Here is a 57262-nt window from a genome sequence, read left to right on the forward strand (position 1 = left end):
GCGGTGGGCCTGAAGATTCCCCTGGGCAGTGGCTGTCGCATTGAGCTCAGCGCCCCCGGCGAGCCCCCCTCCTACGCGGAAGCGGAAGTGGTCGGTTTCACCGGCGAGCGTTTGTACCTGATGCCGCTGGAGCCGGTCAGCGGGCTCATCCCGGGCGCGCGGGTATTCCCCCTGGGCGGCAACGGCGCGCGCCGTTTTCCTCTGGGTGAACAGCTGCTCGGGCGCGTGGTGGACGGCAGCGGGCGCCCGCTCGACGGCGGCCCGGCACTGGACCTGTCGGTTGGTGGATGTCTGGCCGCCGCCCCGTTCAACCCGTTAAACCGCACGCCGATCAAACAGCAGATTGATGTCGGCATCCGCGCGATCAACAGCCTGCTGAGTGTCGGGCGCGGTCAGCGGCTAGGCCTGTTTGCGGGCTCCGGTGTGGGCAAATCCGTACTGCTCGGAATGATGGCGCGCTACACCGCGGCAGATGTGATCGTGGTGGGCCTGATCGGCGAGCGCGGGCGCGAAGTAAAAGACTTTATCGACAATATTCTCGGCGACGAGGGGCGCCGTCGCGCCGCGGTGGTAGCGGCACCCGCAGATACCTCCGCGTTGCAGCGCCTGCAGGGCGCCGCTTATGCCACGCGCATTGCGGAGTACTTTCGCGATGCGGGCAAAAACGTGTTGCTGATCATGGATTCCCTCACCCGCTATGCCATGGCGCAACGGGAAATTGCGCTCGCCATCGGCGAGCCACCCGCCACCAAGGGTTATCCACCGTCGGTGTTTGCGCGCCTGCCGGTGTTGGTGGAGCGCGCCGGCAACGGCGAAAACGGCGGTTCCATCACCGCCTTTTATACCGTGCTCACCGAAGGCGATGATCAGCAGGATCCCATTGCCGATTCCGCGCGCGCGATTCTCGATGGCCACATCGTGCTGTCGCGGCCGCTGGCGGAATCCGGCCACTATCCGGCGATAGACATCGAAGCGTCGATCAGCCGCGCCATGAGTGCGATCGTCGACGATACACAGCTGCGCCGGGCGCAGCGCCTCAAGCAGCTGTTTTCCCGCTATCAGCGCAACCGCGACCTGATCAGTGTCGGCGCCTACAGCCCCGGCCACGATCCGCAACTGGATCAGGCGGTGCAGCGCCACCCGATGATTGAACGCTTTTTGCAGCAGGGCATGCACGAGTGCGCCGATCTGCCGTCCACCGCCAGCGCGCTGGCGGCGCTGCTGCCGGAGATTGCCGCAGCGGCGACAAACACCGCACCGAACATCCCATCGACCACCGGAGCAACACCATGAGCCGCACCGGCCCGCTCGATCTGCTGATCGATCAGAGTCGCAAGGCCCGCGACAGCGCCGGGCGCGCACTGGCGGAAGAGCGCCAGTCCCACGAGCAGGCCGCCGGTCAGCTCGCCACCCTGCAGCGCTATCGCAACGAGTATTGCGATCGTCTGCAGCAGGCCATGGCCCAGGGAATTGCCGGCGCCACACTGAACGATTACAACCTGTTTATCGGCTCGCTGGACAAGGCCATCGACCGCGCGCGCGGCCTGCTGGCACAGCAACAGGAGCGGATGGATAGCAGCAGTGAGCACTGGCGCCAACGCCAGCGCCAGCTCACCTCCTACAGCGCGCTGGAATCCCGCCGCGCACATCAGGAACAACAACTCGAGCAGCGCCGCGAGCGGCGTATGGCCGATGAAATGACCCAGAATCTGCTCGCCCGCCGCCCCCGGCAGGACGACAACAACCCGCAATAAGCGATCCAGGAATCGGCTGAATGGACATTACCTCACTGCTCAATCTGACCCCCGCCGGCACTGGCACCGGAACCGGAAATAGCACCGGCAGAAGGGCGACCGGTGAAACCGCCGCGCGCTTTGCAGAAACGCTGCAGGCCGCCACCGCCCGCTCCAGCGAAGCACTGGCCGCCGGCAGTGCAACCGCCGGGATTGCGGTGCAGACCTCGCCGCTCGCCACCGGCAGCCTGCTGCAACAACTGGCACCGGGGCCGATCACTGCAACCCTCGCCGCACCGTTGAGCGCCGCCGCCATCGCGGACGCGGAACCGGTGGAAGCCGAGTGGAGCGACACAGAACTGGCGGAAGCCATGCTCGGGGAAAGCGGTGAAGCCGCCGGAATACCGGCAATGGCACTGCTCTCCGCGAGCCCTGCGGCAATGCCTTCCGCTGAAATCGCCGGTTCTGGATCGCCGCTCTCACAAGCGATTGGCGGAGTGGTGAACAACCGCGTCGGCGGGGGTGTTGGCGAGGTTGTTGGCAGCCGCATTGCCAGTAGCGAAGCTCCGCTGGCCGCTGCCAGCCTGGCACCGCCCGCGCCATCCGCATCGCCCATGACCAGCGACGGCGCCACTGCCAGTGGCGTGATCGTCAGCCCGCTGGCGGTCGAGGCCGCACAGGCTGCCGGCGCGGAGTCCCTGCCCCTGCTGCCCACAACCCCCTCTGCGGCATCGCCGACCGCCGGCCAGGCCCTGCCGGCCGCGCCTGCGCTGGCGATGCAGTCCGCGCTGGGCAGCGCCGCCTGGGGCGATGAGTTTGGCCAGCATCTGCTGAACATGGTCCACCGCGGCGAACAACAGGTGGACCTTTACCTGCATCCCCGCGAGCTGGGCGCGCTGTCGGTGAGTCTCAGCCTCGATGACCAGGGTGCGCGCGCGCAGTTTTTCTCGGCGCACGGCGCGGTGCGCAGTGCGGTGGAACAGGCACTGCCGCACTTGCGCGAGGCACTCGCGCAGCAGGGTATCAGCCTCGGTGAAACTTCCGTGGGCGACCAGCGGCAGCCGGCGCACCAGCAGCAGTCTGCATCCGCGCAACACAATGGAGGCAATGCCCGCGGCAACAGTGGCGCGGACCAATTCGGCAGCAGCGGCTTCACCGGCACGGACGACGCGCCCGGAGCCGTTCCTGTTTCGCTGCGCGCGATCGATTTCTACGCCTGAATGCGCACAAACCACACCTTCCCGCGATGACGAAACGCCGAGATAGACCCAATTCGCGGGTCTATTCTCGCCTTCACCTTGACGCCGCACCGGCATACTCCCCGCAGCCGGAGATAAAATTTTTTTGTTTATCTCCGCGTATCAAACCTGCATCTATTTCGGGGACCAAGGCACAACCCAATGGCTGAAGAGACTTCTGGAAAATCCCGCGGCCTGCTGTGGCTCGCAATCATCGCGGTGCTGCTGATCGCCGCGCTGGTGGCAATGAATATGTACCTGCTGCTCAGAGAAAATCCGCGGGCTACCGTGGAAGCCGACGCGCAGAGCACGGGACCGGTTCGCGCCGACAATCCGATTTTCGTCAAGATCGATCCCTTCACCGTCAATCTGCAGGGTGATCAGTTCGCCAACCGCCTACTGTATGTGGGGTTTTCGCTGCAGGTGGGCAACAACGAAACCCGGGATTTTCTCCTCGAACACATGCCCCAGGTGCGCAGCCGCCTGCTGATACTGCATTCGTCCCAGTCGCCCGAGGCGCTGGCGACGCTGGAAGGCAAGCAGGCGCTGGTCAAAGGTATTCTCGCCACTCTCGCCGAGCCCATGGGCAACAATCAGCCGGAGCTGCTGATTGACGACGTGCTGTTCACCGAGTTCATCGTGCAATAGGGAAACCGTTCATGTCCCAGGACGATCTGCTCTCCCAGGAAGAAATCGATGCGTTGCTGCACGGCGACGGCGACAGCGGCGATAACCAGAGTGCCGCCGAAACCCCGCAACTGCGCCTGTACAATCCGGCCACCCAGCAGCGGGTAATCCGCGAACGTCTGCACAGCATCGACATCATCAACGAGCGTTTTGCGCGGCACTTCCGCGTGAGCCTGTTCAACCTGATCCGCCGCTCCGCAGATATCACCGTGGAATCGGTGCGCTACCAGAGCTTCAAGGACTTCGCGCGCAATCTGCCGGTGCCCACCAATCTCAACCTGATTGCCATGAAACCGCTGCGCGGTACCGGACTGATGGTGTTCCCGCCGGCGATGGTGTTTATGGTGGTGGACAGCCTGTTCGGCGGCGACGGTCGCTTTGTCACCCGCTCCGAAGGGCGAGAATTCACCAATACCGAACAGCGCGTGATCCAGCGTATTCTGGATCTCGCCATCAATGCCTATCAGGATTCCTGGCGCTCGGTGTACCCGCTGGAAATCAGCTACCTGCGCTCGGAGCTACAGGCTCGGTTCGCCAACATCACCAACTCGCCCAACGAAATTATCGTCAATACCAGTTTTCATCTTGAAGTCGGCAATCTGTCTGAACATTTTCAGATCTGCATGCCTTATTCGATGATCGAACCCCTGCGCGACCGCCTCGCCAACCCGGTGGTGGATGGCCGCGATGCCGGCGACCAGACCTGGAACCGGCGCATGGCGGGCGAAATCCGCCAGTCTGAAATCGAGCTGGTAGCGGAGTTCGCCGCTATCCCAAGCCGTATCGGCCAGGTACTGGCGCTCAAACCCGGTGACGTTCTGCCCATCGAACTCCCCACCAGTGTCACCGCACGGGTGGACGGTGTGCCGGTACTGGAATGCGACTACGGCAGCCGCAATGGCCAGAGCGCACTGCGGGTTACCCAGGTTATTGAGCGCCGCGCGCACACGCCATCCACCATGGCCAGTAGTTTCAACGCGGGACTCACCCCGCAAGTCGAGGAATCTGAAGCATGAGCGACAGCGACAAGGTCGAGAACCAAACCCCGCAGGACAGCGCCGACAGCTGGGCCGCGGCCATGGCCGAACAGTTGACCGAATCCGCCGCCGATCCCTGGTCGGAAGCGCTGGCGGAACAGGAAAATGCCGGCAACGGTCCGCGCAGCGCCGCGGACCAGGTGTTCAAACCGCTGGATGCAGGCAACACCAGCGCCATGTCCCGCGATCTGGAAATGGTGATGGATATCCCGGTGCGCCTGAGTGTCGAACTGGGCCGCACCCGCATCACCATCAAACAGTTGCTGGAGCTCGCCCAGGGCTCCGTTATTGAACTGGACGGGCTCGCCGGCGAGCCGATGGATATCCTGATCAACGGCTATCTGGTGGCGCAGGGTGAAGTGGTGGTGATCGAAGACAAATACGGCATTCGGATTACCGAGATCGTCACCCCCCAGGAACGCATCCACAAACTCAACCGATGAACACCGCCAGCGCCGCAGCCGGCGAATCCGTCATCGGCCTGGCGATGCTGGGCAAAGTGGCCGGCGTGCTGATTGCGCTGATTGCCCTGATTCTTTTATGCGCGTGGCTGCTGCGCCGGCTCGCGCCGGGGATGGGACACAACAGCCACGGCCCACAGTTGAAGATTGTCGCCAGCAAGGCGCTGGGTACGCGCGAAAAGGTGGTGGTGTTGCAGGTACAGGATCAGTGGCTGCTGCTCGGCGTGGGTGGCGGCCAGATCAGTCACCTGCACACGCTGCCGGCGGAAATCCCGCCGAGTGAGCAATCCACCTCAGCACCGCTGCCCGACACCTTTGCCCAGCGCCTGGCACAGGCTATGCGGCAGAATCTGCGCGGCGGGAGCGACAAGCCGTGACCGCAAATATTCCGACACTGCGCACCGCGCGCGCACTGGTTCCCGCACTGCTGTTATTCACTTTACCTTCCCTGGGCTGGGCGCAGGACACCATTACCGGGCTGGTGAGCCAGCCCACCGCAGACGGCGGCCAGCAGTGGTCGATCAAACTGCAGACGCTGCTGCTGCTCACCAGCCTGGCGTTCCTGCCGGCGGTGCTGCTGATGATGACCTGCTTCACCCGCATCATCATCGTGCTCGGCCTGCTGCGCACCGCCATCGGCACTCAGGCAGCGCCCCCCAACCAGGTGTTGCTGGGGCTTACCTTGTTTCTGACGTTTTTCGTGATGGCGCCGGTGTTTCAGAAAATCTACGACGATGCCTGGCAGCCGTTGGCGCGGGAGGAAATTCAGTTTGAAGAATTTCTCGAACGCGGCAGCGAGCCGTTGAAAGCCTTCATGCTGGCGCAGACCCGCGAGCCGGATATCGCGCTGTTTGCCAAGCTCGCCAAGGTGGAAAATATCCAGGGGCCACAGGATGTACCGCTGCGGGTACTGGTGCCGGCGTTTGTCACCAGTGAATTGAAAACGGCGTTCCAGATCGGATTTACGATTTTTATTCCGTTCCTGATCATCGATCTGGTGGTGGCCAGTGTATTGATGGCGCTGGGCATGATGATGGTACCGCCGGCGACTATCTCGCTGCCGTTCAAGTTGATGCTGTTTGTGTTGGTGGATGGCTGGCAATTGCTGATCGGTTCACTGGCACAAAGTTTTTATACATAGGCCGTTGCTTCGAATAATTCCGGTGGCGGCGCTGCCCCCGGTATCAGCACCTTCGCCAATCGTTCAGCACACTGAAAAAAACCGAATAGCAATTAAACGGACGACGAAATACCGTGACCGCTGAAACTGTAATGAACCTCGCCTACCAGGCCATGCTGGTCGCACTCTCCCTCGGTGCGCCAATGCTGCTCACCGCACTGGTCGTGGGTCTGCTGGTGAGCCTGTTCCAGGCCGCCACCCAGATCAACGAAATGACACTGTCGTTTATTCCGAAAATTCTCGCGGTATTTGCGGTGCTGGTCATCGCCGGGCCCTGGCTGCTGGCGTTGATTGTCGATTACACCCGCACCCTGTTTATGAATATTCCCCTGTTGATATCCTGATCCGGGTCGCAAAAGCCGTGATCGACATTTCCTACGCACAATTACACGCATGGCTGGTGGTTTTCCTGTGGCCGTTTGTGCGTATCGGCGGCTTTCTGATGGCGGCGCCGCTGCTTGGCCACCAGGCGGCGCCGGTGCGGGTAAAAATCGGTCTCGCCGCGCTGCTCGCGTTTGTGATTGCACCCAATCTGCCGGCCCTGCCTGCGGTGCCCATCTGGTCCTGGGCGGGGCTCGGGATCATGGTCGAGCAGACGTTGATCGGCGCGGCCATCGGGCTCGTACTGCGGGTCATGTTTGCGGTGGTACAGGCAGCGGGAGATTTTATTGGCCTGCAGATGGGGCTGGCGTTTGCCACCTTTGTCACCCCCGATGGGGTCAACACCATGGTGCTATCGCGCTTTCTGCACCTGATTGCGATGATGGTGTTTCTGGCGGTGGACGGGCATCTTATTGTGATCGACACGCTGGCCGCGAGCTTTCACACACTGCCCATCGGCTATAGCGGGCTGAACCCGGCGGGGTTTGAAATGCTGGCGCGCTTTGGCGGTACGATTTTTTCCGCGGGCCTGATGCTGGCGCTGCCAATGGTGGCGGCGCTGCTCGTGGTTAATCTTTCGCTCGGCATACTCAACCGCTCGGCGCCGCAGCTAACAGTATTCTCCATCGGCTTTCCGGTTTCACTCACTCTCGGGTTGCTGCTGTTACTGATGTTGATGACCGATCTCGGTCGTTTTCTGCAGCTGCTGTTTGAGCAGGGGCTCGGTACCATCCAGCAATTGCTCGCGGCACTTGCGCCCGCCTAGTGGTACCTGTAGGAGCCTGCTTGCAGGCGAACACTGGTCAATTCGCCTGCAAGCAGGCTCCTACAAGTTATGCGCGACTTACATACGATCGAACAGGGTCATACCCTTGATGTCGATAAACGCCTGCTGCGCGGCCTGTAATCCGATCTGGCGCAAGCTGTATTCGGCGATCGCGGAAACGTAATCCAGGTCCACCAGTCCCGACAGCTTTTCCTGGTAATTCAGACTGCGGTTGTCGGAGACCGAGTCCACCACATCCAGTTCGTTCATACGCGCACCGACAGACGCGCGGGTGGTGAGTACATTGTCGAGACTGTTGTCGAATTCGCGCAGCACATTGCTCAGGGTATTGGCGCGCGCGGCGCGGGCGGTATCGCCGCTGGCCGGCTGTTCCAACACCGCAAGTGCTTTCTCAAAGGTTCGGAACAGATCCGTATTCATGTTCTGCGCCCGATCCAGCTGGATGTTATCGCCATCGGCGGGGGTGCCATCGAGGGTGATCGACAAGCCGCCAAAGCGGATCGACTGGCCGGCTTCATAAGCCTGCGCCGTACCGCCGTTGACCGAATAGGTGGCAACACCCTGTGCATCCACGGAAAAGCTAATGTTGTAGGCATCGCCGTAACCTGGGTCGCTTTCATCCACCACCTGCGGGCCTTTGAACACCACGCTGCCCTGATTGCCGCTGTCGGCCTCTGCCAAATAACCCGCACCGGTGTGCACACTGCGGAAAATGGCATCGCCGTTGTCCGCCACCGGCATCAGGCGCGAGGCGTCTACGCGCACCTCGCGGCTGTTGGTATCACCGACATAGCTGACATTTCCACTGGCGTCGCGCACGAACGGTTCGCTGCCGTCCTTGTAGCCGCCAAACAGATAGCGGCCATTGCCGTCGGTGGCGTTGGCCTGGCCGATGACGGTTTCGTAGATACCGCGCAATTCACTGGCTACCGAAGCGCGATCGGCGTCGCTCAGGGGATCATTGCTGGCCTGAATGATCAGGGTGCGCGCGCTGCTGATCGCACTACTCACGCTGTTGAGAATGCTCTCTTCCTGCGCCAGCGCATTGCGTGCGCTGACCCGCGCCTCCGCATACTGACTGTTGATGGCAAGAGACTGGGAAACCTGCACCGCCTGCGACGCCGCCTGCGGATCGTCAGACGGATTGACCACCCGGCGCCCGGAGGCAATCTGCTGACTCACCTGCATGAGGCTGCCCTGCTGGCGGTTCAACGAACTCATGCTCTGTTCGAAAATAGTGAGCGTGCTGATACGCATCGCGGTCCCTCTGTCAAAAGGTCAATAGTGAATTCGGATACCCGGATCAGCGCAGTCCGAGAATTTCATCCAGCACCGTGGATGCGGTCTGGATCACTCTGGCGTTGGCCTGGTAAAACTGCTGATAGCGAATAAGATTCGCGGCCTCCTCATCCAGATTCACGCCGGACTCGGACTGCTGCAGCGCCGCCAGCTGTTCGCTCAGGCCCTCGCGCGCGTCGAGGTTAACCTGAGCGATATTCGTGAGGTTGCCCGCATCGCTGACCATAATGGCGTAAGCGCCGTTGAAGGTGGCGCTGCCGCCGACCAGGGATTTCTGCTGCAATGCCTGCAGAGCCAGCGCATTTTCATTGTCGCCGCTGCCACCGCCCGCACCGGCGGCAATAGCACTGGTATCCGCAATCAGATTTTCCATCGCGCTCGCGGTACCGCGCACCGGTTGCAGGGAGAAGCGGTCGCCGTCGGCCAGCGCGGCGGCGTCGTCAATGGTGAGTACCACGCCGCCAAAATTCAGCTGACCATTCGCATCCAGCGTGGCGGTAACGCGCTCGCCATTGTCGACACGGGTCACCTGAAATTCGCCACTGGCGGCATCGGTGACTTTCAATTCGTAGTCCGTTGCCGCCAGCTGGCCTAGGTCGCTAAAGGCAGCACTGAATTCCGCGCTGCCAGTGTTGTTGGCATTGCGCAGGGCCCTAGGCTCGCCCACACTGAACATATCGCCGCCGGCATCGCCATTCAGGTCAAAACCGGCGCGGTGCTGCTCGTTGATGGCGCTTGCCAGTGTCACCGCCAACTGCCCAAGCTGATTCTGGGTTTTATCCAGTGCTTCGGTGCGGAAGCTGAGCAGACCGCCCAGGCTGCCGCCGCTGATGCTGTCCTGCTTCAGTTCAACAAGATTGCCGGCGGCATCGTGATACCCCACCACCGAGCGCGCCGGATCGCTGGCACTGGCCACGGCTTCGAGTTCAAAGCTGCGGCTGCCGGCAACGATGGGCTGGCCATTGCCGATGGAAAGATTGTAGGTACCGCTCTCCTGCACCGACAGCTCTACGTCGATGCGGGTACTCAGGTCCGCCACCAGCTGGTCGCGCTGGTTAAGCAGGCTGTTGGGTGCCTCGCCGTGTTTGGCCTTGGCGAGGGCAATTTCCCGGTTGAGATTGGCGATCTGCGCCGCAGTGTTATTGACCTGGGTGATCTCATCGCGGATCTGGCTATTGATGCCATCCTGCATGTCGTTGAGGAATTCGTCGAAGGAGCGGAACTGCGCACTCAGGGTATCCGCAGCGCCGATCACGCCCTGGCGCGCAGCGGGATCGGACGGCGCACTCACCAGATCCTCAAACGCGCTGAAAAAATTCTGCATCAGCGGCGCCAGGCCTGCGTCCTGATCTGCCAGCAGATTGTCGATCTGGGAAATTTGTGTGACGTAGCTGCCCAGCGCACTGGTCTGGCTGTTGGCGCGGTTGAGCTGGCCTGCGACAAAGCTGTCGAACTGGCGCTGGATGTCATCAACCGTAACGCCGCCCAGGCCATTGCGTTCGCTCAACAGAGTCAGCTCCCGGTTGTAACCGGGTGTGTACACATTGCTGATGTTGTTGCTGGTGGTATTGAGGGCGTTCTGGGCGGCGCTCAGGCCGCTGAGGCCTATGGAGAAAATGCTCATCGTCGTGATTCCGTGTCACCGTTATTCCGGTTATCGGCGGTATTCCACCGAATCTTGATAGCGGTACAAAATTTTATTCAGATCGGTTTTCGGTGTGGGCGCGCGGCAGCTCCGCAGACAACTGATCCACCAGTTGTTCCGCCAGCCCCAGTCCGCGGCCCGCGAGGTGGGTCGAGAGCTGCTGATCAAACAGCGATTCGTAAAAACGTGTGGCGCTGCTGTTCATCAGATCGGACTGCGGCACCGCATCGCGCATGCTTTTTACCAGCTGGTGCAGCAGCAGCGCTTCAAACTGTTCCGCGGCACTTTGCAGCTGCTGTTTGCTGTCGCCACTTTTGTGCAAGCGGTTCATACCCTGCAGATCAAGGGCGAAGGTGGCAGAAGTGTCGATAGGGCGCATCAAATGATCTCCAGTTCCGCATGTAGTGCACCGGACGCCTTCAAGGCTTCGAGAATCGTCATCAGATCCTGCGGTGTGGCACCGAGTGCGTTGAGTGCATCGACCACCTCCATCAGGTTGGCGCCTTCCACATAGCGCAGCGTCCCCACCGGCTGGCGCACGCTGATTTCGCTGTGTGGCACCACCACGGTGTCGCCTTCGCCGAAGGCGTTCGGCTGACTGACGCCAAAGCTGGTGCCGATCACCACCGACAGGCTGCCGTGCGCGACCGCGGCGGCGCCAAGGGTAACGCGGCCGTTCAACACCACAGCGCCACTGCGGGCGTTGAGTATCACCCGCGCCGGCGGTGCCTGCGGAGTGACCTCAATGTTCTGCACCCGGGCGATAAAGCCGACCCGCGCGTTGTCGTCCGCGGGACTCTGCAGGCGGATCATGCCGGCGTCCACCGCACCGGCCACGGCGCGGCCGAACGTCTGGTTAATCGCCCGCACCACGCGTTCGGCGGTGCCGAAGTCCGCTTCCCGCAATTGCAGGTCCAGATATCCGCCCGCCCCCAGGGCCACCGGCACTGCGCGCTCGACCAGTGCACCGCCGGCGATACGCCCGCCCGCCTGCTGATTGATCTGCACGCTGGAGCCACCGGCTTCGCCGCCGGCACCCCCTACCAGCAGATTGCCCTGGGCCACCGCGTAGGTGAAGCCATCCAGGCCTTTCAACGGCGTCATCAACAGCGTGCCACCGCGCAGGCTGCGGGCGTTGCCGATGGAAGACACCACCACGTCGAGCTGCTGACCGGGACGCGCGAACGCCGGCATTTGCGCCGTCACCATCACGCCCGCCACATTGCGCAGTTGCATGTTGGTACCGGCGGGAATCGTGATGCCGAGCTGGGAAAACATGTTGGTCAGGCTCTGGGTGGTAAAGGGGGTCTGCATGGTCTGATCACCGCTGCCATCCAACCCGACCACAAGGCCATAACCCACCAGCTGGTTGTCGCGCACACCGGCGAAGTCCGCCAGCTCCCGAATCGGCGCGGCGTTGGCCGCGGCGCACAGCAACAACAACAGCAGTGAAATCAGAACCGGATATAACTTGCCCATGGGTGTTTCGCCGTCCGAAGTGGTTGAGGAGAACATCAGTACGGTGACAGGTTCAGCAGCAGGCGCTGCAGCCAGCCCATGGTCTGGGCTTCATTGATATAGCCATCGCCGACGTATTCGATGCGCGCGTCCGCCACCTGGGTGGACAGCACCGAGTTGTCGCCGGCGATTTCCCGCGGATCGACAATGCCGGAAAAGCGGATGAACTCCGTACCCTGGTTAATGCGGATCTGTTTTTCGCCGCGCACCCGCAGATTGCGGTTCGGCAGTACTTCAAGCACGGTCACCGTCAGAGTGCCGGTGAAGGTATTGCGCGCCTGGGCGCCGCCACTGCCTTCAAAACTGTTGCTGCCGGAAACCTCGATACCGTAATCCGCCAGTTTTTCCAGGCCAATCGGCACCGTGTCCGCCACGAATGCGGTGCTGCCCTCGCGGTCGGCATTTGCCTGCGAACTCTTGGACGCACTGACCTGTTCATTGAACACCACCGTCAGCAAATCACCGCTCATGCGCGGGCGATAGTCCTCAAACAATGGCCGGTAACCCACGTCCGGCTGGAAGATGGCACCGTTGGCACGGGGCGCCGGCGGCTGCGGAATTTCCACCCACTCGGGCTCGCCTGCGAGCGATGGCTGCGGCAGCTGCGCGCAGCCGCCGGCGGACAGAACAACCGCGAGGATGGCGACAATGGGCGCGCGCATCAGGGGCGTCACAACTGCGCAAGGCGCGACAGCATTTCGTCGGATGTCTGCACCGCCTTGCTGTTGATTTCGTACGCGCGCTGGGTCTGAATCATGCTCACCATTTCCTCCACCACATTGACGTTGGAGGTTTCCACATAGGACTGATACAGGGTACCGGCGCCGTTCATGCCGGGAATGCTCTCACTGCGCATGCCAGACGCGGTGGTTTCCAGATACAGGTTTTCACCCACACTCTGCAAACCGGCGGGATTGACGAACGTGGACAGGGTGAGCTGCCCCACCTCCACACTCTGCGACGATCCCGGCTCGGTGATGGACACCAGCCCATCGCGGCCAACAGTGACCGAGAGCGCGTTGTCCGGGATCAGCACCGCGGGTTCCAGCGGATAACCGCTGGCCGTCACCATCTGCCCGTTCTGGTCCAGCTGGAAGCTGCCGTCGCGGGTGAAGGCGGTGCTGCCGTCGGGCATACGCACCTGAAAAAAGCCGCTGCCATTGATCGCGAGATCGCGGGAATTGCCGGTATTTTCCAGGCCGCCCTGAGTGTGCAGACGCTCGGTGGCCACCGGGCGCACGCCGCTGCCCACCTGCATGCCGGACGGCAGCGTGTTCTGGATATCGTTGCTGGCGCCGGGCTGGCGCAGGTTCTGGTACAGCAGGTCTTCAAACACCGCACGGGATTTTTTGAAGCCATTGGTGCTGACGTTCGCCAGATTGTTGGCGATCACGTCCATTTTCACCTGCTGGGATTCGAGGCCGGTTTTTGCGGTCCAGAGGGATTTGATCATTGCGTTACCTTGTTTTTGTTCCAGCCTTAATCCAGCGACAGCAGGCTGTCTGCCTGGCGGCCGTTTTCATCGATGCTTTCGATCATTTTGAGCTGCATGTCATAGCGACGGGCGTTGTCGATCATCGCCACCATGGATTCCACCGGGTTGACGTTACTGCCCTCAAGCGAGCCGGAGATCAATCGCGCCTGCTCGTCCTGCGGCAGGGGGCTGGTATTGCCGGCGGCGTCGCTATTGCGAAACAGCCCGTCGGTACCGCGCTGCAATCCGGCCTCGCCCGGCGTCACCAGTTTCAGGCGCGCGACCTGCACCAGTGACTCGGGGTCTTCACCCGCGCCAATAGCGCTGACGGTGCCATCGGCGCCCATAGACAGCGCGGAACCCAGCGGTACCACGACCGGACCATTTTCCCCCAGCACCGGATGGCCACCGCTGGTGAGCATGCCGGTGGCATCCAGTTGCAGATCACCGCGGCGGGTGTAGGCCTCACTGCCATCGCCGGCCTGCACCGCAAGCCAGGCGTCGTCCTGCAAGGCAATATCCAGCTCGCGTCCGGTCGCATTGACCGGGCCTGCACTGAAGTCCGCACCGGGCGTAGACGCCACCACCGAGGTGCGGGTGGCGAGCGCGCCATCGCCCTGTACCGGCACCGCGCGCAGCGCATACAGCTGCGCGCGGAATCCCGACGTGGTGGCGTTGGCGAGGTTGTGGCTCACCACCGACTGCTGCTCCATACTCTGGCGCGCGCCACTCATGGCGGTGTAGAGAATGCGGTCCATAGCGTTTTTTCCGGATCGTTATCAGTGATCAGCGCAGATTCACCGCGCTCTGCAGTACTTCGTCCTGCACCTTGATGGTCTGCGCGTTGGCCTGATAGTTGCGCTGCGCCACGATCAGATCCACCAGCTCGCGGGTGAGATCGACGTTGGAGGTTTCCACCGTGCCGGATTCCAGTGTCCCGAACTGGCCGATGCCGGCGAGCCCCAGCAGCGGCTGGCCGGAGGCGCCGGTCTCGGTCCACACATTGTCACCGGCGGCCGTCAGCCCCTCCGGGTTGCGGAAATTCGCCAGTGAGATAACGCCCAGCACCTGACTTTTTTCGTTGGCGTAATTGCCGATCAGGGTGCCGTCTTCGTCAAAGGTGATGCCCACCAGCGCACCGGCGGCGTAGCCATTCTGCGTGAGCGAATCAAGGCTGAAGTCGTTGCCGAACTGGGTGGAGCCGTCAAAACTGAAATCGAAACTCAGTGCATCCGCACCGCCACCGGGAGTAAAACCGTAGACCGGAAATGTACTCGCAGGCTCGTTCAGGCTGCCGTTATTGTTGAATACCAGTTCTCCGACATTCGCCGCATCCGCATTGCCATCTACTGCAACGCGCACTTCCCACACGTTGTCCGCGGTCTTGGTGAAGTAGGTGGTCATGGTGTGCTGAACGCCGAGGGAATCGTACACGGTGCCGGTGTTGGCATAGGAGTAGCTGTCGCTGTCGGTCGCGTCGAACGGAATCACAGCGCGATCGACGCTATCCACCGTGGCATCCAGGTTCAGGGACATTTCCACACCGCTGGTGGCCACCGCGTTCATGGCACCGGCCGGCACCCGTAACTCCACCGGCTGGCCGCCGGTACCGACACCGGCGGGGAAGCCGGTCAGGCGCGCGCCCTGGGAATTCTGTAAATAGCCATCCGCCGTCAGCGTCAGCTGGCCGTTGCGCGAGTACACCACTTCGCCGGCCTGGGTGAAGCGGAAAAATCCATTGCCATTGATCCCGAGATCGAGGCTGCGCCCGGTGGCTTCCAGAGTGCCGTTAGAAAAATCCTGCAACACCGCGGCCACGCGGGTGCCCTGCCCCGCGAGCGCGCCAGTGTAGACGTCGGCGAACTGGACGCTGGAACCTTTGTAACCCACCGTCTGCGAGTTGGCGATGTTGTTGCCCACCACATCGAGATTGATTGCGGCGGCGTTGAGTCCACTGAGTGCCTGTGAAAAGCCCATACTGTTTTTCCTGCGGGTTCAATTAAAGAATTTGTCGGATATCGCTGAGTCCCACTGATTCTGCAATACCACCGAGATCCAGCATGGGCGCGCCCTGTGCATTGAGGCTCACGCCGCTGACCAGCGCATAGTTGAGCGCGTTCGCTACAATACTCTCGCCATCCGCGCTCGCCGTTACCGATACGGAGTACGAGCCTTCTGGCACCTGGGTGCCGTCATTCATGGTGCCGTCCCAGGTGAAGGACTCGACACCGGCATCCATGGAAAATGGCTCGAAACTGCGCACCACTTCGCCGCTGGCGTTGCGGATGGTGATCCGCACTTCGTCCGCTGCCTGCGGCAGTTCAATACCGAATGGCGTCGTCGCCCCCTCTTCGCCCACCAGCACACGGTCGCCCTCCACCAGCACGCCCTTGCCGATCATGTCGGCGGCCTGCAATACCTGGCTGGTGTCCAGCTGGCCGTTGATGCCGGCGAGGGTCGCGTTGAGGGACTCAATACCGCTTACGGTATTGATCTGCGCCAGTTGCGAAGTCATCTCCGCGTTTTCCATCGGATTCATCGGATCCTGGTTCTGCAGCTGCGCCACAAGCAGGGTCATAAAACTGTCCTGCATGCTGGCGGCATTGCCCGATGTGGTTGCCGTGGCGTTCAGCGCGGAGCGCACGCTGTTGTCGATAACACCGGATACCGCCATCAGTTTTCTCCCAGGGTGAGGGTTTTCAGCATCAGCTGCTTGCTGGTATTGAGCACTTCCACATTCGCCTGGTAAGAGCGCGAGGCCGCGATCATGTCCACCATTTCATTCACCGGTTCCACATTCGGCAGGCTCACGTAACCCGCCTCATCCGCCAGCGGATGTTCGGGCCGGTACTCCTGGCGCAGCGGCCCGCTGTCTTCCACCAGGCCGCGCACGCGCACACCGCCAATTTCACGGCCGGACTGCTGGCGCGCTTCAAAGATCAGATGCTTGGCCCGGTAGGCTTCGCCATCAGGCCCCGCCACACTGTCGGCATTGGCGAGGTTGCTCGCGGTTACGTTCATGCGCTGGCCCTGTGCCGCCATCGCCGAACCGGAAATATCAAAAATGGAAAACATGGATCTGCTGCTCTTCTGCGTTGTGGGCTATCAGGTTTATTCCGGCTGCATGGCGGACTTGAGGCCGCGAATGCGACTGTTCAGCAGCGTTAGCGCCGCCTGGTAACGCACGGCGTTATCGGTAAAGCGTGTGCGCTCCTGGTCCATGCTGACGGTGTTGCCATCGAGACTTGGCTGATCCGGCACCCGGTACAGCAGATCCGCCCCGGACGTAATACCGCTTTTCGCACTGAGATGCCGGGATGAGGTGGTCGCAAGGGCAATGGAACTTTGCGCCGCGGTGCGCGCCGTCGCTTGCGCCAGGGCCCGGGAAAAATCGAAATCCCGCGCCTTGTAGTTGGGTGTGTCCGCGTTGGCGATATTGTTGGCCAACACCTGTTGTCGCTGATTGCGCAGGCCGAGCGCTTCCCGATCAAAATTCAGGGCGGCGGAGAGTCGATCAATCATGGCGATTCTTCCCACGTTATTTTTGCAGCTTGCAGACTACCGATACCGACCAGATCACAAAGGAAAAAAAAGGGACCTGTTTTAGTGCCAATTCCTGCCTTCACCGCCGGTGCACCCACCTAGAATGCTTCCGCAACCTTGCAGCCTTCTGTCGTCTCGCCATGAATATGCGCCGCCCCTCTTTGAAAATCGCCCTGCTGCTCGCACTCGCCATTGGCGGCCAAAACGCCCGTGCGGCTGCCAGTGCCGCGGATGCCGCACGGCACTTTCTCGAACAGCACAACCGCCACCTGGGCCAACGTGTGGAAGTCGAGGTTATCCGCAGCGGCACCCACTGGCCGGACTGCCACAACCCCGCGCCGTTCCTGCCCGCCAACGGTCAATCCGGCTGGGGGCGGGTGACCGTCGGTGTGCGCTGCGATGCCGACCGCCGCGCGCGCTACCTGCAGGCACTAGTGCGAGTGTTCGATCACTACTGGGTTGTGCGGGAGAATGTTCCGGCGGGAACGGAAATCACCCCACCGTTGCTACAAAAGCGGCAGGGTGACATCAGCGCACTGCCGAGAGGCGTGCTGCGGCAGCTACAAGATATTGTCGGCCTGGTAGCGAGCCGCCCACTGCGCGAAGGCAGCCCACTGCTGCAACATCAGCTGAGCAAACCGCCGCTGGTGGCGCGCCGGCAGAGCGTTACCCTGGTGGTATCAGGGGAGGGATTCCGCATTGCGCGCGAGGGGCAGGCCATGGATGAAGGCGCCAAGGGTGATATGGTGCGGGTAAAACTCGAGGACAGGCAGATTATTTCCGGGGAGGTGACCGGCCCCGGTGAAGTGAGCGTCCGCGGCAACGGGCGCTGACGGCGCCATCAGCCAAAAATGAGAACCAGCGCACACAAAAAAACCTCAAGCACCACGATAAACCGCCGATATCCCGAAGGAAGAACAACGGAGACCGCTGCTTGAAAATCCACAACATCACCCAGTTTACGCCGGCGGGCACACTGCGCGAGAAGCAGCCCAGTGGACAGGCGGAATCCGCAAAGCCTACAGGTACCGCAGACGCCACAGCGAATGTCAGTGCGCTGCCTCAGCAGGGCCAGGACAACCATCAGGACATCGACATGGTGCGGGTGGAAGAACTGCGCCAGGCCATTTCTTCCGGCAAGTTTGAAATTCGCGCCGAGCGTATTGCCGACGCCCTGATCGCCAGCCTGCAGGAGCAGATACCTGCGGATACGCCATGAGCCTCGCGCAATTTCTCCAGCATCACCAGCGCCGGATCGCGAGCCTGACGGAGCTTCTCCGGCAGGAGCGGCAGCTGCTCGGCGAGGGCGAGATTAACGGTGCCCGCCTCACCGACATCGCACACACCAAGCAGCGCAGCCTGGAAGAAATCAATTTCTTTGAACAGCAGCGGCGACAAACCCTGCAGCGTCTCGGCTACCGCGATGACCGCGATGGCGACGAGCAGGCCGCGCGGGATGCAGCCTGTCTCGACCAATGGCAGCAGCTGACCGCGCTCGCTCGCGAGGCCGCGGAGCTGAATCGCACCAATGGCGTCATGATCGGCATCCGCAGTGAGAGCAACCAGCGGCTGCTGAACACGCTGCAGGAGGCCGCCGGCAAAGCGCTCTACGGCCCCGACGGCCGCGCCCGCAATCGCACAGGCAAGGTCAGCTCCCGCGCCTGAATTCTGGCAGCGTGTGCATGGCCCGCCGCCGTTTCCCATGTCATCAAGGAGTCCCCGTGACACCACTTGCCCAATTCCTCAACGACGACCCCCTGGACGTATTGCTGGCCTGCCGGCCGGTCTACACCCGCAGCCAGGACGTGGCAGCCTTTGAGCTCCTGCTACAGGGTGAAAGCGCCAACAAGGGCGCAACCCTGAAGCAGATTGAGGCCAGCAGCCCGATCATCCTCGGCAATTACAACCAGGTGTACCAGCGCGGCCAAACCAGAAGCGTGCCTGGTTTTCTGAAAATTACCGACGATGTCATTTTCGCCCCGGTGCTGCCAGACCTGCCGCAGCAACACTATATTCTGGAAGTCGGCGAGGATGTGCTGCTGACGTCCGAGCGGGTGGAACGGCTGCGCGACATGGCGAAGCGCGGCTACCGGATTGCGCTTTCCAGCTATGATCCCGATGACAGCGAACTCGATGCCATGCTGGATGTGGTGCATATCGTCAAGCTCGATACCAGCACCATGAGCCAGGAGCAGCTGCAGAAAGCCGTAGCCAGGTTGCGCGCGCACGGAGTGGAAACACTGGCCGACAACCTCGAAAACAAAGAGCGCTTTGCCGCCTGCATGGATATGGGGTTCACCTATTACCAGGGTGATTTTCTCAGCACGCCCGAACCCATCAAGGGTAAGAAAATCAGCGGCAATAAGGTACTGTTGCTGGAGCTTCTGAGCGAACTGCAAAACCCCGCCGCGTCCCCGCTGAGGCTGGAAGAAATTGCCTTGCGCGACGCGCGCCTCACTTACCGCATTCTCAAACTGGTGAACTCCGCCGCGGTAAGCCTGCACCGTGAAGTAAATTCCATCTCCCACGCCATCGGCCTGTTGGGCATGAAGGAAATCCAGCGCTGGGCCAGCCTGTTTCTTATTGAGGGCGAGCGCGGAAAGCCGCAGGAGCTGACACGGAAGATGCTGGTGCGCGGGCGCATGTGCGAAGTTCTGGCAGAGGTCAGCGGCAATGGCAGCGCCAGCGACAACTTTATTGTTGGCCTGCTCTCGCTGCTGGACGCCATGATGGATATTTCCATGCCCGAGCTGATGCAGCAGGTACCGCTCAACCAGCAGGTCAAAAATGCCCTGCTGCACCGCGATGGCAATCTCGGCGCAATACTGGCGGAAGTGGAACTGTATGAGTCGGGCCGCTTCTCCGAACTGAAGCTGATCGGCAGCCAGCCGGTCTACGAAACCGCGTACCGCCACAGTGTGGCCTGGGCGCGCCAGGCTATGCAGGTTATTTCCGGCGAAGAATAACGACCGCGCCATCTTTGGCGCCGCTTTAACAGGCTGTTTTTCAACAGCCTGTTAAAGCCCCCCGGTGTGCTGCCGATAATTCCTGTAGCGGGTGAACAATCCCCGCTGGCCAACCCCAAAGGCAGAACTGGAATTCAACTAACCGGGAATCGACCATGAAAATCAAACACTTCGCGCTGGCGCTGCCGCTATTGGCGGCCGCCATTTCCGTGGACGCGATGCCGCGCCTGAACGGCGTGAAACAGCAGAATGTATCGCAGAAGTATGAAACAGACCTCACTCGCCACACCCTGAAAAATATCAGCTACCCGAGACGGGCCCAGGAAAAGGGCTGGGAAGGCGAAGTGTTGCTGAAAATCAGCATCAACAAAAAAGGGGAGGTTCAGGAGATCCAGGTGGTCAAAGAATCCAACTACTCCAGCCTTAACCGCGAAGCCCTGCGCAGTGTGGAGCGGGCCAACCCTTACCCGGCCATCCCCGACGAACTCGGAACGGACACTTACTTTTTCACTGTCCCCATCAATTTCAAAATGTCCGGCTGACAAAAAGCGGCGGTAACTCGGTACCGCCGCTTTTACGGAAAGCTGCGCGTGCGTTTACCTGTCGAGCAGCCGGGCGCGCAGTCGCTTGACCGCCTGGCTGTGCAGCTGGCTTACGCGGGATTCGGTAACACCCAATACCGCCCCAATCTCCTTCAGATTCAATTCTTCCTGATAGTAGAGTGCCATCACCAGTTTTTCCCGCTCTGGCAGCATTTCAATAGCCTCTACCAAATGTGCCCGCTGTTCCTGGTCGAGCAGGGCGGCAAACGGAGAAGGCGGTGCATTTGCGCCAGCCTCTGGCTCACCGGTTTCGGCGACGATTTCCTCAAACGGCAGTAAATTGCCGTTATTGGTATCGTGCAGGAGCTGGTGATACTCACCAAGTGAGATTCCCATCTTCGCAGCAATTTCCCGCTCCTCCGCCGGGCGCCCCAGCTGCTGCTCGAGCCGCCGCAAAGTTTCTTCCAGCAAGCGGGCACTGCGGCGCACGCTGCGCGGCACCCAGTCGCGGGTTCGCAACTCGTCGATCATCGCTCCGCGAATGCGCTGATTGGCGAAGGTTGAAAAGGTCGCGCCGGCGTTGGGGTCGAATCTCCGCAGCGCGTCCAGCAATCCGAGGGTGCCAGCCTGGATGAGATCATCGAGATCGACACCGGAAGGCAGCCGGACCTGCAGTGACAACGCCTGGCGTCGCACCGCCGGAAGATGTTCCTCCAGAAGAACATCGCGATTGATGGTGCCCTGAGCTGTATACATTGATTACCCCGTTTCGTCCCTGTGAAACCATTTTTCTTGTGGGAGCCACGGAAGAAGTCCGTTGTCATCGGGCGATGACATGGTTCTGCCATTACCAGAGCTATTATTTGCCGAGCAAATATTTTGTATGCGGGAAATAGACAAACTTCTGTGCGTCATTTCCGCCGTTAGCTGTTGTGCGACCGCTAAAAAACGCAGAAGAATCCTGCGGGTCTCAACCCGCTGTCCCCAGGCGATCGCCAATGAGGTTGGTCATTTTCATCGTGCGATCATCGGGAATTTCCGCCTGCGACAGCACCGTCAGCTGGCGCAGACGGCGGCGCAGAAAATGCGCCAACAGCGGACGCAGGTTGTGGCGCACCACCAGTACGGGTGGATCGCCAGCGGTTTCATGGCGCTCCAGTGCCGCCGCCGCCTGCGCCATCAGGGTATCTGCCAGTCCCGGCTCCAAAGCACCGCCACTTTCGAGCGCCTGTGTCAGCACCTGCTCCAGCTGACTGTTCAGCCCGATCACCCGCAGCTCGCTGTTGCCGGGGAACCACTGGTGCACAAGTACACGCCCCAGTGCGAGCCGCACCCGCGCGGTCAGCTCGTGCACATCGCCCATGCGCTCTCCCTGGTCGCTCTGATCTGCCAGCGTGTCAAGGATGGTACGCAAATCCCGGATGGGAACTTCTTCATCGAGCAGATTCTGCAGAATGCGCTGGAAGGTTGTGAGCGATACCGTTTTCGGCACTACCTCTTCCACCAGGCTTTTGTTGTCTCCGGAAAGCTTGTCCAGCAGTTGCTGCACCTCCTGGCGGCCGAGCATTTCGGCGCAGTGCCGGTGCAGCAGGTGGTTGAAATGTGTCGCCACCACCGTGCCCGCATCGACAACGGTGAAACCGTACACTTGCGCCTGCTCGCGCTGTTCTTTTTCAATCCACACTGCAGGCAACCCGAATGCGGGCTCTTCGGTGACCACCCCTTTCAGCTCTCCACTCACCTGCCCCGGATTGATTGCGAGCCATTTTCCGGGGAAGGCTTCGCCGCGGCCCACTTCCGCACCCTTGAGGCTGATCACGTAGGTATTGGGTGCAAGCTCCAGGTCATCGCGGATATGCACCACCGGCGGCAGGAAACCGATGTCCTTGGCAAATTTTTTGCGCACACTCTTGATCCGCGCCAGCAACTCGCCCTGCTGGCGCTGATCCACCAGTGGAATCAACCGGTGCCCCACTTCCAATCCAAGCGTGTCAATGAGTTCCACATCGTCCCAGCTGGCTTCGGGCACTTCGCGGTAGGCGGGTGTATCGGTCTCGAGTTGCTCGCGCACGATCTGATCGTCGCGGCGCCGCCCCATCCACCAGGCGGCACCCGCCAAAATGGCGGTGAACAGCAGGAACACCAGGTTCGGCATACCCGGCACCAGTCCAAGTAACCCCATGACACCGGCCGCCAGATACAACACCCGCGGATTGGTGAGCAGCTGCTCGATCATCTGCTGGCCCACGTCCTGGTCGGTATTGACCCGCGAGACGGTGACACCGGCAGCGGTGGAAATAACCAGTGCGGGAATCTGCGCGACCAGGCCATCGCCAATGGTGAGCAGGGTATAGGTGTGCGCCGCCTCCCCAAAAGAAAGCCCGTGTTGCATGGTGCCGATCAGCAGCCCGCCGATCACGTTCACCGCCATGATGACCAGGCCGGCCACCGCGTCGCCGCGCACGAATTTGCTTGCGCCGTCCATGGAGCCGTAAAAGTCCGCCTCCTGCGCCACCTCACTGCGTCGTTTGCGCGCCTCTTCTTCGCCGATCAGGCCCGCATTCAGGTCCGCGTCGATGGCCATCTGCTTGCCGGGCATGGCGTCCAGCATAAAGCGGGCACCCACTTCAGCGATGCGCCCGGCCCCTTTGGTAATCACCATAAAGTTGATCACCACCAGAATCAGGAATACCACCAGCCCCACGGCAAAGTTGCCCCCCACCAGGAACTGCCCAAAGGCCTCGATCACTTTGCCCGCCGCGGCGCCGCCGTTGTGTCCCTCCATCAGCACCACGCGCGTGGAGGCGACGTTCAACGCCAGTCGCAGCAGTGTGGTAAACAGCAGCACCGCCGGGAACGCGGCGAAGTCCAGTGCCCGCAGGGTAAACATGCTGACCAGCAGCACCATCAGAGAAAGCGCGATGTTGAAGGTAAAAAACAGATCCAGCGCAAACGGCGGCAGTGGCAGGATCAACATCGACATGATCAACATGATCAGCACCGGACCTGCGAGGACCCGTCCGGCGGGCAGACTCAGTCCGCCGCCAAAATACTGGTTAACGAACTTCACGGATTGACCTCCAGTTCTGCAGGGATGGCTATTTGCTGTGGTGTGACCGGCGGTATACCGCCGGCTTCATTCGCGCGTCGCAACTGCATGGCCCACGCCAGAACCTCCGCCACCGCGCTGTACAACCCGGCGGGGATTTCGCGCTCCAGATCCACATGGCGATACAACGCGCGCGCCAGCGGCGGCGCTTCAAGACGCGGGATACGATGCTCCTCGCCAACGGCGCGAATGCGCGCGGCCACCGCCTCAACCCCCTTGGCGACCACCCGCGGCGCACCCATTTGGCTTTCGTCATAGCGCAGCGCCACCGCGTAGTGGGTGGGGTTGGTAATAATCACGTCGGCATCGGGAACGCGGCTCATCATACGGTTGCGCGCCATCGCCTGTTGCTGTTGACGAATGCGGGCCTTGAGCTGCGGATCACCCTCGCTCTCCTTGAACTCGCGACGTACCTCGTCTTTGCTCATACGCAGCTTTTTTGCGTGGCTCCACAGCTGATAGGGCGCGTCGATTGCGACCACCACAATGAGGGAAAACGCCATCAGGCCACAGGCCTGGGCTGCGAGCCGCAGTGCGGAGGCCATCGCGCGCTCGCTGCCGAGATCCATCAGCGCAAGAAATTCTCCGCGTTTGCTGTGCAGAAATACGGCCAGCACCGTTCCCACCAGCAGGGATTTGGCGATGGCCTTGGCGAGCTCCGCCAGCGCCTGTACGGAAAATTGTCGTTTGAGACCTTTGGCGGGATTGAGCCTGGAAAACTGCGGCTTGAGGGATTTGGCGGAAATCAGCAGACCGCCGAGGACATTGGGCGCAATCAGCGCAACGGCCGCCAGCAGAGCGAACAACGGCAACAGCGAAAACAGGCTATGCGCGCCGATCCCGGCCGCACTGCTCAGCATTACCGAGGGGTCGAACACGCGCTGGCGGTCGAACATCAGGGACTGTTCCATGACCAGCCCCAGACGGGTAAACAGCGCCGGACCCAGCGCCCACAGCCCAGCGAGCCCGGCGCCGAGCAGCATGACGGTGGCGAGTTCGCGCGAGCGCACCACCTGCCCCTCTTCGCGCGCCTTTTCCAGGCGCCGGGGGGTGGCCGCTTCTGTCTTGTCCTGATCCTGGCTGTCGTCGGCCATGTGGGCGTCCGCTGCTGCTGGGGTGCCGGCCATTGTCGGCCACAGCAGGGGGCGCCTAAGCGGGGAATAAGCGGGGTTTGCGGGCGCTAATCAGCCTACCCCCGCAGCGGGCGGGGGCAAGCCTGCACGGAAATCAGAAGCCGAGTTCTGCCAACAGGTCGTCCACCTGATCCTGGCTGCTGACCACATCGTTGCGCGACGTGTCGATCTGTGGACCGTTGATGAGCGAGTCCTCGCGGCGGCGGCCATCGCTGCCCGCACCATCCTCCAGGCGGCGCTTGAACGCCTCGCGATCTTCGCCTTCCGGCACACTTTCCAGCAGGACCTGCAGCAGTTGCCGCTCCACCTCCTGGATCACTTCCATCATTTTTTTGATGACCTGGCCGGTCAGATCCTGAAAATCCTGGGCCATCAGGATTTCGAGTAATTCCTTGCTGGTCTCACGGGCCATTTTCGGTACCGCGGCCAGATATTCGCGGGTTTCCCGCACCAGCTCGCGGGCATCGGCCAGTTCCACGGGCTTTTCAAACCAGTCCTGCCACTGCTGATCGAGCGCTTCGGCGCGGGTCTCGATTTCATTCTGGATCGGCTGCGCTCGGTCCACGGAATTGAGCGCGCGCTCCGCCGCCTGCTCGGTCATGGAGGCGACATAGTTCAGGCGTGCGCGCGCGTCGGGAATGGCCTTTGCCGCCTTCTCCACTTCCTTGTCGAGCCCCAACTCGCGCATACTGTCGCGCAGCATTCTGGTCAAATGCCCAATGCGCATGACCAGCTCATCACTCTGGAAATTATCGAAAACCGCGGGCGGCATTTCTTTGTCAATCATCACTTTCCCTCACGGGTGAAGGCGGGAGCGAAAAACCTCATTTCCCCAACTTCTCGAATATTTTGTTCAGTTTTTCTTCCAGCGTTGCGGCGGTAAACGGCTTGACGATGTAGCCGTTGGCGCCCGCCTGTGCCGCGGCGACGATGTTTTCCTTCTTGGCTTCGGCAGTCACCATGAGAACCGGCAATGCGCTGGTCGCCGCGTTCGCGCGGATCTGCTTGAGCATATCCAGGCCGTTCAGGTTCGGCATATTCCAGTCGGACACTACAAACTCAAAGCCGCCGCTATTCACCTTGGCCAGCCCCTCCTGGCCATCCTCGGCCTCATCGACATTGTTGAACCCGAGCTCCTTGAGCAGGCTGCGGATGATGCGCCGCATGGTAGGGAAATCATCCACTACCAGAATTTTCATCGTTTTATCCATGATTTCTTCTCTTTCGATTCAGGGTCAGAACTCTTCCCACTCGTCGTCACCGGCGGCGACTGGCTCGCGCTCGGCCTTTTCCCTGGTGGCCACAGGTTTTGTTTCACCGGCTTCGCCAGCGTGCGCGGCGGGTTTGCGTCTGGGCTCGTCCAGTTGCGGTTTTACTGCCGCTTTGGCGGGCTCCACGCGCTCGTCTTCTTCCTCATCGGTTTCCCCTTCGATAGCGAGACGGAAAATCGCCACCGCCTCTTCAAGGCGATGCGCCTGGGCTTCCAGTGAGGCCGCGGCGGCCGATGCCTGCTCCACCAGAGCGGCGTTCTGCTGCGTGGATTCGTCCATCTGGCTAACCGCGCGGCTGACCTGTTCGATGCCACTGCTCTGTTCCTGGGAAGCCGCTGAAATTTCATCCATGATGTCGGTTACCCGCTTCACCGCATCCACCACCTCTTTCATGGTATTGCCGGCCTGGGTTACCAGGGACGCGCCCTGTTCGACTTCCGCCACGGAAGTTTCAATGAGTGCCTTGATCTGGCGCGCGGCATCCGCGCTGTTTCCCGCAAGATTGCGCACCTCGCCCGCCACCACCGCGAAGCCGCGGCCCTGTTCGCCGGCACGCGCCGCTTCTACAGAGGCGTTGAGCGCGAGAATATTGGTCTGGAAGGCGATGGAATCGATCATGCCGGTGATATCCGCAACCTTGCGCGAACTCTCAGTGATGCCCTGCATTTTCTGCGATACCTGTTGCATCACCTCGCCGCCGCGAGTGGCGGTGCCGGAGGCATCATTGGCGAGGCTGCTGGCCTGGCGGGCGTTGTCGGCATTCTGTTTGACCGTCGCGGTCAGCTCTTCCATGCTGGTAGCGGTCTCCTCCAGCGCGGCTGCCTGCTGCTCGGTGCGCGCCGAGAGATCCACGTTGCCGCGCGCGATTTCCGATGACCCGATATAAATTGAACTGCTGCCGGCACGCACCTGAGTGACGATGCCGCTGAGGCTGCTCTGCACCTGGCGCATGGCGTTGAACAATTTTCCGATTTCATTGCGGCCGTGGTCGCTAATGGGGCGCGAGAGGTCGGCCTTGGCGATGCTCTGCAAATTTTCCACCGCTTCATCCAGCGGGCGCACCACGGTGCTGCGCAGCAGCCAGTAGATCAGCGAGAGAATCAGTGCAATCACCACCAGCACGAAAATTCCGATGTTTGCATAGAAGCCGGTGGTATCGCGGTAGTTCTGCATGATCTCGGCGCTGTCCACGTCTGCGCCGTCGAGCATGGTGAGCAGGGCCGCGTTCAGGTCGTCACTGAATACCGCGAGATCTTCCCGGCGCTCGTAGTAGCTGTCCATGTCCGGTTTTTCCGGCAGCAGCAGCTGATACTGCGCGTCGACTTCCACCAGCATTTCAGAAAAGATTTCCGACAACTCGGCGAACTGTTCCACCTCGTCATCGGATAGGTCGACGGCTTTCACCTTGTCGAAGTCCGCGCGCGCGCGCTGTAGCGATTCACCCACGTCTTTCAGATACGTCTTGGCGCTCAGGCTGCGACCATCGTCCAGTTCGCCCGCGGCCAGATTGAGGCCGATCATTCCCTGATTCATCACCGAGTAGGCCCGGAATACGTCGTGCATCACCTTCACATTTACCCGGTGCAGGGCGTGAATGGATTCTTCACCCACCTGATTGGTGGCCATGCGCACGGCCACCAGCGTAGCCATCAGCAGGGCACAGCACAGCAGCACGCCGGCCACCACCGTATTGATATTCAGGTTTTTTATCAGTTTCATCATGGCCGGCATAACTCCTCGTCAGTGAGCCAGGAATATTGGTGTATTCATCAAACCCGTTGCGCGCGGCCGGAGGCCGCCGCCAGGGTTAAAAGTCGCTCCGCGACATGGTCCAGCGCGACCGTTTCCACCGCCGCGCCCAGTGCAATGGCCTCGCGCGGCATGCCAAAGACCAGGGATGTGGCCTCGTCCTGCGCCAGAGTCACCGCGCCCGCGTGACGCATGGCCAGCAGACCCGCGGCACCATCACGCCCCATCCCGGTCAGCAACGCGCCAATGGCGTTGCGCCCGGCGAGCTCAGCGGCGGAGTGGAACAGCACATCGACCGAGGGCCGATGGCGATTGACGGCGGGCCCGGCGTCCAGCAGTACCTGATAGTTGGCGCCGCTGCGCGTCAGGCGCAGGTGCTGGTCGCCGGGGGCGATGTACGCATGCCCCGGCAGCACCCGCTCGCCCTGCTCGGCTTCCTTCACCCGGATGCGGCACAATCTGTCGAGCCGCTCTGCAAACGAGCGGGTAAACCCCGCCGGCATGTGCTGGGCGATCAGGATCGCCGGGCTGTTTGCCGGCAGCGGTTCTAGTACCTGGCGGATCGCTTCCGGCCCGCCGGTGGAAGCGCCGATAATCAACAGCTTCTCACTCGACACCATGACCGATTCGAGCGCGCGCTTCGCACCTGTGGTCTGCGTTTCTCTGCGGGCGGGACTGGTGCGCGCCGCCGCGCGGATTTTTTCCGCAATCTGCTCGCCGTATTCCAGCAGCCCGGAGCGGATCCCCAGTTGAGGTTTGGGTACAAAATCCACCGCACCCAACTCCAGCGCCCGCAGGGTAATCTCGGACCCCGAGCGCGTCAGCGAGGACACCATCAGCACCGGCATGGGGCGCAAGCGCATCAGCCGTTCGAGAAAATCGAGGCCATCCATACGGGGCATTTCGACGTCCAGGGTGAGCACATCCGGGTTTAGCTGTTTGATCAAATCGCGCGCTACCAGAGGGTCCGGGGCCACCGCCACGACTTCCATATCCGGCTGCGTGTCGATGATTTCACGCATCAAACCGCGAATAAGTGCCGAATCGTCGACACACAGGACTCTGATTTTATTCATGGGTAACGCCTGCTCTCCTGCGCACGCTACTGACCGTGGTCGATTTTCCGTTACTGATATACATCGGCAGCGAGGTCCCGGGCTTTAGGGGCCAGCCGCGATAATCAGCGGTTATTATGTTTGCGGAGCGAAGCGGCGGGCGGACTCAGGAGAGCACGTATACCGTCTGCCCACGCAGACGGAATTGCTGACTGATGTGGGTAAAATTTTCCGAGTGGCCGACAAACAGGAGCCCGTCGGGTTTGAGCAGCGGCGCGAAGTTCTCCAACAGACGCGCCTGGGTGGCGCGGTCAAAATAGATCATCACATTGCGGCAGAAGATGGCATCGAAACGCTGCTTGATCGCCCATGGCGAGCCGACCAGATTGAACTGTTCAAAGCACACCTTCTGTGCCAGTGTCGGTCGCACCCGTGCAAACCCGGCGCGCGCCCCGCTGCCCTTCTGGAAAAAACGCTGCATGCGTTCCTCGCTGACCTGGCGGCGAACCTGATCGAGCGGGTAGACGCCGGCGCGCGCGCGGGCCAGCGCTTCGCTGTCGATGTCCGTCGCCCACACCTCCACTTCGCCACCACTTCCCAGCACCTCGCAGAGTGTCATGGCGATGGAGTAGGGCTCCTCTCCAGTGGAAGAACCCGCACTCCAGATCCGCACCGTATCGCGCCGGCCGCGGAAGTGATCGGCGAGCAGTTCGAAGTGATGGGATTCGCGAAAAAAAGCCGTCAGGTTCGTGGTGAGCGCATTGACGAACTCGTTCCACACGCTCGTATCGCTCACCCTGTCCAGCAGATTCAGATAGTCGCTGAAGCGGAGCAGCCCATGCTTGCGGATACAACGGCCAAGGCGGCTGTAGACCATATCGCGCTTGTGCTCGGCGAGGACAATACCGGCGCGTGCGGCGATCAACTCCCGCACCCGCTTGAAGTCCCGGTCGGTCAATTCGATCTCCCGTGCAGCGGCGGGTGCCGGCGTCTGGATCACCGTCGTCAACCTGCGCGCTCGACGTCCGCTTTCTGCGCGGATGGCACTTTGTCCCGCTGCGAACCGATCAGGAATACCCCCATTGCCTGGGAGAGTTGCGCCATGCGCGACTGCAACGCCCCGGATGAATCCGCAGTGGCGCGCACCAGATCCACATTGCGCTTGGTAACTTCGTCCATTTGCGACACGGCCAGATTGATATGGCCGATACCGGTGCTCTGTTCCGCGGAGGCCGTGGAAATTTCGCGCATGATATTGCTGACGCGGGTGACGGAGTCCACTACCTGCGCAATGGACGCGCCCGCGTCGCGCACCAGGCCGGCGCCGTCGTTCACGTCACGGGTAGAGCTGGCAATCAACTGGCGAATTTCCCGGGCCGCATCCGCGGAGCGTCCGGCAAGGTTGCGCACTTCCTGTGCCACCACCGCGAAACCCCTGCCGTGCTCACCGGCGCGCGCAGCCTCCACGGAGGCGTTCAGCGCGAGGATGTTGGTCTGGAATGCGATACCGTCGATGGTTTCGATAATCGCCGCCATCTGCTTTGAGCTGGCCGTCATACGCTCCATGGTATCGACGATGTGCGACATGGTTTCGCCGCTGGTTTTTACTTCCTCGGACGCCCCTTCCGCGAGACTGCTGGCCTGACGTGCATTGTCGGCGTTCTGCCCCACAGTAATGGTGATTTCCTCCATGCTCGACGCGGTCTGTTGCAGAGAGGCGGCCTGCTGGTCCGAGCGAGTGGCGAGGTCGTCATTTCCCGCGGCGATACGCCGCACCGTCGGCACCACCTCGGATACACCGGCGTTAACTTCTTCCACCGTGTGGTAGAGGCTGCGGTGCATGACATTCAGCGCCCGCGCGAGATGGTGCATTTCTCCAACTTCGTTTTTCAGTGTCGGTGCTTCGAGATTGCCCGCGGCAATCTGCAGCGCGAAGCTCTGCATGGCGGACAGCGGGCGGCGCACCGCGCGCGCGCACGAAAGCCCCAGCCACGCCAGTATCACTACCTGCAGAGCGGTGCCGACCAGTAGCAGCGGCGACATAGCCTGCTGGTTTGAAGCCGCGAGTTGCCAGCACCATACGGCGCCGCCGATGAGTGCAGCACTTGCCAGACCAACGAGAGCCGCCAGCCTTGCCGTGAGCGAAACATGGCTGAGCCGCTGCCACCAGCCGCGCACTCCGCGCGGCAGAACCTGTCCGCGCAGCAGAGTGAGATGTGCCCCGCGCCCCTCCCGCATTGCGCGGTACTGGGATTCGGCATTTTCAATGGCAGCGCGCTCGGCCTTGAGGCGCACCGAGACATAGCCGCTGACCGCACCGTCTTCCATCACCGGAATAACGTGCGCGCGCACCCAATAGAAACCGCCGTCTTTGCGGCGGTTTTTTACCAACCCGATCCACACGTCGCCGTTTTTGATGGTTTGCCATAAATTGGCGAACGCCTGCGGCGGCATATCCGGGTGGCGAACAATATTGTGCGGTGCGCCTATCAATTCTTCCGCGCTGTACCCGCTGACTTCGACAAAGGCCGGGTTCGCATAGACAATATTGCCCTTGAGGTCGGTTCTGGAAATAAGGAAGTGATTTCCGCGCAGGCGGTATTCCCGGCCGGTTACCGGTTTATGATCTCGCATGGCGGTTTACTCTCCGGCTTCTGCGACCAGTGCCATTTCCTGGCTGGTCAGTAGTTTTTCAATATCGACCAGTACCAGCATGCGCTTGTCCAGGCTGCCGAGCCCGCTGATGTAATCCAGCGGCAGGTTCACGCCGAATTCCGGCGCGGGCTTTATCTGTTCGTCATTCAGGGTCATTACATCGGACACACGGTCCACCACAATGCCCACCACCCGGCCGGCGATGTTCACCACGATCACCACCGTCTGCCCATCGTAGATCGCCTTGGACAGACGGAACTTGATCCGCAAATCCACGATCGGCACGATCACGCCGCGGAGATTGGTTACGCCTTTGATAAATTCCGGCGCGTTGGCTATTCGCGTCACATTGTCGTAGCCGCGGATCTCCTGCACTTTGAGGATGTCGATCGCGTATTCTTCTTCACCGAGCGAAAACACCAGGAATTCCCGGTCCCGGACCTCAATCCTGGTTTTCTTTGCTGATGCATTGACTTGGTTCATGAATGTGCTGCCTCTCAATGAACGCGGCGCGGCTGTGCCGGCGCTCCAAAATCGGATATGGAATTGGTGGAGGAATACGATGGTGCGGCGCCGTGCGCTGCCCGGGATTTTTTGCTTTGGTGCAGCCGGTACATATCGGCGATGTCCACAATCAGCGCGACGCTGCCATCCCCCAGTATCGTGGCCGCGGATACCCCAGGTACCTTGCGGTAATTGGTTTCCAGGTTTTTAACCACCACCTGTTGCTGCCCGACCAGCTCGTCTACCTGCAGCGCGTAACGCCGCCCCTGCCCCTGCACGATGACCGCGATAGCGCGGGTCGGGTCCTGTTCCGCACCGGAGATATCCATCGCTGTGTGCACGGCGATCATGGGCAGATAGTCTTCCCTCACCTTGAGCAGCAGGTCTTCCCCGACCATGGGGTAGAGGTCTTCCGGTTTCGGCTGCAGAGATTCGATCACGCCGCTTACCGGGAGGACGAAGGTTTCATCGCCGACGCGCACCGACATGCCGTCGAGAATGGCGAGCGTGAGCGGCAGCACAATGCGTGTGGTGGTGCCCTGCCCCGGGCTGGAGTCAATTTCCACGTGTCCGCCCATGGCTTCGATGTTGCGCTTGACCACGTCCATGCCGACGCCGCGCCCTGAGACATCGCTGACCTCCGCCGCCGTGGAAAAGCCCGGGGCAAAAATCAATTGCCAGACATCTTCATCGCTCATGTTTTCCGAGACATTGAGACCGTTGGCCGCCGCTTTGGCGAGAATTTTTTCGCGATTGAGTCCACCGCCATCGTCGCCGACTTCAATCAGAATACTGCCGCCTTGATGTTGCGCGGACAGCAACAGGTTGCCGGTGCGGGATTTGCCGGCGGCCTCTCGCTGTGCGGGCGTTTCGATACCGTGGTCCAGACTGTTGCGCACCAGATGTGTCAACGGATCGATAATGCGTTCGGTCAGCCCCTTGTCCAGCTCGGTGGATTTGCCTTCGGTAATCAGTTCAACATCCTTGCCCAGCTTGCTGGCGAGATCCCGCACCAGACGCGGAAAACGGCTGAATACATAGTCCATCGGCACCATACGCACCGACATGACCGCCTCCTGCAGATCGCGCGCGGTACGCGCCAGCAGGCTGAGTCCACTGCTCAGCTTTCCAGCCTGGGCACCCTGGGTATCCTCGGCCACCTGATCCAGCATGGACTGGGTAATGACCAGCTCTCCCACCAGGTTGATGATCTGATCAACTTTGGCCACGGGGACGCGGATGGACGCGCTCTCTCCCGCGCCGGTGGCGGGCCTGGCAGCCTTCTCCGGTGCGGTGCGCGCGGTATCGCTGGAAGCCGGCGCCGGCTCAGGCGCCGCGTGCTGCGCTGCTCGCGCGGCGACAGGCTCGCTGGCTGCCATCGGGGTAATCTGCAGCTGATCTGGCTCCGCGATAAAACACATCACCGCCTCGATATCGTCACTTCCCAGTGACGACGCCAGAACAACTTCGTAACGGGTCTCATCGCCACTTTGACGCTCTACCGTGCCGAGATGTGCCAACTCTTCGATGAGCAGACCGCGATCTTTCGCCTCGACATTCAACAGCGCCACGCAGTAGCGACCGCTGGCTTCCGCCGGCGCAGCCGTGTCCACCGCGGTTGTCGATTCGGCTGGCGCAGGCGCGGCATCGGCGATGTCGACCGACCCTTTGCCAATTTCTTCAAGCGCCAGTTGCTGCAGCACCCGGCAGATGCGCTCCAGCGCCTCCGGGTCGGGCTCCTGACTCTGGCGATAAGCCGCCAATTGCTCATTCAGCATGTCTTTGGTTTCCAGGAATACATCGACGAGATCCCGCCTCAGCTTCAGTTCGCCACAGCGCGCATAGTCCAGCAGGTTTTCCAGCAGGTGCGTGGTGCGTTGCAATGCCTCGAAGCCAAAGGTCCCCGCGCCGCCTTTTATCGAATGCGCCGCACGGAAAATGGCATTGAGCTGTTCCGGATCGGGATCATCTACGTCCAGGTCCAGCAGGAGCCGCTCCATATCTGCGAGCAGCTCTTCGGCCTCTTCAAAAAATGTGTCGTAAAAGTCGGTTATATCCATCATCGCTCCTGCAGTGCCTGCAGCGGTTCGGTGCGTCCACCCGAGCGGATACGCGCGGCTGCGGCATCGCTCAATATTTCCAGGCTGATACGCCGGTTGACGGCATCGCCGGGGCGGCTTCCGGGAATGGGAAGCCGGTCCCCCATGCCAATCACCCTCAGCATCTTTTCACTATCGAGACCTCCGGCCACCAGCTCCCTGCGGCACGCATTGGCACGCCCGGCAGAGAGTTCCCAGTTGCTGTACCCCTGGTCTCCGGCGGCGTAGATCAGGCTGTCGGTGTGGCCGGTGATACTGATGGCGTTTGGCAATTCGTTCAGCAGCGGCGCCATGGCGCGGATCAAATGGCGCAGGTCCTCCGCCAGGCGGTCACTGCCGAGCTCGAACATGGAGCGCTTCTCCGTATCCAGCAGCTGTATGCGCAGACCGTCCGGGATGAACTCAAAGCGCACCTGGTCGCGGAGTTCCCATAGCTGAGGGTCGCCCTGGATCGCACTCTCAATGCGAAAGCGCAGCTCCATCAAGGTACGGCGCACGTCGTCGGGGAGCTTTTCACTGCGCAGGTCCACGCGCGCGCGCTCGCCGCTGACATGCGCGGGGTCGGTGCCGCCGCCGGGAATCACACTGGTGCTGGCGCTGTCGCGGTCGCCATTGCTAAGCGCAACAGCGAGCGGCGTGCGGAAATACTCCGCCAGCCCCTGCAGCTCCTGCGGCGACGCGTTGGAAATAATCCACATCACTAAAAACAGCGCCATTAGTGCGGTCATCAGATCCGCCAGCGCGATTTTCCAGGCACCGCCGTGGTGTTTTTCCTGGGTCTTTCGCGGGCGGCGAATGACGATTCGGCGCCCGGCATCTCGCGCCGTACTCATGCGGCAGACAGCGTCGGACGCACATGTTCCTCCAGCTCGCCAAACGTCGGGCGATCCGAGGTATCCAGCGTCTTGCGCCCGAACTCCACCGCGAGTTGCGGTGCGTAGCCATTCAGGCTGGCGAGCAGGGTTACCCGCACACACTGCAGAACCTTCACCGCTTCCTGCACTTGGCGTTCAATACGACTAGCCAGCGGGTTCACAAATCCGTAGGCGAGAAGAATGCCGACAAAGGTGCCCACCAGCGCGTGCGCCACCATCAGCCCGATCTCACCGGCGCCGGCGTCCGCGGAGGCCAGCGCCTTCACCACGCCGAGCACCGCGGCGACGATGCCGAAAGCGGGCAGACCGTCTCCGACTTTCAGCAGCGCGTCCGCCGGCACTCGGGCCTCGTGCTCAAAGGCCTCGATCTCGTGGGTCATGAGCTCGTCGAGCTCCAGCGGGTCCATGCTGCCACTCACCATCAACCGCAGGTAATCCGTGGTGAACCCCATGATCATCGGATCCCGGGTGATGCGCGGGTACTCTTGGAAGATTTCACTGTCTGCCGGGGACTCAATGTCTTTTTCAATGCCGATGGCGCCATCGCGGCGCATTTTCCACAGCAATTTGTAATAGAGCCCCATGAGATCCATGTAGATCTCTTTGTCGTATCGGGTGGAGCGTTTCAGGCGGGACAGGGTGCGCAGGGTCGCGCGGATGGCCTTGCCATTGTTGCCGGCAATAAATGATCCCAGCGCTGCGCCAATGATGATCAGAAACTCCATGGGCTGATACAGAGGGCCAAGGTGCCCCCCTGACATGGCAAAGCCTCCAAACACTGAAACCGCAACAATCACAAACCCGATAACTATCAACACGACGTCTACCCAGCCAATCCATTCGCATAGGCTATCGGCAGGAATAAGGAGATCTTGAGAGTGGGCGCCGGGTTAAATTCGCTGGCAGGTTTCGCCACACAAGAGTAATCACTTCAGGTTGCAAGGCATTCGGCAACGGCTATTTTTTAAGAGAGAAAAGAGTGCGAGGCGCGTACGCGCAGCTTGTACGGTCAATACCCCTTCAGACAATAAACCACCCCACGCGGACCTACCCTCCATGCTAATTGCGCATTCAGGCGACAAAATCCACCACCCGGAGAATACCCTGGCGGCCTTTGAGGCAGCCCACGGTCTCGGCGCCTGCGCGATTGCCACCGAGGTGCAGTTCAGCCAGGAACGCACGCCCTGGTGCTGCGGCGGCAACGCGCTGGAATTTTCGCCAGCGGGTATATCGGCGCCGCTGCATATGTTGAAAGATCGGGACCTCAGAACCCTGCCCCTCAATACTTTTCCGCAGTTGGTGGAGTGGGCCCAGCGCCACCGCCATTTGGAATGGTTTATCCACCTGAGTCTGCACACACTGCAGACGGTGGGTGTGGAGGTGGCAATCCGCCGGCTGCGCGATGAAATTCCCGGTGCGGCGGATAATTTTGTACTGCTGACCGCCGACCTGCGCAGTCTGCGCCTCGCGCGCAGCCTGGGGTTTGATCTGGTGGCCTTGCAGGTACCGAGTGTTGCCCGCTGTCTGTCCGCCGACGTAGTGACGCTGGCGCCGGATTACCTGTTTATCCATCACGCGTCCGTGGACTGCCAGGAACTGCCCCCCGGCCCCTGGCAGTGGGTCGTACATGAAATCAATACGGCGCAGGGCGCGGTGCACTGGCATCACCGCGGCGCACACCATATCCTTACTGGGAATCTGCCGCTGCTGATGCGATCCCGGGAGGCCAGCAATGTCTATGGAATATGACGTTCTCATTGTGGGTGCCGGTATCCAGGGTGCCGGCGTCGCCGAGGCACTCACTGCGGCCGGCTACCGGGTGGCGATTCTCGAACAGGAGTCGGTCGCTTACGGCACATCCTCGCGTTCATCCAAGCTGATTCACGGCGGTCTGCGCTATCTCGAGAGCGGGCAGATTTCCCTGGTGTACGAGTGCCTGAAAGAGCGCAAGTGGCTGCTGGCGAACAAGCCGGACTTGGTGCATTTGGTGCCGTTTTTGATTCCGGTCTACCGCCACAGCCGTCGCGCGCCCTGGAAAATCCGCCTGGGTCTCAGTGTTTATGCACTACTGGCTGGCCTCTTCTCCCCCCATTCGCGCTTCCGCTCCGTCAGTTTGCGGGACTACGACGCACTTGGTGGTCTCAATGGCGATGATCTGCTGGCGGTGTACCGCTACTACGATGCGCAGACAGACGACGCCGCGCTTACCCGGGAGGTGATTCGCACCGCCTTGCGCGGCGGCGCCGAGCTGATCTGTCCCGCCAGCCTGGTGGGCGCGGAGGTAACGGACAAATGTGTGCGTGTGGATTATTTCCACGACGGCAAACTGAACACCCTGCACTGCCGCGCACTGGTGAACTGCACCGGCCCGTGGATCGAAGAGACTAACGACAAATGCAGCCCCAGGGCCAAACTGCCCCCACTGGAACTGGTGGCTGGCACCCATATCCAGGTACCTCTGAAACTCGCCAACAAGATTTTCTACGTGGAAGCGGAGGATGGCCGCGCGGTCTTCGTAATGCCCTGGCAGGGTGAAACCCTGGTCGGCACCACCGAGCGCCCCTACCACGGCAACCCCTCCGACGTCGCACCGACCCTGGAAGAAAAGGCCTACCTGCTGCGCACCCTGAAGCAGTACTTCCCCGAAACCCGCCCGCTACAGCTGAACGAGCTGTCTGACAGCTTCGCCGGACTGCGGGTGCTGCCCCACGCCAGCAGCAACCCCTTCTCCCGCAGCCGCGAAACCATGATCTGCTGCGACGACGACAAGCAACCGCACATCGTCGCGGTAGCCGGCGGCAAACTTACCAGTTACCGCGCCACCGCGCGCAGCGTGCTGAAAAAGCTCCGCCCGCACCTCACCACCGGCGGTCACTGGTCACCTGGCACCAACACCCCCACCGCAAGCACACCTGTGGACGCCCGGGAGCGCAATCTCTGATCCCGGGCAGAAAAGCCATCGCTCCTTGCCGCGATTATTTCCACGTCGTGTAAAAGGGGCGAGTTGACCTAGATTCCGTCACCCATGCCCAACTCCTGCATGGATACCCATGTACCCGATCCGATTTTTCTGCCCCCATCCCCAGTGCCAGATTCGGTTATAGCTCCGGATGTCAGCTGGGCAGCAAAGCGGTTGTTGGAATTGCGGACTCGGCAAGGCCCTGGAAGGCTGGATGCTGAACGTGAAGAGCAGAGCATCCCCCCCTGCACGTCCGCGACCTGGTAGACGCCATTCTGAATGGCATACGCGACGGCTCACTGGCCAAAGAACATATGACAGTACTGAAAAACAGCCTGGAACTGGTGACCAAGAGCACCGACTAAACTGTTGCTCGATATCCTCCTTTCAAGTAAACGACAAAGCCGGTAGAATGCATTGACGAACTGTTAGCATTCTGTTAGCAACCTATAGATAACTATGACAACGAATACCCAAGAGGCTGCCCGACTGGCAGACAAATACCGCGTTGTTTTCTGGGGTGAGGATATTTTCCCGGTAGATCCCGTGACCATCGCACGGAACGTGGGTGTTGAGGTGCTTGAAACAGAGCTACTTCCAGACGTCTCCGGTGCACTGATCAAAGAAGCCGGGAAAGATCCGATAATCATTCTGGAAGCCACGGACCACTCCAATCGCAAGCGCTTTAGCTGCGCTCATGAGCTGGGCCACTATGCATCCCGCGTTGAGTCTGACGACGACGACCGCCAGTATGAATACGTTGATTTTCGCGATGGCAACTCTACTACCGGACAAGACCCGGAAGAAGTCTTTGCCAACAACTTTGCCGCTTGCCTGCTAATGCCAGAAGCGGAGGTGCGTTCACGCGCCAAAAACACTACGCATGCAGAGCTGGCGGTATTTTTTGGTGTCTCTAATGAGGCCATGAAAATCAGGCTTAGAACCTTGAGACTGCTGTAGTACAAGGTTTTCACGTGACTGTAGATATAGAAGAAAAACAAAAAGCGGAAGACGCGCTTTCCAAAATAAAGTCGGCAGTATCAAAGCCAGACAAAAAAAGGGCAGAAGCTCTCACTCAACTCAAGGGAAAACTAGCGAGCGGCACTGTCACCAAGGTGGACCCTCTCGTGCAGTCTCAGCTGGACGACTCCCAAAATGATCGCGAGCTAAAAAAGAGATATGCCAACTATTTCATCTGGATTTTGGTTGGACAATTGTTTGCCATGAATCTCGCCTTCATTCTTGTTGGTTTCAAATGGATGGAATTTGAGCGCTATGAATTGGAGCTTTACTTAGCAGGGACTTTGGCGGAAGTATTTGGCATCGTACTTATTATCACCAAAAACTTGTTCCCAAACCGGAAGCCAAACACTAAATGAAAAACCCGCAACTGCGGGCTTTGTTCATTGATGTCCGGGTGGTCAACCTCGGTCAGTGTGCCGCGGATGGAGGTGGAAAACATCATGACCATCGCGCGCCCGGACTGGTTGTACATGCGGTCGGTCAGCACCACGCAGGGGCAGCGCTTCCCGGTCGAAATGCGCCGGAGTCATGCTTGCCTCCACTCTCGCGCCGTTTCACCGCATCTTCGATCTTTCTGCCGTGCCGCTCGGTGAGGCCCTGCAGCTGCATGTCCCGCCAGTTTGCCCATGCCTTTCCCTAGGCTTTTTGCCGAACGTCTCGCTCTCCGTATAAACTACCCTTCCATTCTGAAGCAGGCGGGACTGCGCCGTTAGCGCACTCCTTCCTTCGCGCTCTTGCGCGCCCTGATGATTGCGATGATCCCCCGCTGGTACAAGCCAATTCTTGTACCAGAAATGTACCACTGAGGTGGTAATAACGGGGTAACGCAGGGGAAAGCTGGTACAAACTTGGAAAAATACCAATTCGCCGACTTCAGATAAACCGCTGTAAAATCAAGTAGTTATGCCAACAACCCTTTCCCACCGCTTCTGTACCGCACCGCTGATGGATTGGAGCGACCGCCACTGCCGCTATTTCTGGCGCCTGTTAAGCAAGAATGCTCTGCTCTACACCGAGATGGTCACCACCGGTGCCATTCTGTTTGGCGATCGCGAGCGCCATCTGGATTTTGACGCGGCGGAGCAGCCGGTGGCACTACAGCTGGGCGGTAGCGACCCGGACGATCTGGCGCGCTGTGCAGAAATTGCCGAGCAGTGGGGCTACAGCGAGGTGAACCTCAATTGCGGCTGCCCCAGCGACCGGGTGCAGAAGGGGCGCTTTGGCGCCTGCCTGATGGCGGAGCCGGAACTTGTCGCAGAGTGCCTGGGCGCGATGCAAAGTGCGGTTTCCATTCCGGTGACGGTAAAGCACCGCATCGGTATCGACGACATGGAGGATTACCCGGGGCTGGTGCGCTTTGTCGAGGCCCAGGCCCGCGCCGGTATTTCCACCTTTATCGTGCATGCGCGCAAGGCGTGGCTGAACGGTCTTAGTCCGAAGGAAAACCGCGAGGTACCGCCGCTCAAGTATGAGATGGTGTACCAGCTGAAACAGGATTACCCGGACCTTGAAATCGTGCTGAACGGGGGCATCAATTCCATCGAGGAGTGTCGCCAACATCTGCAGCAGCTCGACGGTGTTATGCTCGGCCGCGCGGCCTACCAGACTCCAGGCATCCTCGCAGACGTGGACGCGGAACTCTTTGGCGGGGCGCCGGGGCCGAGCCCCGCGGAAGTGATCCGCGCTATGCTGCCGTATATCGAATGCGAGCTCGGCAAGGGTCAGCGCCTCAATCATATTACCCGGCACATGATGGGGCTGTTCCAGGGCGTACCCGGGGCGCGCCGGTTCCGCCGGCATCTGAGTGAGTACGCGCATACCGCGGGGGCGGGGCCGGAAGTACTGGAGCGGGCGCTGTCCCTGGTGACCGACGCCGCCTGAGCGGTAAAAACTCGAACCTGACAGAACTGAAACTGATCGTGCAAATAAGGACGTGGGGAAGATGAACAAACTGGAACAACTCAAACAACGCAGCCTGGTGGTTGCAGATACTGGCGATATCGAAGCCATTCGCCGCTATCATCCGCAAGACGCTACCACCAATCCCTCCCTACTCTACAAGGCAGCGCAACTGCCGCAGTACCAGCAGTACCTGAAGGACTCACTGAACTGGGCGGAAAAGCGCGGCGGCGATGTGATCGCCGATGCCTCCATGAAGCTTGCGGTGGCCATCGGCCGGGAAATCCTGCAAATCGTGCCAGGCCTGGTCTCCACTGAAGTGGACGCGCGCCTGTCTTTCGACACCCGCGCCAGCATCGAATATGCGCGCAAACTGATCACCATGTACGAGGAAGCCGGTATCGGGCGCGAGCGCGTGCTGATCAAGCTGGCCTCTACCTGGGAGGGTATCACCGCCGCCTCGGTGCTGGAGCGCGAGGGTATCCACTGCAACCTGACCCTGCTGTTCAGCCAGTGCCAGGCGGTGGCCTGCGCGGAAGCCGGTGTCACCCTGATCTCGCCGTTTGTGGGCCGTATCCTAGACTGGTACAAGGCCAGTACCGGACGCGATGACTACACGGCACAGAGCGATCCCGGCGTACTTTCAGTCACCAGCATCTTCGAGTACTACAAATCCCGCGGCTATCCCACCATCGTTATGGGTGCCAGTTTCCGCAATACCGGCGAGATCGAAGCGCTGGCAGGTTGTGACAAGCTCACTATCAGTCCACAGCTGCTGCAGGAGCTGCAGGACGACGACGGTGAACTCGCGAGTGGTCTCAGCAGCGATGTTGAAAGCCAACCTCGGCCAGCAGTGCCACTCAGTGAAGCCGAGTTCCGCTATCAGCTGAACGCCGACGCCATGGCAACGGAAAAACTGGCGGAGGGTATCCGCAACTTTGTGGCCGATCAGCTCAAGCTGGAAGAGCTGCTTCAAAAAGCGCGTTAAGCGCTATCACCCAAGCCATTTAGAAGATCACAAGGGGCACAACCATGCTGCAACAGATACGCAAGCTGTTCGAGCAGATCGGCCGTGGGGACAGTGTGGAAGTGCACCCGGAAAAAGATGTGCGCATGATCAGCGCGGCATTGATGGCAGAAATTGCCACGGCAGACCACAAAGTGGATGAACGCGAGAAGCAAACACTGCTGTGCCTGCTTATGCAGCATTACCAGCTGGACCGCGAGACCGCGGAAGAATTGGTGGAGCGCGCACTGATGGAGCGCCACGAGGCCACCTCGCTGTATGAATTCACGCAGACGGTGAACGATAACTTCAGCGAGCGGGATAAGTACCTGCTGGTGAAACAGATGTGGCAGGTGGCGTTTGCAGATGGTGAGATCGATGCTTTTGAGGAACACCTGATACGGCGGGTGGCGGAACTGATCTATCTGCCCCACGGGTTGTTCACCCGCGCGCGCGCAGAGGCGAGAGACGGTAACTGCGCCGGCTGACTCCGCGATTTCCACTTTAGCCATTACTGGCGCTCAATTCCTCGCACCCTCAAGCTCACACACCAGTGGGAAGCGTTACCAGCTCAGTGGCTGACGGCGGATTTGTGCTTATTGGCGCCCTGTTCGCTCTCCAGCACATTCACCAGATCGCGAAAAGTATCTTCATTTTTTTCGTTCAGGCTCATCAGCACACGGTGCGCTTCCAGCACCATATCGCGAGCACTCTGCTCGTCGGGCGCGTTGCATTTGAGCGGGGCGGGCTCGGCCCGGTAGGCGTCGTTGTCCGCATCGCTGGAAAAATCCATCAACGCGTCAAATCCCATCGAATCCAGCAGATGCAGCAGGCCCCGGTCCTCGCACAGCACCAGGGGCTTACCACCCTTGTGCTCGGCACTGCGAATGGCAATCTTGGCCATCAGGCCGAGCGTAGTGCTGTCGACCCCCTGGGTGTCGTGCATATCGAACACCACGCCACGGAAGTCGTCGTGGGAAAACATCTTGCCGATATAGTTATCGAACGATGTACATAGATTGAGGCGCACATCGCCCACCAGTTTCACGACATAAATGCCCTGGTGGTCACCAACCATTATCTGCCCGGACTGCATAGTAACCTCAAACGCGCCCTGCCCTGTTCCCGAGCCGGGGTGCGAGATGGAGAATTTGCGGTTTGCACCGCAGCACAGTTCCTTGTGCGGCTCAGGTCCGGCGACACTGATAAAAAACCGTACGCCGATTGACCATGAAGTGGGCGGAGCTTACTCCTGCCCACCAGCGCTGACAAGACCAGTGTGAACGGGTTAACAGGTATGACCAGAAAGTCCGTACTTTGTAGCTCCGATTCCTTCCGCCACCCCAGAAAATCCCGTTTACCTCTCAAGTTTCAGGCAACCGCGATGAACCCACCGTGAACAACCGATGACGGTAACATGGCGGTAACAAAGGAAATCAAGGCAAGAATCGGACCGGCGCGGGGTTTTCCCGGAGAGGCTCAGGGACTGTCCTGGCGCAGTGTGAGAATGGTGATGTCATCGGGGAAGGAGTCAGCGGTGTCCACCTTGAGCGCCGCGCACAAACTGTCGAGGTCGCCGCGAGTGCGGTCGATCATCTGCAGCAGGCTCTCTTCCTTCTGCAACAGGTCACCCGCAAGCAATTCAAGCACCCCATCGGAACAGGCCACCAGGCGCCAGCTCGCGGGAAGGCAGCAGTGGCGCACTTCCCATTCACCGCGCTGGAACAGCCCCAGCGGCCGGCCCTTGCCGGAAAGCCACCGGGCTCCATCACTGGTGACCAGCGCGGGCATGGGTACCTGCCCCGCCACCGCGTAGTGCAACTGGCGCGCGCGGCTGTCCACCACACCGACGAACATGCTGGCGTGCTTGTCGAGACCGGCGGCGATCAGTTCGCGGTTGATCATCTCCAGCACACTGGTGATGTCCTGGTCGATGGTGTCGAGCTGGCTGAACAGCGAGCGCTCCCGCAACAGGTGCATGATGCTGTGCTTGATCAGTGCGGTGACCAGCGCGGACGATACGCCGTGGCCGGAAACATCCACCAGATAGAAGGCGATGAAACGCTCGCCAAACAGACCGTAATCAACGAAGTCGCCGCTCAGGTAGAGCGATGGCAACAGGCGAAATGCCGCCTCAATGCCGGCGGGGTAGTGATAGGGGGTGCGCGGCAGCAGATGCTGCTGCAATTGCCGGCCGGCCTCGTGATCCCGCTGCAGCAGCTCGATGTGTTCGTGCAGTTCGCGATTGCGCTCCTCGAGCTGATGGCGGTAGTCGCGGTTCTGTGCGGCGAGCTCCCGCGCCTCGGCGATTCGCGTCACCGCGTGCTCGATCACCCCCTCGTCGGTGAGGGGTTTCAGCAAATAGTCGCTGGCCCCCAGGCGCAGGGCCTGGACAACATCGTTCACCTCGCTGTCGCACGCCAGCACCACCACCGGCGTGTCCGCGGAAAGGCGTTTGATCTTACGCAGGACTTCCAGCCCGCCCATATCCGGCAGGTGCAGGTCGGTGATGACCAGATCGTATTTGTCGGGAGAGAAGTGGCCGATGGCATCCACACCACTCTCCTCCCGGGTCACGGTGTAGCCGAGCCGTTTGAGCGTGGCGCACATGAGCTCGTAGGACGGCTGGTCGGGGTCGCTCAGCAACAGAGTGTGACCACCGGCCGCCGTAGCGGCCAGCGGTGCGGAGCGGGGGTCAGAAATCGTATTCATCCAGATCGCCGCCGAAATCATCTTCCTGTTCACCGTCTTTGATCAGGAATTCCCGGCGCTGCAGGTAGGCGTCGCGCAGAAGCACATAGCGGTCGCCCTGCAGCAGCGACTCGGCCTGTAGCAGACTCGCTCGCGTTTGGATCGCATCGACGGCTTTCAGGGTGTATTCAACGGAGTTCTCGTCAACATAGCTGAGTGGGTTGGTGTACCACTCCACCACCTCCCCGGGGAAATCCCGAACGGTGGACGGCCCCAGAACCGGCAGCACCATATAAGGCCCGGAAGATACACCCCACGCCGCCAGCGTCTGGCCGAAGTCCTCGCCGTCGCTGGGTTCCATCCCCATGTGCTGGGCCACATCGAACAGACCGGCAATACCCACGGTGCTGTTCACCAGAAAGCGGCCGGTATCGTTGCCCGCCTGGCCCCACTTCCACTGCAACACGTCATTCAGAACGTTGTTGATCTCGCGCAGGTTGGAGAAAAAGTTGGACACCCCGGTCTGCACAAAGATCGGGGTTATCTGGCGATAGCTCGTAGCCGCGGGCTTCAGGACCCAGCGGTCTGCGGTGTCGTTGAAGCGGAACATGGCGCGGTTGAACCCCTCCCAGGGGTCGCGATCTTCCGGTTCTTCGGCGCTGGCAAATTCATCCGCCGGGTCAAAGCCGTATTCGTCTTCGAGCTCCGAGGCAAACTCGTCGGATGCACCGCCCTCGGCGAAGGGACCACCTTCGGCCCCTGCGGCGGCGCTGCCCGCACCGGGATCGGTCTTGTCGGGTGTGCCGTTTACCGGAGTAGTGGCTGCCGGTGCACTGTCCGACGATTCCGCAAAGGGATCCGACGCGTCCTGCGCCACGGCGAGAGGAGCCGACAGCAGAGTGGTCAGAATCCAGGCGGCCCAGGCGGGCTGGGGGGTATGGTGTGTGCGTTTAAGCAAATCCCTGCTCCTCGCAAAATAATTTCGATTGTTCAAACCAGGTTCTTTGTGTCAATTTGCGCGCGATTTTAGCACTGGCCGCTATGGCAGCATAGCAGCTGACACTTTTGGTCAATGCTATTGAGCTTTCGACCTCCGCGTCGCAATGTGAATTTAACGGTTGACCCGGGTTCCGACGGGGCGGTACCCGGCAATAATATCCAGGCTGAGCAGTTTTCGCAGAAGTTCGGTGCCGAACTCCAGCAACTGCTGCGGCTCAGGGTGTTGCATATCCTGCGCCAGTTGCAGCAGCAATTGACGGCCGGTTTTCGACGCGTCCACGTCTGTCTGCGCCAGCTGTAGCAAGTGCGCAGTATTGGCATTGACCTCGAGAAATCCCACCCGATCCGCGCGATTGCGATACACCAACAGGAAGGTCGGCGACGACGGCGCCTCCCGCGGCTGGTAATCCGGCCCCAGACGGTGCACCGGAAAGCGATAACTGAGACTCCATGCGAGCGGCGACACCACCGGTTCCCCATCGAGTAGCAGTGTTGGCTCCGGATGGCGCACTAGCCCCTCGGGAAACACCTCCTCGCTCACATCCAGCGCAAGCTCCACCCATTCGTAGTGCGCGAGCTCAAGCAGGAAAGGCGGATCATCGGCACTCGCGGGGCTCTCCCCGCGCTCGTCCTGCAGGTAGCGCAGGAATTCCTCGCTGATCTGCAAAAAATACGGGCTTTCCGCTGTATGCCGATGCACAAAATCGCGCACCAGCTCATGCCACTGATCGTCCGCCAGGATGCTGCGCAGTACCGGGAAACCGCTGGCGATAAAGGATTCGATATTGTTGTAAACGAGATCGCGGTAAATACCCATGCGACGGTCTTCGATAGATGACGGCGCCGCGTACTCCTCTGGCTTGCGCAGATGGGCGGCGAATGCCCGCTGCACTTGGACAAAGCGAGGATCCATGCCAGGCGCTGCGTTATCGGCCAATGTGCATCTCCCTCAGTGAACCCATTGGCGAAGGATTTGACGCCATAGCTTGAATATCGCGAATGCGCGCCACCTCGCTGTACAGTTCCGCCAGCGGCGGAATATTGAAATCCCGCTCCAACAGTGTGGGTATGGGACCGAACTGCCGGTAAGCACGCCGCAACAGCTGCCATACAGGATCTATTACCGGCGCAGCGTGGGTATCCACCTTGAGGTCATCCGCCTCGTCAAAATGACCGGCCACATGGGCATAGCGGATGCGATCGGCGGGCAGACCGCATAGAAATTCCACGGGATCGTAACGGTGATTGACCGAGTTGACGTAGATATTGTTAACGTCGAGCAACAAATCGCAATCCGCTTCCTCGAGCACCGCATTAAGAAATTCCAGCTCACTCATTTCCTGCCCGGGCGCGGCATAGTAGGACACATTCTCCATGGCGATGCGCTGCTCAAGGAGATCCTGCACCCGACGGATGCGGCCGGCCACATAGTGCACCGCCTCACCGGTAAACGGGATAGGCAGCAAATCGTAAAGATGGCCGTGATCGGAGCAGTAGCTCAGGTGCTCGCTGTAGCAGCGGATATCGTGTTCGCGCATAAATGCCTTGATGGAGAGCACCAGTGCTTCATCGAGCGGTGCCGGCGAACCGATGGAGAGCGACAGGCCGTGAATCACGAAAGGAAAACGCTCAGTGTACTGACGCAGCCAGCGCCCGTAACGGCCGCCAACACCGATCCAGTTTTCCGGTGCGACTTCGAGAAAATCCACCTGCTCCGGTACCAGTTCTTCGTCCATCATCGAGCGTCGCAGGCCAAGACCCGCACCCTTCACCGGATACTTGCGCAGATTGTTCGACATGTCTCTGATCGCAGCTCTGAAAACCTGAAAACATTCCCGGCAATCCTACCGCTACGGGGATTGCCGGGAGCGGCAAAATGTCAGGCGGCATCAGCCACCGCATTTACCCTCGCCGCATTTGCCTTCTTTTTTCTTATCTTCGTCTTTTTTTCCTTCGCCACATTTACCTTCTTTCTTTTTACCTTCCCCGCACTTACCTTCTTTCTTCTTGCCCTCCTCCGGTGTTTCCGTTTGCGCGACTTTCAAGTTGTAGCCGGCAGACAGTTCTGTGGCAGTGAACGGGTTGGCTGAGGTGGAAACACTCAGGGTGGCAGAGGCAACGAATGCCGCACCTACGGCCGCAGCCAGGGGCAGACTCTTCTTGTTCATGGCGATCTCCTGTAGACCTGATGTGTTGGTCTCGGTGGGTTGCATGGATAAGTGAAGTGAACATCCGAAGCGGCGCGTAAACCGCCGCCCCCGGATTATAGTTTCCCGAAAACGAATTGGGAGTTCAGTTAGACCAACGGTTCACAAACCGGGTTCAACCGAACGGGAAACGGTGGAAAAAATTGCGAACCCGTTCGAGCATGGCCCCTGAATCACATCACCTGCCGCTCGGACCACAGCTTGCGCAGGCGCTTGATGGATACCGGCATCAGGGTTTTCAGGGTCTGCGCAAACAGCGAGACGCGGAATTCCTCCAGCATCCAACGGTATTGCACCAGCGCCGGGTCGCCGGCCAGTAGCAGGGGCTCGCTCTTGCTGACCTCCACCTGGTAAGGCTCTTCCGCTTCCTGGTATTCCGCGGTAAGCCGGCGGTCGCGGTTGGGATCGAGCGCCGCCTTTTCCAGCCGCAACTCGATACCCTTCAGATAGCGGCTGTATTGGCGCAGCCACTCCAATGGCGTGTGGAACAGAAAACCGCGATAGAAGAGCCCGTTCAGCTGGCGATTGATATCCGCCACTGCCAAGGCCACCGCCAGGTTTTTCTGTTGTTTGATCAGTTTGCGCAGCGGCACCAGTTGCGCCAGTGCTTTTACCAGCAGATCACCGATTTCCTGCGCGGTCGCCACCAGCTGTTCGCGATTTTCCAGGGCGGCGAGAAACTCCTCCTCGCTGCGCGGCCACTGTTCATCGGCCCAGAAACACTCGCGTACCGCCGCCATTAGAATGTCGTCCGCTACTTCTTCGCGGCGCCCGAGGTCGGCGGCGCCGAGCCCCAGCTCCTTGCCCTTGAGCAGTTCCTTGCGCAGGTACTTCACCGGTTCCGGCAGCTGCAGAATCGCGAGGCGGCAGATACCGGCACGGGTCAACCGCCGGGCCTCTTCGGGGTTGTCCAGCAGTTTCAGGTCCACGCTTTCCCTGCCCGCGACCAGCGCCGGGTAGGCGCGCACCTTGAGCCCGCCCTGATCCAGCTGGTGGGTTTCCGGCAGGTCGCCAAAATCCCAGCGGGTGATACCGCTGCGCTCAAAGTCATCGCCGGCACTGGCGATTTCCCGCTGCACCCGGTCGCGGTATCGCAGCTGCAGGATTTCCAGATCCCGCGCCTGGTCCAGCAGCTTGCCCTTTTCATCCAACACCTGGATGTTGAAGCGGTAAAAATCCTCGAGCCCCTGCTCGGCGGTTTTCCACGCATCTTCCGGCAGTTCCAGTGCGGTCTGGCGCTTCAACTCATGGGCGAGCGCCTGCCACAGTGGCGTATTGCCCGTCTGCATGCGCGGCAGCGCCTTGTCCACCGCAGCCGGTACCGGTACAAAATGTTTGCGGTATTGTTTGGGCAGATTTTTCACCAGCGCGATGCACTTGTCTCTCAAAATGCCCGGCACCACCCATTGCAGGCGCGCCGCGGGTACCTGGTGCAAGGCACCGACCGGCACCCGAATACTCACACCGTCGTCCACGCTGCCCGGCTCGAAGTGGTAACTGACCGGATATTCGATCCCGCCACTGGTGATGGAGTCCGGGAACTGCGCCTCGCCCACGTGGCCGGCATCCTGCTGCATCATCAACTCACGGGGAATAAACAGCAGCTGCGGTTCCTTCTGCTCCGCCTGCTTGCGCCATTTGTCGAACCCGGCGAGGTTAACGATATCCGCCGGCAGGCGCTCGTCGAAAAAGCGGAACACCACTTCATCGTCCACCACGATGTCGCGACGGCGGGATTTGGCTTCGAGATCCTCAAGCTCCGCCAGCAGGTCCTTGTAATGCTGGAAGAACTTGCCCTTGCCGCGATAGCGCTGCTCCACCAACGCCTCGCGGATAAACACTTCGCGCGCGGTGGCGGGGTCGAGTTTGCCGTAGTGGATGCGCTGCTTGTCCACCAGCACCAGGCCGTAGAGCGTAACTTTTTCGAACGCCATCACCGCGCCCGAGCGCGGGTTGTAGTGCGGCTCGAAATAATTGCGCTTAACCAGGTGCTCGGAACAGCCAAGTACCCATTCCGGTTCAATTTTTGCCACGGTGTGCGCGAACAGACGGCTGGTTTCCAGCAGCTGCGCGGCCACCACCCAGTGCGGAGGTTTCTTGAACTGGCCGGAACCGGGGAAGATATGGAAGCGGCGGTTGCGACAGCCAAGAAACTCCTTATTTTCGTCCTTCACACCGATATTGCCGAGCAGCCCGGGCAGAATCGCCTTGTGCACACTGGCGTAATCCGCGGGCTCGCGGTTCATCTCCAGGTCGAGATCGCGAATGGCCAGACGCAACTGGTGGTGGATGTCCCGCCACTCGCGCAGGCGCAGCCAGCTCAGGTAATTTTTCTGGCACCACTTGCGCAGCTGACTCGCACTCAGGTCCTGGCGCTGGGCCTCGTAGCCATCCCACAGGTTCACCAGCGTCAGAAAGTCCGAGTGCTCATGCTCCCACTGTTTGTGTTTTTCGTCTGCCGCCTGGCGCTTTTCCGTCGGGCGCTCGCGCGGATCCTGGACGGCCAGCGCGGCTACGATGATCAGCAGTTCACGCAGGCTACCGGTCTTACCCGACTCCACCAGCATACGCGCCAGGCGCGGATCCAGCGGCAGCCGCGACAGCGCGCGCCCGAGCGGAGTCACATGGCCCTTTCCATCCACCGCCTGCAGCTCCTGCAACAGACTGTAACCATCGTTGATCAGGCGCTGGTCTGGCGGATCCACAAACGGGAAATCGCGAATATCGCCGATGCGCAGCTGCAGCATCTGCAGAATGACCGCGGCGAGATTGGTGCGCAGGATTTCCGCGTCGGTAAATTCCGGGCGTTGCAGGTAATCGCTTTCCTCGTACAGGCGGATACACACACCGGCACTGACACGGCCGCAGCGGCCGGCGCGCTGGTTAGCGCTTGCCTGGGAGATGGGTTCCACCGGCAGACGCTGGATCTTGCTGCGGTAGCTGTAACGGCTGATACGCGCAGTGCCCGGGTCGATCACATAGCGGATACCGGGCACGGTGATGGAGGTTTCCGCCACGTTGGTGGCAAGCACGATGCGGCGCCCCTTGTGCGGGGCGAATACACGGCTCTGCTCGGCGAGACTCAGGCGCGCATACAGTGGCAACACATCGATGTGTTGCAGCGGTGCGTCCCGCAGCGCCTTGGCACATTCGCGGATTTCGCGCTCGCCACTCATGAACACCAGAATGTCGCCGCCGCGGCGCGGTGAGGATTTTTCTTCCTGCAGCAGCTCCTCCACCGCGGCGATTACCTGCTCGTTCAGGTCGGCGTCGCTGTCTGCCGACGGGCGGTAGTGGATATCCACCGGATAGGTGCGTCCGGAAACCTCGATGATCGGTGCATCGTCGAAGTGCCGGGAGAATTTTTCCAGGTCGATGGTGGCCGACGTGATGATGACTTTCAGGTCCGGGCGCTTCGGCAGCAGGGTTTTTAGGTAACCCAGCAGAAAGTCGATATTCAGGCTGCGTTCGTGGGCCTCATCGATGACCAGGGTGTCGTAATTGGTGAGCAGCGGATCGCGCTGGATTTCCGCCAGCAGAATACCGTCGGTCATCAGTTTGATATGGGTGTGCTCGGTGCTCTGGTCGGTAAAGCGCACCTGGTAGCCCACCGAGTCGCCGAGCGGCTGACCGAGTTCCTCGGCAATGCGGTTGGCCACGGTGCGCGCGGCGATACGCCGCGGCTGGGTGTGGCCGATCTGGCCAAAGATACCGCGCCCCAGTTGCAGACAGATTTTCGGCAGCTGGGTGGTCTTGCCGGAGCCGGTCTCCCCCGCCACCACCACCACCTGGTTGGCCGCGATCAGCTCGGCGATTTCCTCCCGCCGCGCCACCACCGGCAGACCTTCCGGCCACTCCACCTTCGGCAGCTTTTGCCGGCGCGCCTCCGCCAGAGCGACCGACCTGGCCGCTTCTGCCGCCAACTGCGTCAGCATCCGGTCCGCGGGCTTGCCCTCTTTCAGTCGGCGGCGTGCATTGCTCAGGGTGCGCTGCAAGCGAACGCGATCGCGCCCCATGCACCGGGGCAACAACTGTTCAATGGGCTCCAGGGCCGATGGCGCGTGCGGGCTGGTGGAATCTTGGCTCATGTGTGACTGGCAATCCGGAAAATACTGCAAACCGGCGATTATACCCCCTGGGGACCACCGGGGTCTGTCCTTACACTTGCGGGCGCCACGCCTGGCCTATACTCAGATCAATGGCGCGCATTACAACCCTCGATTTGCCAACGATGCGCGACAAATTTCCACCGCCTGAAACGCAGGCTGGCTCTCGGCCCGATTTCACCAGCGCGAGCCATCTCAAAGGAGCGTCCATGCACGACCTTAAGCCAAGACCCCCAGCGTCCGCCGGCGATATGATGGGCCACCCGAAGGGGTTGTTCCTGCTGTTCGGAACCGAAATGTGGGAGCGCCTCAGCTTCTACGGTATGCGTGGCATCTTCGTGTTCTATCTCACCTCCGCGACCACCGCGGCGGTGTTCGGCTGGGAGGCGCTGTCGGACACCGAGTTGCAATCCAAGGCCCTCAGTTATCTCGGCACCTACGCCATGCTGGTGTACCTGACACCGATCATCGGCGGCTGGATGGCAGACAACATGTGGGGGCAGCGGCGCTGCATTATGTTCGGCGGTGTGCTGATGATGCTGGGACAGTTTGCCCTCGGCTTTCCACACAATTGGCTGCCGGATGGCTCCGAAATTTACATGCTGTGGCTAGGGCTGGCGCTGATGATTATCGGCAACGGCTTCTTCAAGCCAAATATTTCGACGATGGTGGGCGACCTCTACGACGAGGGCGACCGGCGACGGGATACAGCCTTCACGATTTTCTATATGGGGATAAATATCGGTTCGATCCTCGGCTACCTGGTGATTGGCTGGATTGGCGAGAAGGTCAATTACCAGCTGGCGTTCTTTGTGGCGGGGCTCGGCATGTTGCTGGGTTTACTGCTGCAGATGTCCAAGTCGGAAAAGCTGTTGGGAGAAATCGGCAAACAACCGTCGGCTAAAGTGGGCCTGAAAGCAAACCTCGCCGCCGACAAGAAACGACCGCTCACGCCGGAAGAGCGCGACCGCATCAAGGTCATCCTGATACTCGGTGTATTTACGGTGATTTTCTGGGCCGGATTTGAACAAGCCGCCGGTTCGATGAACCTGTTTGCCAAGCACAATACGGACTTGCATATTTTCGGCTTTGAAATTCCTGCGAGCTGGCTGCAGATGGTGAACCCGCTGTTCATTATTATCCTGGCGCCGGTGATGGCGAGTATCTGGGTGGGCCTTGGCGCGCGCGAGCCGACATCGCCGGCAAAATTTTCCATGGGCCTGATTTTTCTGGGCCTGGGGTTCGTGTCCATGGTGGGTGCGGCGCTGCAGATCGGTGATTCGGAGACGGTAAAGGCGAGCCCCTGGTGGCTGGTGGTTGCGTACATTTTCCACACCATTGGCGAGTTGTGTTTGTCGCCCATCGGTTTGTCGATGGTGACGAAACTCGCTCCGCTGCGTTTTCTGAGTCTGATGATGGGTTTGTGGTTTGCGTTTATCGGCATTGCCAACAAGGGTGCAGCGGAGATCGGCAAGCTCGTAGGCGAATCCGGCCCGTTGGCGACCTTTGGTGGCGTGGCCCTTGCGGCAATTCTTGCGGGGATTATCCTTTTCTTCCTGCGCGAGAAACTGGTGGACTGGATGCACGGTGCCGAGGAAGAACATACCGTGATCAAGGACACCACCAAGGAAGAAATCGGCATCACCGCGGATCACGATGTGGCGCCGCAAAGGAAGTTTGGGGAGTGAGGTCTTGCTCGAACCTAAGGTGGCGGCAAGGCACCGGGGGCGGGTTTTCAGGACCGCTGTGAACCCATCCCTGGGCGCTGCGGCGCAAACATCCTGTTTGCGACGCTCCTGAAAACCCGCCCCCGGCACCTTGCCTTAGCGTCTAAGTTCGGGACTTCGATTCAACACAATTTCCAACATAGAATTCTCTCGAAGATTCATCAAGAGTGGACCACACACTTGTCTCGAAGCACTTCTGTTACGCGCGAAGGCCGAGTGCCGGATGGAAGTTTTCAGGAGCGTCGGCGACAGGGACGTCGCCGACGCAGCGTACAGGGATGTATTCACAGCGGTCCTGAAAACTTCCATCCGGTGCTTGGCCGCCACAATAGTAATTCAAAGGACCCAGAACCTGTCGAAGCACTCAGCGCCCCTTCACCAGATAGGCAATCGCTCGATCCAGTCCCTCAATCGTCATCGGATACATCTGCCCATTAACCAATCGCTGGGTCAGACCGATACTTCCGGTGTACTGCCAGTACTCCTCCGCAGTGGGATTCAGCCACACGAGTTTTTCGTAGGTATTGGTCACCCGCTGCATCCAGGCCGCGCCAGGCTCCTCGTTCATGTGCTCGACACTGCCAAAGCGGCTGGTAATTTCGTACGGCGCCATGGAGGCGTCGCCGACGAAGATTACCTTGTAATCCTTGCCGTAAGTACGCAGCACATCCACCAGCGGCGTGGATTCACTGTAGCGGCGCGCATTGTCTTTCCACACATGTTCGTAAATAAAATTGTGGAAGTAGAAATATTCCAGATGCTTGAACTCGCTGCGGCAGGCGGAGAACAGTTCTTCGCACTGCTTTACATAGGGGTCCATAGAACCGCCCACGTCAAAAAAGATCAGCACCTTTACCGCGTTGTGCCGCTCGGGCACCATTTTTATATCCAGCAGGCCCGCATTGCGCGCGGTGGAGCGGATAGTGTCATTGAGATCCAGTTCTTCCGCCGCGCCAGTGCGGGCGAACTTGCGCAGCTTGCGCAGTGCCACCTGGATATTGCGGGTGCCAAGACTGATGCTGTCATCCAGATTGCGGAACTGACGCTTCTCCCACACCTTGGACGCAGACTTGTTGCGGCTCTCGCCGCCAACGCGGATACCATCAGGGTGATAGCCGCTGTTGCCAAACGGGCTGGTACCACCGGTACCAATCCACTTGTTGCCACCGCTGTGTCGTTTCTTCTGCTCCTCAAGACGCTTCCTGAATTCCTCCAGCATCTTTTCCAGTCCGCCCATGGACTCGATCTTTGCCTTCTCCTCGTCGGATAGTTGCTTCAGGAACTCCGCCCGCAGCCAGTCCTCCGGAATCATCTGCTTGAGAATGTCGTCGAGGGTTTCCAGGTCTTTGAAGTACGCGGTAAACGCGCGGTCGAACTTGTCGAAGTGCTTTTCGTCTTTGATCAGGCAGGTACGGGCAAGGAAGTAAAACTCGTCCAGGTTCGCGTAGACCAGACGCTGCTGCAGGGCTTCCAGCAGCGAAAGCAGCTCGGTGATGGATACCGGGAGTTGGTAGCGGCGGAGGTTCAGGAAAAATCCGATGAGCATTGGGTTTCCCCGAAGGTGTTAATAGTACATGTAGGAGCCTGCCTGCAGGCGAACATCCGCGGCGGGTTCGCCTGCAAGCAGGCTCCTACAAGGAAGAATTAGCGGCCGTCTCTACGCGCCATAAACGCCAGACGCTCCAGCATGTGTACGTCCTGTTCGTTCTTGAGCAACGCCCCGTAAAGTGGAGGAATCGCCGATTTGGCATCGCGGTTTTTGAGTACTTCCTCGGGAATATCATCCGCCAGCAACAGTTTGAGCCAGTCGATCAATTCCGACGTAGAAGGTTTTTTCTTCAGCCCCGGGACCTCGCGGATCTGGAAGAAAATATCCATCGCCTCGGAAACCAGCTGCTGTTTGATACCCGGGTAGTGCACATCCACGATCTTCTGCATGGTCGCGCGGTCGGGGAAACTGATGTAATGGAAAAAGCAGCGGCGCAGGAAGGCATCCGGCAACTCTTTTTCATTGTTGGAGGTAATAATCACAACCGGGCGGTGTTTTGCGGTGATGGTCTCTCCGGTTTCGTACACAAAGAACTGCATTCGATCGATTTCCACCAACAGGTCGTTGGGGAATTCGATATCCGCCTTGTCGATCTCATCAATCAGCAGCACCACCCGCTCGTCGGCCGCAAAGGCCTCCCACAGTTTGCCCTTCTTGATGTAATTGCCGATGTCGTGCACACGGTCCACCCCCAGCTGGGAATCCCGCAGACGCGAAACGGCGTCGTACTCGTAGAGCCCCTGCTGGGCCTTGGTGGTGGATTTGATATGCCACTGGATCAGCTTCAGTCCAAGGCTGCGCGCCACCTCCTCTGCCAGCAGGGTTTTGCCTGTGCCCGGCTCGCCCTTGATCAGCAGCGGGCGCTGCAGGGTCACCGCGGCGTCCACCGCCATTTGCAGATCGTCGGTGGCGACATAACTGTCGGTTCCGGTGAATTTCATGGCTGCTCCGAATTCCCGTGGATCGAAAAACACTCATGGTAAAGGAAGCGCGGAAAGGGGCCAAAGGCGGAATCGGTCAGATTGGATGACGACAGCGGCCGCAGCCGGGAAGAATCCGACCAGATAGGGATAGCGAGTCAGATTTTGAATGTTCACCGCCGCAATGCGGAGCCTGGACTCTGTGTTTCCGGTGATCTTGTTTATGCAACCTGCGCGCGACGGCGGCGGACCACTTGGCGGCCCTTGTCGGTGATGTACCAGCGGATACCGAGATGACTGTGGATTTTGCCCACCATTTCCAGCACCAGCAGACTGTTCAGGGCACGGGCCACAGAGTTCGTTTCCATATTGCCCTCCTGCACCATCCCCGCCAGCGAGCGAAACACGCAGTCGCCGTTGTTCAGCAGGCCGAGTACTTGCAGGGCATTGTCGTCGAGCTTGCGGATCTGGTTGAAATCGAGCGTCGGCCCCTGATCCGGATCGCCCTCTATCTCGTGCTCCAATAGCGGCATCATCTCCAGCTGCATGGCACGGATTTCCTGCTCCAGATTTTCCACCCGTGCGCGTGCGATGCTGGCATCTCGCAGCTGACGGCGCGCAGCGTTGAACACGAACATGCGCGAGGCAATGGCGGCAAGCAGACAATACCCTGTGAAAATCAGCAGGCGCGAAGGGTCACCCTGAATTTCGATCAGCAAGTCGCTCTGGGTGAACTTGAGAAAAATCGGCACCATCAATGCGCCGCACAGCCCCATGATCAGGCATCGGGCAAGGCCGGCTGGGTCTTCTTCAGTGAACAGCATCTGATAGTAGTTAACCAGGCCACCGAGAATACCGGAGACCAGCATGACCGCAGTCAGAATTAGCAGGTGGTCGAGCATCCCTGTCCCTTCATTCCATGCACAGAAAACGCCAGTGAAGGCACTTTGTGTTTGTCCATTGTTCTTGCGGGCGATTAAGTCCGGCTTTTGATTCGTGCCTGCTGGCGCGTCATTGTGCCATTCGGCGCCGCACCGTCAGCGCTCCCTTCAATGGGAGGGGTTGTTGCGGGCTCTATTAGATATAGCAGCAACCGGGGAACTCAGAAGCCGGGGGAAAGGTCAGCGAGAAGGGAATGGCGCCGGATACCGCAAGAACTGGCCGCCGGCGCGACGGGAAAGATCCAAATAATCAGTACTGGTCACTTTCTGTCATTGGACGGTCTTTACGGCGGC

Annotated in this window: 58 protein-coding genes (2 of these 58 running past the window's edge); 23 read left to right on the forward strand and 35 right to left on the reverse strand. The window is 60.4% G+C overall.

Annotated features, from left to right (window positions below):
- The 10 genes from fliI to fliR form a co-directional block, all read left to right on the forward strand.
- Positions 1–1293 carry the 3' portion of a flagellar protein export ATPase FliI gene (fliI, locus tag GNX18_RS09105; RefSeq protein ID WP_166217282.1) on the forward strand. 150 nt of this gene lie to the left of the window's left edge, so only the last 1293 of its 1443 coding nucleotides appear in the window; its start codon lies beyond the left edge, outside the window; its stop codon occupies positions 1291–1293.
- Positions 1290–1754 carry a flagellar export protein FliJ gene (gene fliJ, locus GNX18_RS09110; protein ID WP_138233862.1) on the forward strand — a complete coding sequence of 155 codons (465 nt, stop codon included), beginning with the start codon at positions 1290–1292 and terminating at the stop codon, positions 1752–1754. Before fliI ends, fliJ begins: the two co-directional genes overlap by 4 nt.
- Before the next feature lie 20 nt (positions 1755–1774).
- Complete coding sequence (locus GNX18_RS09115; protein WP_166217285.1) at positions 1775–2953, forward strand: flagellar hook-length control protein FliK; 1179 nt, start codon at positions 1775–1777, stop codon at positions 2951–2953.
- 180 nt (positions 2954–3133) lie between these two features.
- Positions 3134–3619, forward strand: a complete 486-nt coding sequence (gene fliL, locus GNX18_RS09120; protein ID WP_138233860.1) for a flagellar basal body-associated protein FliL — start codon at positions 3134–3136, stop codon at positions 3617–3619.
- An 11-nt stretch (positions 3620–3630) separates the two neighbouring features.
- Complete coding sequence (gene fliM / locus GNX18_RS09125; RefSeq protein WP_166217288.1) at positions 3631–4674, forward strand: flagellar motor switch protein FliM; 1044 nt, start codon at positions 3631–3633, stop codon at positions 4672–4674.
- Entirely contained in the window at positions 4671–5138 is a 468-nt protein-coding gene (gene fliN, locus GNX18_RS09130; RefSeq protein ID WP_138233858.1) for a flagellar motor switch protein FliN, read from the forward strand. The genes fliM and fliN overlap by 4 nt, the downstream gene beginning before the upstream one ends.
- The gene (gene fliO / locus GNX18_RS09135; RefSeq protein WP_138233857.1) at positions 5135–5533 is read left to right on the forward strand and encodes a flagellar biosynthetic protein FliO; all 399 of its coding nucleotides are present in this window, start codon (positions 5135–5137) and stop codon (positions 5531–5533) included. Before fliN ends, fliO begins: the two co-directional genes overlap by 4 nt.
- Positions 5534–5568: 35 nt before the next feature.
- A complete protein-coding gene (gene fliP, locus GNX18_RS09140; RefSeq protein ID WP_166220509.1) occupies positions 5569–6297 on the forward strand; it encodes a flagellar type III secretion system pore protein FliP in 729 nt (242 codons plus the stop codon).
- 152 nt (positions 6298–6449) lie between these two features.
- Positions 6450–6680 carry a flagellar biosynthesis protein FliQ gene (gene fliQ, locus GNX18_RS09145; RefSeq protein WP_371808104.1) on the forward strand — a complete coding sequence of 77 codons (231 nt, stop codon included), beginning with the start codon at positions 6450–6452 and terminating at the stop codon, positions 6678–6680.
- 17 nt (positions 6681–6697) lie between these two features.
- A complete protein-coding gene (gene fliR, locus GNX18_RS09150) occupies positions 6698–7483 on the forward strand; it encodes a flagellar biosynthetic protein FliR (RefSeq protein ID WP_166217291.1) in 786 nt (261 codons plus the stop codon).
- A 78-nt stretch (positions 7484–7561) separates the two neighbouring features.
- On the opposite strand, the gene flgL is transcribed toward fliR, so the two are convergent.
- From flgL to flgB, 11 genes are all read right to left on the reverse strand, one after another.
- Complete coding sequence (gene flgL, locus GNX18_RS09155) at positions 7562–8761, reverse strand: flagellar hook-associated protein FlgL (RefSeq protein ID WP_166217294.1); 1200 nt, start codon at positions 8759–8761, stop codon at positions 7562–7564.
- Positions 8762–8807: 46 nt separating this feature from the next.
- The gene (gene flgK, locus GNX18_RS09160; RefSeq protein WP_166217297.1) at positions 8808–10427 is read right to left on the reverse strand and encodes a flagellar hook-associated protein FlgK; all 1620 of its coding nucleotides are present in this window, start codon (positions 10425–10427) and stop codon (positions 8808–8810) included.
- 73 nt (positions 10428–10500) lie between these two features.
- Complete coding sequence (locus tag GNX18_RS09165; RefSeq protein ID WP_166217300.1) at positions 10501–10827, reverse strand: rod-binding protein; 327 nt, start codon at positions 10825–10827, stop codon at positions 10501–10503.
- The gene (locus GNX18_RS09170) at positions 10827–11927 is read right to left on the reverse strand and encodes a flagellar basal body P-ring protein FlgI (RefSeq protein WP_166217303.1); all 1101 of its coding nucleotides are present in this window, start codon (positions 11925–11927) and stop codon (positions 10827–10829) included. Before GNX18_RS09170 ends, GNX18_RS09165 begins: the two co-directional genes overlap by 1 nt.
- Before the next feature lie 35 nt (positions 11928–11962).
- The gene (locus tag GNX18_RS09175; RefSeq protein ID WP_166217306.1) at positions 11963–12628 is read right to left on the reverse strand and encodes a flagellar basal body L-ring protein FlgH; all 666 of its coding nucleotides are present in this window, start codon (positions 12626–12628) and stop codon (positions 11963–11965) included.
- Between the two features lie 8 nt (positions 12629–12636).
- Positions 12637–13419 carry a flagellar basal-body rod protein FlgG gene (gene flgG / locus GNX18_RS09180; protein WP_138233850.1) on the reverse strand — a complete coding sequence of 261 codons (783 nt, stop codon included), beginning with the start codon at positions 13417–13419 and terminating at the stop codon, positions 12637–12639.
- Positions 13420–13445: 26 nt separating this feature from the next.
- Positions 13446–14198 (reverse strand): flagellar basal body rod protein FlgF, encoded by a 753-nt coding sequence (locus tag GNX18_RS09185; RefSeq protein WP_166217308.1) that lies wholly within the window; start codon positions 14196–14198, stop codon positions 13446–13448.
- A gap of 28 nt (positions 14199–14226) precedes the next feature.
- Positions 14227–15417: a flagellar hook protein FlgE gene (gene flgE, locus GNX18_RS09190; protein WP_138233848.1), complete on the reverse strand. Its 1191-nt coding sequence runs from the start codon at positions 15415–15417 to the stop codon at positions 14227–14229.
- 22 nt (positions 15418–15439) lie between these two features.
- Entirely contained in the window at positions 15440–16114 is a 675-nt protein-coding gene (flgD, locus tag GNX18_RS09195; RefSeq protein WP_166217311.1) for a flagellar hook assembly protein FlgD, read from the reverse strand.
- The gene (flgC, locus tag GNX18_RS09200; RefSeq protein ID WP_166217314.1) at positions 16114–16515 is read right to left on the reverse strand and encodes a flagellar basal body rod protein FlgC; all 402 of its coding nucleotides are present in this window, start codon (positions 16513–16515) and stop codon (positions 16114–16116) included. The genes flgD and flgC overlap by 1 nt, the downstream gene beginning before the upstream one ends.
- Before the next feature lie 36 nt (positions 16516–16551).
- Positions 16552–16962 carry a flagellar basal body rod protein FlgB gene (gene flgB, locus GNX18_RS09205; RefSeq protein ID WP_166217317.1) on the reverse strand — a complete coding sequence of 137 codons (411 nt, stop codon included), beginning with the start codon at positions 16960–16962 and terminating at the stop codon, positions 16552–16554.
- A gap of 167 nt (positions 16963–17129) precedes the next feature.
- On the opposite strand from flgB, the gene flgA reads away from it, so the two are divergent.
- The 5 genes from flgA (at position 17130) to GNX18_RS09230 (ending at position 20491) form a co-directional block, all read left to right on the forward strand.
- Positions 17130–17816, forward strand: coding sequence for a flagellar basal body P-ring formation chaperone FlgA (gene flgA / locus GNX18_RS09210; RefSeq protein ID WP_166217320.1), 687 nt, complete (start codon positions 17130–17132; stop codon positions 17814–17816).
- A gap of 101 nt (positions 17817–17917) precedes the next feature.
- Positions 17918–18202 carry a flagellar biosynthesis anti-sigma factor FlgM gene (gene flgM, locus GNX18_RS09215; RefSeq protein WP_166217323.1) on the forward strand — a complete coding sequence of 95 codons (285 nt, stop codon included), beginning with the start codon at positions 17918–17920 and terminating at the stop codon, positions 18200–18202.
- Positions 18199–18648: a flagella synthesis protein FlgN gene (locus GNX18_RS09220; protein ID WP_138233842.1), complete on the forward strand. Its 450-nt coding sequence runs from the start codon at positions 18199–18201 to the stop codon at positions 18646–18648. Before flgM ends, GNX18_RS09220 begins: the two co-directional genes overlap by 4 nt.
- A 56-nt stretch (positions 18649–18704) precedes the next feature.
- Positions 18705–19949 (forward strand): EAL and HDOD domain-containing protein, encoded by a 1245-nt coding sequence (locus GNX18_RS09225; RefSeq protein ID WP_166217326.1) that lies wholly within the window; start codon positions 18705–18707, stop codon positions 19947–19949.
- A 155-nt stretch (positions 19950–20104) separates the two neighbouring features.
- Positions 20105–20491: an energy transducer TonB gene (locus GNX18_RS09230; RefSeq protein WP_166217328.1), complete on the forward strand. Its 387-nt coding sequence runs from the start codon at positions 20105–20107 to the stop codon at positions 20489–20491.
- Between the two features lie 54 nt (positions 20492–20545).
- Here the strand turns inward: GNX18_RS09230 and GNX18_RS09235 are convergent, their stop codons facing one another.
- From GNX18_RS09235 to motA, 13 genes are all read right to left on the reverse strand, one after another.
- Positions 20546–21247 carry an RNA polymerase sigma factor FliA gene (locus tag GNX18_RS09235; RefSeq protein WP_166217331.1) on the reverse strand — a complete coding sequence of 234 codons (702 nt, stop codon included), beginning with the start codon at positions 21245–21247 and terminating at the stop codon, positions 20546–20548.
- A 214-nt stretch (positions 21248–21461) separates the two neighbouring features.
- Entirely contained in the window at positions 21462–23483 is a 2022-nt protein-coding gene (flhA, locus tag GNX18_RS09240) for a flagellar biosynthesis protein FlhA (RefSeq protein ID WP_166220511.1), read from the reverse strand.
- A gap of 74 nt (positions 23484–23557) precedes the next feature.
- A complete protein-coding gene (flhB, locus tag GNX18_RS09245) occupies positions 23558–24694 on the reverse strand; it encodes a flagellar biosynthesis protein FlhB (protein WP_166217334.1) in 1137 nt (378 codons plus the stop codon).
- 133 nt (positions 24695–24827) lie between these two features.
- The gene (gene cheZ, locus GNX18_RS09250; RefSeq protein ID WP_166217337.1) at positions 24828–25520 is read right to left on the reverse strand and encodes a protein phosphatase CheZ; all 693 of its coding nucleotides are present in this window, start codon (positions 25518–25520) and stop codon (positions 24828–24830) included.
- A gap of 37 nt (positions 25521–25557) precedes the next feature.
- Complete coding sequence (cheY, locus tag GNX18_RS09255; RefSeq protein WP_256367382.1) at positions 25558–25944, reverse strand: chemotaxis response regulator CheY; 387 nt, start codon at positions 25942–25944, stop codon at positions 25558–25560.
- 24 nt (positions 25945–25968) lie between these two features.
- Complete coding sequence (locus GNX18_RS19780; protein ID WP_166217340.1) at positions 25969–27726, reverse strand: methyl-accepting chemotaxis protein; 1758 nt, start codon at positions 27724–27726, stop codon at positions 25969–25971.
- Positions 27727–27773: 47 nt separating this feature from the next.
- Positions 27774–28829 (reverse strand): chemotaxis response regulator protein-glutamate methylesterase, encoded by a 1056-nt coding sequence (locus GNX18_RS09265; RefSeq protein ID WP_138233835.1) that lies wholly within the window; start codon positions 28827–28829, stop codon positions 27774–27776.
- Positions 28830–28974: 145 nt separating this feature from the next.
- Entirely contained in the window at positions 28975–29808 is an 834-nt protein-coding gene (locus GNX18_RS09270) for a CheR family methyltransferase (RefSeq protein WP_205828103.1), read from the reverse strand.
- Between the two features lie 5 nt (positions 29809–29813).
- A complete protein-coding gene (locus GNX18_RS09275) occupies positions 29814–31442 on the reverse strand; it encodes a PAS domain-containing methyl-accepting chemotaxis protein (RefSeq protein WP_166217343.1) in 1629 nt (542 codons plus the stop codon).
- A 6-nt stretch (positions 31443–31448) separates the two neighbouring features.
- Positions 31449–31946, reverse strand: a complete 498-nt coding sequence (locus GNX18_RS09280) for a chemotaxis protein CheW (protein ID WP_138233832.1) — start codon at positions 31944–31946, stop codon at positions 31449–31451.
- Between the two features lie 14 nt (positions 31947–31960).
- A complete protein-coding gene (cheA, locus tag GNX18_RS09285) occupies positions 31961–34027 on the reverse strand; it encodes a chemotaxis protein CheA (protein WP_166217346.1) in 2067 nt (688 codons plus the stop codon).
- Positions 34027–34899, reverse strand: coding sequence for a flagellar motor protein MotB (gene motB, locus GNX18_RS09290; RefSeq protein WP_166217349.1), 873 nt, complete (start codon positions 34897–34899; stop codon positions 34027–34029). The genes cheA and motB overlap by 1 nt, the downstream gene beginning before the upstream one ends.
- Positions 34896–35759 (reverse strand): flagellar motor stator protein MotA, encoded by an 864-nt coding sequence (motA, locus tag GNX18_RS09295; RefSeq protein WP_138233829.1) that lies wholly within the window; start codon positions 35757–35759, stop codon positions 34896–34898. Before motA ends, motB begins: the two co-directional genes overlap by 4 nt.
- A 238-nt stretch (positions 35760–35997) precedes the next feature.
- Here motA and GNX18_RS09300 point away from each other — a divergent pair, with 238 nt between their 5' ends.
- The 7 genes from GNX18_RS09300 (at position 35998) to GNX18_RS09330 (ending at position 42316) form a co-directional block, all read left to right on the forward strand.
- Entirely contained in the window at positions 35998–36690 is a 693-nt protein-coding gene (locus tag GNX18_RS09300) for a glycerophosphodiester phosphodiesterase (protein WP_166217352.1), read from the forward strand.
- The gene (locus GNX18_RS09305) at positions 36674–37882 is read left to right on the forward strand and encodes a glycerol-3-phosphate dehydrogenase/oxidase (protein ID WP_166217355.1); all 1209 of its coding nucleotides are present in this window, start codon (positions 36674–36676) and stop codon (positions 37880–37882) included. Before GNX18_RS09300 ends, GNX18_RS09305 begins: the two co-directional genes overlap by 17 nt.
- 477 nt (positions 37883–38359) lie before the next feature.
- A complete protein-coding gene (locus tag GNX18_RS09310) occupies positions 38360–38860 on the forward strand; it encodes an ImmA/IrrE family metallo-endopeptidase (RefSeq protein WP_166217358.1) in 501 nt (166 codons plus the stop codon).
- Between the two features lie 14 nt (positions 38861–38874).
- On the forward strand, positions 38875–39279 hold the full coding sequence (locus tag GNX18_RS09315; protein WP_166217361.1) for a hypothetical protein: 405 nt from the start codon (positions 38875–38877) through the stop codon (positions 39277–39279).
- A 547-nt stretch (positions 39280–39826) separates the two neighbouring features.
- On the forward strand, positions 39827–40804 hold the full coding sequence (gene dusA, locus GNX18_RS09320) for a tRNA dihydrouridine(20/20a) synthase DusA (protein ID WP_166217364.1): 978 nt from the start codon (positions 39827–39829) through the stop codon (positions 40802–40804).
- A gap of 61 nt (positions 40805–40865) precedes the next feature.
- Entirely contained in the window at positions 40866–41810 is a 945-nt protein-coding gene (gene tal, locus GNX18_RS09325; protein WP_166217367.1) for a transaldolase, read from the forward strand.
- Between the two features lie 44 nt (positions 41811–41854).
- Positions 41855–42316 carry a TerB family tellurite resistance protein gene (locus GNX18_RS09330; protein WP_138233816.1) on the forward strand — a complete coding sequence of 154 codons (462 nt, stop codon included), beginning with the start codon at positions 41855–41857 and terminating at the stop codon, positions 42314–42316.
- 83 nt (positions 42317–42399) lie between these two features.
- Here GNX18_RS09330 and GNX18_RS09335 read toward each other — a convergent pair whose 3' ends face one another.
- From GNX18_RS09335 to hrpA, 7 genes are all read right to left on the reverse strand, one after another.
- Entirely contained in the window at positions 42400–42906 is a 507-nt protein-coding gene (locus GNX18_RS09335; RefSeq protein ID WP_240914321.1) for an STAS domain-containing protein, read from the reverse strand.
- Positions 42907–43307: 401 nt separating this feature from the next.
- Positions 43308–44540, reverse strand: coding sequence for a PP2C family protein-serine/threonine phosphatase (locus GNX18_RS09340; protein WP_166217369.1), 1233 nt, complete (start codon positions 44538–44540; stop codon positions 43308–43310).
- Positions 44524–45477 (reverse strand): VacJ family lipoprotein, encoded by a 954-nt coding sequence (locus GNX18_RS09345; protein WP_240914322.1) that lies wholly within the window; start codon positions 45475–45477, stop codon positions 44524–44526. Before GNX18_RS09345 ends, GNX18_RS09340 begins: the two co-directional genes overlap by 17 nt.
- Before the next feature lie 153 nt (positions 45478–45630).
- Positions 45631–46455, reverse strand: coding sequence for a DUF2063 domain-containing protein (locus GNX18_RS09350; RefSeq protein WP_240914323.1), 825 nt, complete (start codon positions 46453–46455; stop codon positions 45631–45633).
- Positions 46445–47317, reverse strand: coding sequence for a DUF692 domain-containing protein (locus GNX18_RS09355; protein ID WP_166217372.1), 873 nt, complete (start codon positions 47315–47317; stop codon positions 46445–46447). The genes GNX18_RS09350 and GNX18_RS09355 overlap by 11 nt, the downstream gene beginning before the upstream one ends.
- Positions 47318–47407: 90 nt before the next feature.
- Positions 47408–47686 carry a hypothetical protein gene (locus tag GNX18_RS09360; protein WP_138233811.1) on the reverse strand — a complete coding sequence of 93 codons (279 nt, stop codon included), beginning with the start codon at positions 47684–47686 and terminating at the stop codon, positions 47408–47410.
- A 212-nt stretch (positions 47687–47898) separates the two neighbouring features.
- On the reverse strand, positions 47899–51813 hold the full coding sequence (gene hrpA / locus GNX18_RS09365; RefSeq protein WP_166217374.1) for an ATP-dependent RNA helicase HrpA: 3915 nt from the start codon (positions 51811–51813) through the stop codon (positions 47899–47901).
- A 227-nt stretch (positions 51814–52040) separates the two neighbouring features.
- Here hrpA and GNX18_RS09370 point away from each other — a divergent pair, with 227 nt between their 5' ends.
- Positions 52041–53519 (forward strand): peptide MFS transporter, encoded by a 1479-nt coding sequence (locus tag GNX18_RS09370; RefSeq protein WP_138233809.1) that lies wholly within the window; start codon positions 52041–52043, stop codon positions 53517–53519.
- Positions 53520–53922: 403 nt separating this feature from the next.
- Here the strand turns inward: GNX18_RS09370 and GNX18_RS09375 are convergent, their stop codons facing one another.
- From GNX18_RS09375 to GNX18_RS09390, 4 genes are all read right to left on the reverse strand, one after another.
- Entirely contained in the window at positions 53923–55104 is a 1182-nt protein-coding gene (locus GNX18_RS09375) for a VWA domain-containing protein (RefSeq protein ID WP_166217377.1), read from the reverse strand.
- A 98-nt stretch (positions 55105–55202) separates the two neighbouring features.
- Positions 55203–56048 (reverse strand): MoxR family ATPase, encoded by an 846-nt coding sequence (locus tag GNX18_RS09380; RefSeq protein ID WP_166217380.1) that lies wholly within the window; start codon positions 56046–56048, stop codon positions 55203–55205.
- 200 nt (positions 56049–56248) lie between these two features.
- On the reverse strand, positions 56249–56929 hold the full coding sequence (locus tag GNX18_RS09385) for a YEATS-associated helix-containing protein (RefSeq protein ID WP_138233806.1): 681 nt from the start codon (positions 56927–56929) through the stop codon (positions 56249–56251).
- Positions 56930–57218: 289 nt separating this feature from the next.
- Positions 57219–57262, reverse strand: the end of a protein-coding gene (locus GNX18_RS09390) for a hypothetical protein (protein ID WP_138233805.1). The gene runs 322 nt beyond the window's last position; only the last 44 of its 366 coding nucleotides appear in the window; the start codon falls outside the window, past its right edge; the stop codon is at positions 57219–57221.

It is taken from the genome of Microbulbifer sp. SH-1 (assembly GCF_011326135.1).
In the GTDB taxonomy this organism is placed as follows: domain Bacteria; phylum Pseudomonadota; class Gammaproteobacteria; order Pseudomonadales; family Cellvibrionaceae; genus Microbulbifer; species Microbulbifer harenosus.

Coding starts and splice junctions, on each gene's coding strand:
- cheZ (WP_166217337.1), bottom strand. CDS start 25,520: ATGATTGACAAAGAAATGCCGCCCGCGGTTTTCGATAATTTCCAGAGT.
- GNX18_RS09370 (WP_138233809.1), top strand. CDS start 52,041: ATGCACGACCTTAAGCCAAGACCCCCAGCGTCCGCCGGCGATATGATG.
- GNX18_RS09340 (WP_166217369.1), bottom strand. CDS start 44,540: ATGAATACGATTTCTGACCCCCGCTCCGCACCGCTGGCCGCTACGGCG.
- flgE (WP_138233848.1), bottom strand. CDS start 15,417: ATGGGCTTTTCACAGGCACTCAGTGGACTCAACGCCGCCGCAATCAAT.
- motB (WP_166217349.1), bottom strand. CDS start 34,899: ATGAGTACGGCGCGAGATGCCGGGCGCCGAATCGTCATTCGCCGCCCG.
- fliJ (WP_138233862.1), top strand. CDS start 1,290: ATGAGCCGCACCGGCCCGCTCGATCTGCTGATCGATCAGAGTCGCAAG.
- flgB (WP_166217317.1), bottom strand. CDS start 16,962: ATGATTGATCGACTCTCCGCCGCCCTGAATTTTGATCGGGAAGCGCTC.
- flgG (WP_138233850.1), bottom strand. CDS start 13,419: ATGATCAAATCCCTCTGGACCGCAAAAACCGGCCTCGAATCCCAGCAG.
- GNX18_RS09220 (WP_138233842.1), top strand. CDS start 18,199: ATGAGCCTCGCGCAATTTCTCCAGCATCACCAGCGCCGGATCGCGAGC.
- GNX18_RS09265 (WP_138233835.1), bottom strand. CDS start 28,829: ATGAATAAAATCAGAGTCCTGTGTGTCGACGATTCGGCACTTATTCGC.
- GNX18_RS09380 (WP_166217380.1), bottom strand. CDS start 56,048: ATGAAATTCACCGGAACCGACAGTTATGTCGCCACCGACGATCTGCAA.
- GNX18_RS09170 (WP_166217303.1), bottom strand. CDS start 11,927: ATGGGCAAGTTATATCCGGTTCTGATTTCACTGCTGTTGTTGTTGCTG.
- GNX18_RS09360 (WP_138233811.1), bottom strand. CDS start 47,686: ATGAACAAGAAGAGTCTGCCCCTGGCTGCGGCCGTAGGTGCGGCATTC.
- GNX18_RS09300 (WP_166217352.1), top strand. CDS start 35,998: ATGCTAATTGCGCATTCAGGCGACAAAATCCACCACCCGGAGAATACC.
- tal (WP_166217367.1), top strand. CDS start 40,866: ATGAACAAACTGGAACAACTCAAACAACGCAGCCTGGTGGTTGCAGAT.
- flhA (WP_166220511.1), bottom strand. CDS start 23,483: ATGTTGATCATGTCGATGTTGATCCTGCCACTGCCGCCGTTTGCGCTG.
- GNX18_RS09355 (WP_166217372.1), bottom strand. CDS start 47,317: ATGTCGAACAATCTGCGCAAGTATCCGGTGAAGGGTGCGGGTCTTGGC.
- GNX18_RS09165 (WP_166217300.1), bottom strand. CDS start 10,827: ATGCGCCCTATCGACACTTCTGCCACCTTCGCCCTTGATCTGCAGGGT.
- fliQ (WP_371808104.1), top strand. CDS start 6,450: ATGCTGGTCGCACTCTCCCTCGGTGCGCCAATGCTGCTCACCGCACTG.
- fliO (WP_138233857.1), top strand. CDS start 5,135: ATGAACACCGCCAGCGCCGCAGCCGGCGAATCCGTCATCGGCCTGGCG.
- GNX18_RS09115 (WP_166217285.1), top strand. CDS start 1,775: ATGGACATTACCTCACTGCTCAATCTGACCCCCGCCGGCACTGGCACC.
- GNX18_RS09305 (WP_166217355.1), top strand. CDS start 36,674: ATGTCTATGGAATATGACGTTCTCATTGTGGGTGCCGGTATCCAGGGT.
- cheY (WP_256367382.1), bottom strand. CDS start 25,944: ATGGATAAAACGATGAAAATTCTGGTAGTGGATGATTTCCCTACCATG.
- flgK (WP_166217297.1), bottom strand. CDS start 10,427: ATGAGCATTTTCTCCATAGGCCTCAGCGGCCTGAGCGCCGCCCAGAAC.
- flgL (WP_166217294.1), bottom strand. CDS start 8,761: ATGCGTATCAGCACGCTCACTATTTTCGAACAGAGCATGAGTTCGTTG.
- GNX18_RS09235 (WP_166217331.1), bottom strand. CDS start 21,247: ATGTATACAGCTCAGGGCACCATCAATCGCGATGTTCTTCTGGAGGAA.
- GNX18_RS09275 (WP_166217343.1), bottom strand. CDS start 31,442: ATGCGAGATCATAAACCGGTAACCGGCCGGGAATACCGCCTGCGCGGA.
- GNX18_RS09385 (WP_138233806.1), bottom strand. CDS start 56,929: ATGCTCGACCACCTGCTAATTCTGACTGCGGTCATGCTGGTCTCCGGT.
- fliN (WP_138233858.1), top strand. CDS start 4,671: ATGAGCGACAGCGACAAGGTCGAGAACCAAACCCCGCAGGACAGCGCC.
- GNX18_RS09185 (WP_166217308.1), bottom strand. CDS start 14,198: ATGGACCGCATTCTCTACACCGCCATGAGTGGCGCGCGCCAGAGTATG.
- fliM (WP_166217288.1), top strand. CDS start 3,631: ATGTCCCAGGACGATCTGCTCTCCCAGGAAGAAATCGATGCGTTGCTG.
- hrpA (WP_166217374.1), bottom strand. CDS start 51,813: ATGAGCCAAGATTCCACCAGCCCGCACGCGCCATCGGCCCTGGAGCCC.
- GNX18_RS09335 (WP_240914321.1), bottom strand. CDS start 42,906: ATGGTTGGTGACCACCAGGGCATTTATGTCGTGAAACTGGTGGGCGAT.
- GNX18_RS09375 (WP_166217377.1), bottom strand. CDS start 55,104: ATGCTCATCGGATTTTTCCTGAACCTCCGCCGCTACCAACTCCCGGTA.
- GNX18_RS09330 (WP_138233816.1), top strand. CDS start 41,855: ATGCTGCAACAGATACGCAAGCTGTTCGAGCAGATCGGCCGTGGGGAC.
- GNX18_RS19780 (WP_166217340.1), bottom strand. CDS start 27,726: ATGATGAAACTGATAAAAAACCTGAATATCAATACGGTGGTGGCCGGC.
- GNX18_RS09175 (WP_166217306.1), bottom strand. CDS start 12,628: ATGCGCGCGCCCATTGTCGCCATCCTCGCGGTTGTTCTGTCCGCCGGC.
- fliL (WP_138233860.1), top strand. CDS start 3,134: ATGGCTGAAGAGACTTCTGGAAAATCCCGCGGCCTGCTGTGGCTCGCA.
- GNX18_RS09280 (WP_138233832.1), bottom strand. CDS start 31,946: ATGAACCAAGTCAATGCATCAGCAAAGAAAACCAGGATTGAGGTCCGG.
- flgD (WP_166217311.1), bottom strand. CDS start 16,114: ATGGCGGTATCCGGTGTTATCGACAACAGCGTGCGCTCCGCGCTGAAC.
- cheA (WP_166217346.1), bottom strand. CDS start 34,027: ATGGATATAACCGACTTTTACGACACATTTTTTGAAGAGGCCGAAGAG.
- flgC (WP_166217314.1), bottom strand. CDS start 16,515: ATGTTTTCCATTTTTGATATTTCCGGTTCGGCGATGGCGGCACAGGGC.
- flgA (WP_166217320.1), top strand. CDS start 17,130: ATGCGCCGCCCCTCTTTGAAAATCGCCCTGCTGCTCGCACTCGCCATT.
- GNX18_RS09230 (WP_166217328.1), top strand. CDS start 20,105: ATGAAAATCAAACACTTCGCGCTGGCGCTGCCGCTATTGGCGGCCGCC.
- flhB (WP_166217334.1), bottom strand. CDS start 24,694: ATGGCCGACGACAGCCAGGATCAGGACAAGACAGAAGCGGCCACCCCC.
- dusA (WP_166217364.1), top strand. CDS start 39,827: ATGCCAACAACCCTTTCCCACCGCTTCTGTACCGCACCGCTGATGGAT.
- GNX18_RS09310 (WP_166217358.1), top strand. CDS start 38,360: ATGACAACGAATACCCAAGAGGCTGCCCGACTGGCAGACAAATACCGC.